Raw genomic sequence first — 57,671 nt, 5'->3', positions numbered from 1 at the left:
TATGTAAGTGAAGTTGCCATTTTAGTTAACGTAGTTAACCAAAATCAATATCTCCTAATCCAAACTATGATTGCCATTTTTTAAAAATTCTTTAAGAAATGCATTGACTTTAAAGGTAATTATTATGAAAAAAAATTTACAAGTACTGACTGCTGTCATAGCGCTATCATTCGGATTAGGTATTGGAACAGCCAGTGCTGCGCTGACACCACCGGTATTTTCGCCTTCATGGAATGCGATTTTCGGTAACGATGATGTAGTAACCTCAACTTTCAGCGACGTTCATCCAGTGACGTTACCGTTCGATGCGTTGAGCGGTGGAGCCAGTGTAACCAGCGGTTTTAATCTGTTAGGTTTTAATGTCTTTATCGATAGCTTTGCATTGGTTGATGCTTCTACGGCTACACTGGTAGCTTCGGGCATAGCCGGTTCTACTTCGGTTTTTTCTTTCGGCCCGCTGAGTGCTGCTGATAACTATCAACTGCTGGTCGAGGGTCATATTATCGGGCCGAATAACAGCGGTTCTTATTCTGGGAATTTCCAGATTTCGCCAGTTCCTGAACCCGAAACCTACGCCATGTTGTTTGTCGGTCTAGGATTAGTCGGTTTTTCGTTATTTCGCAGAGAAACTAAGTTTTCGCCGGTTTATGCTGCATAAATAAAGGATTTTTCTAGCATTAGAAAATAATTCTAGATCGGGTATCGCATCGAAACCCTGCTCCTTGAGCGGGGTTTTGTATTTGTAATAACTGATACGGGTCACTGATTGATTCGCTTTGTCACCTCCAATTCTTCGCCGTGGTACTTATGTGCGCTAGCGAACTGTGTTTTGTTTAGAAAGAGCATCTAATGGCTTCCGATGATCTTAGAGCCGGTTGATTTCCAAGCTAGGTTCATCTGGATCCAGTTATCAATCAATAGTCAATTGTTACAAGGGTGATAAATATTCATTGCAACAATTGTGTTCAAAATTTAATTCAATGGATAAAGGATGATGAAGAACTCTTATTACACAAAATCGCATCAAATGATGCTCACAGCCGGTGTGGCAGTAATCTCCGCCATCTTTATCGCAGGTTGCGCAAGCATTCCGGCACCGACTGAACAAATGGCGGTTTCAAAAGCCGCGGTGAATAATGCCCTGAGTGCTGGCAGCAATGAATTTGCACCGGTACAGCTCAAGTCTGCGATGGAAAAAATGGATGCGGCCGAGCGCGCGATGACGGAGAGAAATTATGAACTGGCACGGCAACTAGCCGAGCAAGCTCAGATTGATGCCAAGCTGGCTGGAACGATGGCGCGTTCATCCAAGGCTCAGAAAGCAGCCGATGCTTTGCAGGAAGATAGCCGCGTGCTGCGCAAAGAAATAGATCGTCAAACCCAATAATCCTGAAAGGAATTTATCATGAAAAGAAACTGGTATTTCTCTATGATTCTGATAGCTGCCGCTGCTGCTTCCGGTTGCAGCTCGGTACCGCAGAATGCATCGCTGACTGAAGCGCATCGCAATTACAACAATGCACAAACCAATCCCCAAATCACCAATATGGCAGCACTTGAATTGAAAGAAGCCAGCAGCTTTCTGGAAAAAGCGGACACTGCTTTAAACAACAGGGAAAACGATACCGCAGTCAATCATCTGGCCTATATGGCCAATCAACAAGTCGCTATCGCACAGGAAACCGCCAGGGGAAAAGTGGCTGAATTAGCTGTTACTAACGCCGGCGGAAAGCGTGACAAAATCCTCCTGGACGCGAGAACAGCCGAGGCGGACGAATCCAAACGGCAGGTGGCATTCGATCAGGCGCTTATTGCCGAACAGGAAATGCAGCTCAAAGAACTCAATGCCATAAAAACGGAGCGCGGTCTGGTCATCACATTAGGCGATGTATTGTTTCGTACCAATCAGTCTCAACTGGAACCGGGCGGAATGCGCACCGTGCAGAAGCTGGCTAATTTTCTCAGGCAATATTCCCAGCGCAAAGTGTTGATCGAAGGCCATACCGACAGCATTGGCAGTGACAGCTACAATCAGGAGCTCTCCGAACGGCGCGCTAATGCTGTGCGAGTGGCTTTGATCGATAGCGGGATCAGCGGCGACCGTATCGTTTCTCGTGGTTATGGTAAGGCTTATCCGGTTGCCAGCAACGATTCCGCAGGTAGCCGCCAATTGAACCGGCGCGTGGAAATCGTTCTTTCCGATGACAATGGCAATATCACCTCGCGCTGAAAGCAATATCCACAGGAATGTGAAAGGATATTGCGTAGGCTTCATTGCCGGTTCTAAGCAAATTAGCTGTAGCAATTAAGAATTCGGTTTGATCAGTTTAACTGCCGGTTCTCAATTAACTTCTACCCAACGGAGAGGAAGTTAATTGAGAACCGGCACATCAATGCTTCCGCTGATTCCGGCGGGGTGCCTTGTTTCCGTTGTATTTGGCGTTTGATGTAGCGTAAGTTCGCTAGCGAACCGACCGCATGTGGTTTGGCTTGTATTATTTACAACGAGGTGTGGTAATTTTCTTGTACCTTCAATCATCGGATTCCGATGGTCACCGGTAGGATTGGAAAATCCTATATCCATAGTGTTTTTGACAGGAGTTTATATGAATGACGCAGATCGCAATACGCATGGTACTGATAATAAAGCATCTGAAACTCGTTTGACAGGTTCGGAAAGACTCGTTGGCAATGTTGTTTGCAACGAGGGTGGTGAAAAACTGGGTAACATTAAAGAAATCATGCTGGATACAGCCTCCGGTAATGTGTGTTATGCGGTGCTGTCTTTTGGTGGTATCTTGGGAATAGGCAGCAAGCTGTTTGCGGTGCCTTGGTACCGATTGAAGTTTGATTCAGGCAAAAAACACTTTGTGCTGAATGTGGATAAGGATCGCCTCAGAAATGCACCGGGGTTTGATAAGAACCACTGGCCGGATATGGCAGACAAATCCTGGGATAATCAAATGCACTCTTACTATGCGGCAACGAAGTAATCCTATCAGGAACATGATTATTCATGCCTGGAAACGGTCAGTACTTTAACTAAGTTGTTGATATTTAATGAATTTGTGTCGGATAAGGCGTCTGGCGATTATGTAATTCAAGACTATGATTAATAAAATTAATTCTATTAATATATCGAACAAGTCTTTCCTTTCGTCTTTCCCATTTAATTCTTCACATATTACACCTTATTCCTTTGGTACAGCCGGTGCTTATTTTACAAGCTCTAGGGTTGGTCCTGCTCCTACGGTACAAAATTCTTGGCCATTTATCGCAACAGGAAAACTGTTTTTTAGCGACTCAGTAGGAAATCAATACACGTGTACAGCGTCTGTAGTTAAGCCCCGCCTTATTCTCACGGCTGGTCATTGTGTTTATGATGCAGTCAACAAGAAATGGTTTACGAATTTTAAATTCATTCCCGCATTTCATAATGGGAGCGCTCCCTACGAACAATGGTATTGGGCTTATGCCATAACGACTAATAATTGGGTGAATGGTGGAGGTAAGGTCCCCAATTCAGGAGATTTCGCGTTAATTGAGATGCAAGATAATTTTCTTGGCCAAAAACTCGGCAATATTACAGGTTATTATGGATATCTATTAAATGCTCTGAGTCCCAATCATGTAACAATTTTCGGTTATCCAGCGGCATTCGATCGCGCCAGTTGGTTGCACCGTGTGGATTCTTAGTCTTATAAGGCCAACTTCAATCAACACGGTCGAATTCGGTGCGGATATGACCGGAGGAAGCTCGGGCGGTCCATTCTTGGAAAATTTCGGGGATATTGCGAGTGGTCAATCTGTGTCTGGTTTTATGAACGCGCTAGTAGGCGTGGTTTCTTATGGACCAAGTGATACGGCTGTACGCTCTTTGGGTTCCAGCATCTTAGATGGCTAGTTTACCAATAACATAAAAACAGGCATTCTTGATGTAGCTTGTGCACGTAGAGCTGGCAACTGTTAATGAATAAACACCATCGGTATTACCGGTGGTGTTCCAATCCGTTTCCAGAGTTGAGGCAGAAATCATTGGAGGTAATTAACTGTAATGATTTAAGATCTTTACCCAACCTCAGCACACAGAACTCCTGATACTACCGCAATTATCCATCTTCTAAAACTCGGCGGCTTGGGGCCGGGCCTCCTATAATTTGCAGTGATCACTAATATAGTCTCCCCACCTCGCCATTAATTTACGTCGCTTTTCGAATAAATCACTCCTCCGGTAAGCAGCTTCTGTTTGGTTCTCGATCACATGAGCTAATGCTGCTTCGCAAACTTCCCGTGGAAAATTGGTTTTGTCGCCACACCAATCACGAAATGAGCTTCGTAAACCATGTACGGTAGCTCCAGGGTAAGAAACGCTTTTGAGCATTTTACTAGGGTCTGTTAACACAATCTGATTGCTTCGACGATGAGAGCGAAGTGGATAAAGGAGATGAAGACGACATCGAGCTTATCGAACCTGGAGAAGATGCGGCGAAATCCCTTGAGCCTTCTGAACAATCGTTCGATCTCGTTGCGTTTTTTGTACATGGCACGGTTGTATTCCCAGGGTGACAAGCGATTTGCTTTGGGCGGAACAACCGGGATGTAACCCAAATCTAGTGCCAGTTGCCGGGTTTGGTCGCCCTCATAAGCACGATCCATCAGCAGGTAGGTGGGCGTATTGACGGGACCGAGGGAAAGCAAAAGCTGCCTGCCCTCTGGCGCATCGTGGGCGTGACCGGGCGAGAGGGCAAAGCTTATGGTTGTTCTGGAATCTGCGGCAACCAGATGAATTTTGGTGGTCCATCCACCTCGAGATTTTCCGATGGATTGGGGGCCGTTTTTTTTAACGCACCCGTACCGTCGGGATGGACTTTGATGCTGGTGCTGTCCAGCGAAACAGTTTCAATACGGATACGGATGATTTGCTGATGCTGAAGTTGCCCAAATACATGGCTCAGTACACCACTCTTTGCCCAGCGATTCATGCGGGTATAGATGGTATGCCAGTTGCCGAATCGCTTGGGCAGTCCTCGCCACTTGCAGCCATGCTCGGCAACGTAAAGAATGGCACTGAGAACTTGCAGATTGGAATGGCTGACGTTGCCACGCTGACGCGGCAGGCAGTGCTCGATCTGTTGATATTGAGTTTCGGTGATTTCCATCACCAAATTATATCAAATAGCGTTAACAGGCCCTAATTGCTACATCGCTGAGTTTTCGACCAAACACATGATCATCATTCGCTGATTTGTATTTTTCTAACAAAGTCACTATTTCCAGGCACTCACGGCCTAGCGGCACACGGTGTATTCGACCCGATTTCATTCGGTTGGCTGGGATTGTCCATGTTTTTGCGGTCTTATCGATTTCATTCCAAGTGATGCCACGCGCCTCTGAACTTCTGCAAGCGGTCAGAGCTATCCATCGAACGCAATAAGCGCTCCTACTATTTTCTTCTTTTGCACGCAATGCTTTCATGACATCAATCAATTTGTCATAGGGAATCGCATTAAAATGAACGACAGGAGTTACTTTCTTCGGTGCTGGAAAAATGTGGTCTAAACAACCTTTCCATCGAGCGGGGTTACTCTTATCTATATTTTCATGAAGAAAAGCGTAATCCAGTACAACTTCTATCCGCTGTCTTACCCTTGAGGCAGTTTCCGTCTTGTCTTTCCAAATTGGATTAAGCGCAGCTTTAATATCATCTACGCCAATATCCGTGATGGATTTATTGCCAATGAATGGAAACGCATATTGCATTAGCGTGTTTTTCCATTGGCTCTCGTGCTTGCTGTTCCGCCATCCGGTCTTTTTATGTTCTATGCATTCGAGTGCATAGTCAGCGAAAGTCTTACTTGGCTTTTCTACACGCAATACTTCTTTAGGGGATTGGCCATTTGCAATTGCACGCCGCATATGACCGGCGATTTCACGAGCTTCGGCCAGTGTTCTATCCGTTGTTGAGCCTAATCCAAGTTCAATGGCCCGGCCATTTTGCTTATATCGGAATACCCAGCTGCGAGAACCGGAATCTCGTACTCGTAAAAGCAGGTTATCACCGTCCGAGTGTGTGCCAGGTGGGAGTGAATTGATTTGTACTGATTTTAGTCTTTTAACTTCCTTTGCCATCCGTCTTTCCCAAAAAGTTGGATGGCATTATATTCCACGAGATTCCTCTGGACAAACTTCAGAGTGAATCTATTGACTTATTAGCTTATTTATACTGCTTTGGATTTCTTTGGATCAATGGTTGGCGGAGAGGATGGGATTCGAACCCATGTGCCAAGTTACCTTGACCATCTGATTTCGAGTCAGCGCCGTTATGACCGCTTCGGTACCTCTCCTTGGGGTGGCAATGATACACCGGTTTGAGCTGGTTGAGATCAAACCGGTATTTGAAATGGGGTAAATTTACATATTCGCGTTATGCTGTTGTTGCCAATGCGCCACGCATTTTTTGCAGTGCTTTGGCTTCAATTTGACGGACGCGTTCTGCGGATACGCCTAATTCCGCAGCAAGATCATGCAGTGTCGCGGTATCTTTTTCCCTTAACCAGCGGGCTTCAATGATATGGCGGCTGCGATCGTCCAGACACGCGAGCGATTGTTGCAGGCCTTTTTCGCGTAAATTCGTGATTTGCTCATTTTCCAGAATCTGTGATGGTTCTTCGCCATCGGTTAGATAACTGATCGGACTGAATGCATCGTCTTCTTCATCCGAAATCGGTTCCAGTGAAATATCCGAGCCGTTGAAGCGCTTTTCCATTTCCACCACTTCCTCGGATTTAACCCCCAATTGCGCGGCCATTGCATCGACTTCTTGCGGGTTCATTGTATCCAGTCCTTGCTTCATGCTGCGCAAGTTGAAAAACAGTTTACGTTGCTGTTTGGTGGTGGCTATTTTAACCAAGCGCCAGTTGCGCATGATGAATTCGTGAATTTCCGCTTTTATCCAGTGAACGGCAAACGATACCAAGCGCACGCCGCGTTCAGGGTCGAAGCGTTTAACGGCCTTCATCAGTCCGATATTACCTTCCTGAATCAAGTCGGCTTGTGGAAGGCCATAGCCTTTGTAACCGCGCGCGATGGCAACTACAAAACGCAAGTGCGACAGAATCAGTTGTTGCGCAGCTTCGAGATCGCCCTGATTCCACAAGCGCCGGGCCAGACTGGTTTCTTCCTCTTGCGAGAGAATAGGGAAAGAATTAACAGACTGAATATAACTTTCTATACTTCCGCCCATTGAAGGCAGTGTTAGAGCATTCGTCATTGTAATAATCTCCTGATGATGGATTGTGCTTACTCTTCAGTTTTTAATTAAACACATTCTAGCACTCCCGCAATGAGAGTGCCAAATTTTTGAAAAGTTCGTGCGTTACGCCCGGTTTATTTGGGTTCGATTTGCCAGAGATGTCTTGCAACGGAGATGCGGGCGCCTAACCACCCTAACCAAGCGGAAAACAATAGCAAGCTGATACTGTCAGTTGAGGAAAGGTGTTGTAGCTGCAAATCAATGCGATAAAGTTGCGCAAGGGTGACGAGCTCTTCATTGAGCGTGTGGATGGCCAATGCCATGATAAGCCATGCGGTAGCGCCTCCCGCCAACCCCTGAATCGCGCCGAAATAGAGAAAAGGTCGCTGGATGAAACTATCGGTTGCACCGATGAGTTTGGATATTTCAATTTCATCGCGCTTGGTCAGAATTTGCAGACGGATGGTGTTGAACATGATCGCGATAATCGCAATGCTCAATAGCGTTGCCAGCATCAGCACGGCAAAACGGGCGAGATCGAGTAAGGCATTCAGGCGTTCGACCCACGCGGAATCAAATTGCACGTGTTCGATTTCCGGCCAGCTTTGTATGACTGTGCGCAATTGCTCCAATGCCTCGGTACTGCTTTCCTGGGTGTGAATTACAAAAGCATCCGGAAGCGGATTGCGCATCAGGGTGGGGGTGATATCCGTGAGTCCGGTACTTTGTTGTAACTGCTGGAGCGCAACGTCTTTGGGGATAAACTGGACAGTCTGGATTTGCGGATTTTCTTCCAAGCGTTGATTTACTTTCTCAATGCTATCCTGTGTCATATCAAGCTTAAGAAACAAACTCATTTGCGGGGAATCCGCAGTTTGCCCAGAGATGGCTTGCAGGTTTTGCATGAGCACGTAAATGCCGGCCGGGAGACTGAGGGCAATGCCCATCACAATAATGCTGAGCAAGCTGGTAACCGGTGTTGAAATCAGCCGTTTGAGCGTCAGAAAGAACACAAACCCGTGTTGCGTCAGCCATGCGCGTATCATGCCGCCAGTTTCCCTTGTTTGAGTGACAAAATGCGATGTTGCGTATCTTCCAGCAGTGAAGCATCGTGCGTTGCAATCAGCACAGTGACGCCCACTTGGTTAAATGAAGTGAACATGGTCATGATATCCCGGGCGTATTCAACATCCAGATTGCCAGTGGGTTCATCGGCAATCAGAATGGCCGGACGATGGACCACTGCGCGTGCGATGCATAAGCGCTGTCTTTCCCCGCCGGATAACGCGATGGGCATGGCTTTTTCTTTTTTGAGCAAGCCCACTTTATCCAAAGCGGCGCGAACCCGGGCAGCTACGGTATTGTTATCAAAATTGCTGATTTGCAGCGGCAGCAGGACATTGTCAAAAACGCTGCGATCAAACAGCAGCTTGTGATCCTGGAAAATGAAACCGATTTTGCGGCGCATGTAGGGGATGGCGGCCGGTTTAAGCTGGGCGATATTCTGCCCGCTGATCGTGATGGTGCCGGATGTTGGCCGTTCGATGGCGGCGATAAGTTTTAATAACGTGCTCTTTCCCGCGCCCGAGTGACCGGTCAGGAATACCATTTCACCGGGCTCAACCGTAAGGTCAACGTTATTCAGCGCCACATACCCGTCGGGATAACGTTTCGAGACATTTTTGAAAGTGATCATCGGCCTATGCCTTATGCTATCCGTAGCGTTTAATCAAACAGTGCATCAACAAACTGCCGGGCGTCAAACGGCCTTAAATCGTCCACGCCTTCGCCGACGCCGATAAAACGCAATGCTGGTGGATTTTCTGGGTACTGCCCGGCAATTGCCGCGACCACGCCGCCTTTGGCGGTGCCGTCCAATTTGGTCAGAATCAGACCGGTGACATTGAGCGCCTCGTCAAACGCCTTGACTTGCGTGATGGCATTTTGTCCGGTATTGGCATCGAGTACCAGCAATACTTCGTGCGGCGCATCCGGCATCGCTTTGGCGACGACGCGTTTGACTTTTTTGATCTCCTCCATCAAATGCAGCTGCGTGGTTAACCGTCCGGCGGTATCCGCCAGCACGATATCGATGCCGCGCGCTTTGGCGGAATTGACCGCGTCGAAAATCACCGCCGCCGGATCGCCTTTTTTATCCGGATCGCTGTCCGGCGCAATCACGGTGACATTGTTGCGTTCCCCCCAAGCAATCAATTGCTCGCGCGCAGCTGCGCGGAAAGTATCGCCGGCAGCCAGCAATACCGATTTTCCCTGAATTTGGAAATATTTGGCCAGTTTGCCAATTGATGTGGTCTTGCCTACGCCGTTGACGCCGGTGATCATGATGACGAAAGGTTTATGTGTGGTAGTATCCAGCGGTTGTGCCAGTGGTTCCAGCATGGCAATGAGCGATTCTTTCAGTGCTTCTTTGAGTTGTGCCGAGTCTGTCAGGGCATCGCGCTTGACTTGTTTGCGCAGATTTTCCAATAACTGCTGCGTTGCGCTGACGCCAATATCGGAGGTTAATAAAATAGTTTCCAGTTCCTCGTAAAGCGCCTCATCAATTTTGCCGCCACCGAATAAACCCGATAGCTGTTTGCCCAGATTCTGCCGGGTGCGCGCTAACCCTTGCTTAAGTTTGGCGGCGAAGCTTATCGATTCTTCCGGCTTGGACTCGGCTTCAGCTTCAGTTTGAACATCGGTATCGGGTGAGACCGGTGTTTCAGCGGAGTCTGCGGGATTTTTTTTGGATTTAAAAAAACTAAACATTCTGGTAGGCTCTTCTACTGATAGACATTGGAAATTCTCAAAGCCTAATTTTATTCTGTTTACTCACATTTTGGTTGGTAAAAATGAAACCTGATTATTGTTTTACTGTACATCGCTTTTTTTCTTTTTCCGGGTTATGCATCGCGATCCTGCTGATTTCATCCACAGCAGCTGCCAATCCGCATGAATTTTTACTCGATAATGGCCTGAGATTGATTGTTAAACAGGATCATCGCTCACCGGTGGTGGTCACGCAAGTCTGGTACAAAGCGGGTAGTATCGATGAAGTAAACGGCGTCACCGGTGTAGCGCATGTGCTGGAACATATGATGTTCAAAGGAACAGAGAAAGTGCCGAATGGCGATTTTTCAAAGAAGATCGCCGCTGCGGGCGGCCGGGAGAATGCCTTTACCAGTTACGATTACACTGCCTATTACCAGCAATTGCATAAGAATCACTTGCCTATGGCGATGGAGCTGGAAGCGGACCGGATGCGCAATTTGATTCTGACCGAGGAAGAGTTTTCCAAAGAAATTAAAGTGGTGATGGAGGAGCGCCGGTTGCGTACGGAAGACCAGGCCCGTTCATTGCTGTATGAAAAAATGATGTCGGTTGCTTATCAAGCGCATCCATACAAAAACCCGATTATCGGCTGGATGAACGATCTGGAAAATATGCGTGTGGAAGATGCGCGCGAATGGTACGACCGTTGGTATGCGCCTAATAATGCGATATTGATTGTGGTCGGTGATGTCGATGCCAATGAAGTATTCCGGCTGGTGCAAAAAAACTATGGCACTATCCCTAAGCATCCCTTATTGCCGCTCAATGCCCGCAAGCCGCAAACCGAGCCGCCGCAAACAGGCACCAAGCGCATCATCGTCAAGGCGCCGGCGGAACTGCCTTATCTGATGATGGGGTATCACGCGCCGACGATTAAAAATGTTATGGAAGACTGGGAGCCGTATGCGCTGGAAATACTGGAAGGTGTCCTGGATGGCCATGCATCGGCCAGGCTGAATAAAAATTTGGTGCGTGAAAGCCAGATTGCCAATTCGGCTAATGCGGGCTATAGCGCGATGGCGCGCGGTCCAAGCATTTTCTTTCTGAGCGCGGTGCCGCGTGCCGGTAAAACAGTTGCCGAGCTGGAACAGGCTTTGCGCAAAGAAATCGAGAAAATCACCAAAGATGGCGTCACTGAAGATGAATTGGCGCGCGTGAAGGCGCAAGTTGTCGCCGGTCATGTGTATCAACGCGATTCTATCTTTTCCCAAGCCATGCAACTGGGGCGGTTGGAAAGCACCGGATTGTCCTACCGCGATATCGATGTCATTCTGGAAAAGCTGAAAGCGGTTACGGCTGCGCAAGTCCGCGACGTGGCGAAAAAGTATTTTAATGACGATAGCCTAACCGTGGCAGTCTTGGATCCGCAACCGCTGGAAAGAAGAGCGCCCGCGAAAGTGCCTAGCGGTTTAAGACATTAAGTCAGTTGAATCGATTGAAATGCTGACAGCCGCATTGAATTGCTGAAAATTTGAGCGGCTGTCAGGGCGAAGAACTGAGGAATATTGGTAAGCTTCTAAGCGTTGTTTGTTTCCGGCTCAATGACTATGAGCGCTGTCTTTGGATTGCTCCGTATTCCCCTGTTTATGCATGTGATCCATCATGCGGTGCATTTCCGATTGATCGATAAAGCCGTCTTTGTTGGCATCTTTTTTGTCAAACATGGCTTCATGGTGTTTCATAAACTCTTCCTTGCTGATTTTGCTGTCTTTATTCGAATCCACTGGCCCCATGTGTTCACACTGATGGCCGTGCGCATCACCGGACTTTGCATCGCCATGACTATGGCCTGCGGCTTGCCCGCTTTGATGCTGGTGGCTGCTGCCTTGCGTGGCATCAGCGGCGAATACCGTGGTTGCAGTGCCTGCGAGTAAAAAAACAGTTGCAGCGGCGATAGAAACCAAATTTCTTTTGTGGCGCATCTTGTTTCTCCTAAATGAGATAGTCAATGAATGAAAGAGCAAAATTTTCTTTCGGTTTTTTAGAAACGGTTCCCCCAGTAAAGTTCGGAAAACCATTTCAATATTATGTTATGTGATGCCGCGGAGAGCGTGAGGTCAGGCGACGATAAAATGCTCGCGGTAATACTTCAATTCGTTGATGGAATCGTAAATATCCGATAGCGCTTCGTGCTTGCTGTCTTTGGAGAAGCCTGACGCAATTTGCGGTTTCCAGCGTTTGGCGAGTTCTTTGAGCGTGCTGACATCCAGATTACGGTAGTGAAAATAAGCTTCCAATTGCGGCATTGAACGTACCATGAAGCGCCGGTCCTGGCAGATCGAATTGCCGCACATTGGTGATGCGCCGGAGGGTACATGCAGTTTCAGGAATTCGATCAGTTGCGCTTCCACTTCCGCTTCGTTGAGGCGCGATGCTTTCACCTTGCCGATCAGGCCGGATTTGGAATGTGTCGATTGATTCCATTTATCCATGCCGTTCAGCACTTCATCCGGCTGGTGTACGACCAGAACCGGGCCTTCGGCGACAGTATTCAGTTGTGAATCGGTAATCACCAGAGCGACTTCAATGATACGATCGGTATCCGGATTGAGCCCGGTCATTTCCATATCGACCCAGATGAGGTTATTGTTATCTTGTGCCATAATTGTTTCGATTTTTTTGAATGCAATGCGTTTAATTGTGTCATATCGCCATCAGTCCGTCACTTTTAAACAGATTGGGAATGCCCGGCTTATTTGGCAGTGATCATTGAATATTGAATGAATTCAAACTTTAGCGCTTAAAACAAACTACTATGCAAACATTTACTTTAGTTTTTCTTTTCGCATTATTACTGACAACGCTGACTCAAATCTGGCTGGCAGCAAGACATACCGGTCATGTACGCACGCATAGGGACAAGGTGCCGGAAGAGTTTGCCAGTCAGATCAGTTTAAGCGATCACCAAAAGGCTGCGGATTACACCTGCGCCAAAACGCGCGCGGGCTATCCGGGCATATTGCTGCAAGTTGCGCTGCTGCTAGCATTTACCCTGGGTGGCGGCTTGAATGCCTTGAGTGAATTCTGGGCGGGCTGGTTAAGCGATCCCGTGGCGCACGGCATGGCATTGATTATCACCACATTCTTCATCATGAGCGCCGCTGACATTCCGTTGAGTTACTACCGCACTTTTGTGATCGAAGAGCAATACGGTTTCAATAAAATGACGCCAGGAATGTTCTTTACCGATCTTATTAAACAATCCGTATTGGGTTTATTGCTGGGCGCGCCTTTGTTATTTTGCGTATTGTGGTTGATGGAGAAAATGGGCGAAAGCTGGTGGTTGTACGCCTGGTTTGCCTGGATCGCTTTTAATTTGTTCGTGCTGGCGATTTTTCCGACATGGATCGCGCCGCTGTTTAATAAATTCACACCGCTGGAAGACGCCACACTGAAAACGCGCATCGAACAATTGATGAGCAAATGCGGTTTCAAAGCCAGCGGCTTATTTGTCATGGACGGCTCGCGCCGCAGCAATCACGGCAACGCGTATTTCACCGGCTTCGGTAAAACCAAGCGCATTGTCTTTTTCGATACTTTGCTGGCGCGTCTGAATCCAAGTGAGATTGAAGCGGTTTTAGCGCATGAATTGGGGCATTTCAAACACCGTCACGTGATCAAACGTATCGTAATTTCTTTCGCGATGAGTCTGGCGTTTCTCTGGATACTGGGTTTTCTGATGGGGCAAAGCTGGTTTTATGAGGGACTGGGTGTGACGGTTGCAGCCGTGCCGTCAACTGCGATGGCGTTGTTGCTGTTTTTCCTGGTGATGCCAGTGTTTACTTTCCTGTTGCATCCAATATCGAGTATTTACTCACGTAAACATGAGTTTGAAGCGGATGCCTATGCCGCGCAAAATGCTTCGGCGGATGATCTGATTCACGCACTGGTCAAACTGTATCAGGATAATGCCGCAACACTCACGCCGGATCCGCTGCATTCCGCATTTTATGATTCACACCCGCCCGCGGCCATTCGCGTGGCGCACTTACAAAGTCAGGGACAAGCATGAATAATAGCGTATGCGACTTAACTTCCAAGCAATGCAAACCGTGCGAGGGCGGTGTACCGCCGCTGCCGGGCGCAGAAGTTTCCGCCTTTTTGCAGCAGGTTCAAGGGTGGCAATTGCAAGACAAACAGATCAGCAAAACCTACGCGTTCAAAAATTACTATCAAACCATGGCGTTTGTGAATGCAGTAGCATGGATTTCACATCGCGAAGATCATCATCCCGATATGCTGGTGGGCTACAATCAATGCGTGGTCACGTATACCACGCATGCGATCGGCGGCTTATCCGAGAATGATTTTATCTGCGCGGCGAAAGTCGATAAGTTGTTCTCAATTTGAGCGCCCGCTCTGGAAAAAACAAGCCACAAACGAAGTGTTTAACCGGACAAGTGGTTGCCGCATTCGGCAGACACTATTCGGTTGAAACGACAACGGGAGAAACCATCTCTTGTGTCATGCGCGGTAAAAAAGGCGGAATTGCTTGCGGCGACCGGGTGGAATATCAGCCGACAACTGTTGGTCAAGGCGTGATTGAAACGGTAAAACAACGCACTTCATTGCTTTACCGCAGCGACGCATTTAAGGAAAAAATTATCGCCGCCAACGTCACGCAAATCATCATTGTAGTCGCGGCTACTCCCAGTTTCAGCGAGGAGCTGATCAACCGCTGTCTGGTTGCGGCAGAAAGCGAGAATATCAAGGTATTGATCGTACTGAATAAAGCTGACCTGATCGAACCGACCCAAACGGCGATGGAAACGCTCTCGTTGTATCAAAATCTTGGCTATGCCGTATTGCAATTAAGCGCAACACAGGATATTTCCGCGCTTCGGCCTTATTTGTCAGGTCACCTCAGTGTTTTGGCCGGGCAATCCGGCATGGGCAAATCCACATTGCTCAATGCATTGATACCCGAAGCCAAGCGCGCTACCGCGGAAATCTCATTGGCGCTCGATTCCGGCACCCACACCACCACACATTCGCAGCTTTATCGTCTCGATGACGATAGCGCCATCATCGATTCACCCGGTTTCCAGGAATTCGGCCTGAATCATATCAAAGAAGAAAATCTGGCATGGGGCTTCATGGAGTTTCATCCGTATATCGGACGATGCAAATTCAATAATTGCCACCATACCCAGGAACCTGATTGTGCTGTGATGCTGGCAGTACAACAAGGGAAAATTCACCCTAAGCGTTTAGCTTTTTATCAGAAACTATTGCGGCACGATGAGTTTAGTGCAAATATTTAACGATGTGAGATAAATCTGAGCAAATAGTCAGAGAAACTTCTTTCAACCCAATAATAGTTCTTTTGTAGTTATTTTGATGCGTACAACTGAAATGGCTCGATGAAGGTAAAATCTGAAACAAAAAAAGAAACCAGTTATCGTCATACATGGTGGGGAAAAGCTGTTGTTACGTCTCTAACGGCTTGGATGTTTGCATCAACTGTTGCCGTAATTTTAGTTATATTGCATACAATTGATTTCAGACCAATAAAACACCTGGAGCAGTTTGGAATTGATAGAAGCATGCGGCTATATTCAGATACAGCATCTGTATCGATGCCTTATAAATATGCATTTATTGATGTTGATAAAGAAGCTTGTAAGCAATTTCTGGATGACAATACCGATTGGGATCCAGAATGCCGGACCAGCAAACCCGTTCCTGCCAGTTTAATTATTGATTTTGTCCGAGCTGCAAAAGAATCCCAAGCGGCGTTAGTAATTATTGATGTGAGTCCACCGGAGAAGAATGAGCCGCTTGATCGCGAAGTGCTTGCGCGAAAACTCGCAGTCAGTTCGGAACATTCTGATACCTGGATCATTTCCCCTGTTTATGCTAGACCAAGTGATTCACTCAATGGACTCACCATTGATGGCGACACGCGATTTGATATTGTTCCCAGTCATACTCGAGGACGTTTGCGGCTTGCATCAGCCGCAACTTTTGCTGATCATGGGGTTATTCGTGCTTATCCAACGGCTTCATGTTATGTCACTGCGGATGGGCAACGCTGGATACCGACAATCCCCTACTTAGCAGCGTTGCTAATAAAAAATCCCTTAATGGAACAGTACTATTATGATTCTATAGAGACGTCAAGGGCTGTCGCAACTAATGTCCTACAGAGCTGCAGTAAACTAAAAATCTCATCTGATTCTTTAGTAAATGAAATTCGCTTTGATTTACCATTGTTCGATCCACTCGATACAGATCAAATTCCGGCCATTATCCATTTTTTTTACTCATTACCGAGCTTGGGAGCGCTTGCTGATGTGCATGAGCGAGAGTCCGTGAGTTGGAATCACATCTACAACTACCAATACTATGAAGCGAGTAAATTGATAAGCTATGATTGCTTGCATCAACATATCGATGGTTCTTCAGCAAGCCCTGGATGCTTTATAACAAATGAAGAATATTACAAGGGAAAGATTATAGTGCTTGGTTCCAGTCGAGCACAGGCGATGGACCAGATGCAAACACCAATCGGCTCAATGTCCGGTAGTGAACTCATTTTGAATGCTACCCGTGCTTTCCTGGAATTTAAACCTTTGGGACAATCTCCGCCATTAACGATGCTCATGGATAAGCTCAAAGGTATAGGCATAGCGATGGGACCGATGTTTATTGCCTGGTGCCTAATATTCTTAAGTGGTCCGATTACACGGCAAGTTCGTTGGAATCTATTGATTAGGTGTAGAAGATCGGAGCTAAAAATACTTAGACAATGTCATTGGCAAGTATTTTATTGGCTCCGCTCTCTATTTGTGGTTTTTATTTTTATATCGGGAATTTATGTTGCTTATATACTTGAAGTGGTATATTTACTGAATCAACTGAAACAAGGCATCGCGACTGATTTGTTACTTCCAGCATTTGCTTTGGGACTGCAAGGATTCGCCGTTGCAGCCAAACTAGCCTCAGCGGCTTTTTATACTATGGCTGAGGCCTTCTTAGGATTTCTATTGAATCGAACGAAGAGTTTTTTTCATTAGAAATCCTGATGCTTATCTAATCACTGGATAATAGGAAGGAAGGTAAATGAATTTCTATCATTGGTATAGTGGTATTTTCCTGCTGCTATTTTCAACAGGGGTGGCCGGTAGTAGTTGTCAAGTTGTGGGGAAAATTAGCGATATTGTTAATAAGGGCAATAGCGGTAGTGCGTATGTGTTACGTGCGGCTTGCGAACCTCAAGAGCGGGTTATTGCATACGTGTATCAATGGCTCTACGAAGGAGACCGGATCGAGATTACAGGGGATGCAGAAGTATTGGTGTCTCTGGCTAAAGGTGAGAAACGAGTTTTTACACAAAATACCAACGGAATATCGCTTCATGAGCAAACAATCAATGATATTCACAAAAATCAAAATAGCATTTCTGGAAAAGTACAAATAGCGATTGGAATATGGAAAGCACTGGAAAGACAGAGAAGATCCATACCCTATTTTAATAAAGTCCGTGGATCAACTCAGAATTTAGCTATCACAGAAGATCCATTATTACCTTCTGGTTTGCAATATCTTCCCGCTGACTATGATCAAATTGCTTTGCTGTGGAAAGGGGGGCCAGCCACAGTAATTTCTACTTCGGCAGAGAAAGTTACAGAAATCAGAAGTGAGAGCTGGTCCTATTTAGTGTTGCCAATTTCTGCAAGTCAATCAGAAAATCTCATTAGATTGCAAAATAAGGATATTAGCTGGAACATCAAGACAGCATCTAAAATTCCTGTTCCTCAAGGAATAAATGAAAGTGATTTAGTATCCCCATCATCGCAATTGGCTCGGGCACTGTGGATTCTTAAAGAAGGTCCGGGAGAATGGCGGTTGTTCGCGCTTTCAGAGCTTGCAAGATTATCCCAAAAAGGAGTTTTCTCGGCTGAAGAATTATGGAAAGCTGCTCTTTCGGGTGAATTAGTCTTAGCACTTCAAGCAAAATAAATAACGCTTAAGAACAATATCGCTATTAACAAGAAAATAAATGAAAAGCTTACGCCTTCAAATGGCTATCTGCTGGGTGTTTTTTGCATCTACAGCAAGTGGCCAGAATCTCATCAACCCTGCGTCGAGTCTTCGCCCAAGTGAAAATCCACTGTCATTGGAATCAATGCCAGCAACACCTGGCATTGCAGTTCCAGAAAAACTTGAGAGCAAACCATCTGCTCAAGAGCAAAAAAATCAGACGCTAGGAGCTCTAGAATTAGACACCGTCTTGTTTGAAGGCAATACTGTTTTTTCAATTAAAGAACTCAATGCGTTAGCGAAGCCATACTTACATAGGCTTGTCAGTGTTGATGAGCTTGAGGAATTACGCCGCTCCATTACTTACTACTACATCAATAAAGGCTATATTACTTCAGGAGCAACTTTCCCGCCGAGTCCGATCGAAGGAAAAACGCTACGGATAAGAATTGTGGAAGGGAAGGTCGGAGAGATGCGCATAGACGGGGAGGGTTGGTTGCGCCGAGGCTATATTGAGAATCGCTTGATTCCGGATAAAAATTCCCCGTTAAACATGAATGTGCTACAAGACCGGTTTCGCTTGTTACTGGCAGATCCTCTGTTTGAACGCTTGAATGGCCGGTTGTTACCTGGCGCTGATCGTGGTGTCAGTATTTTGGACCTGGCAGTTACGCGCTCACAGCCTTATCAGCTATCCGCGATATCGGATAACTATCGAGCACCCTCAGTCGGCGGTATTGCGCTCGGTGCAAATGCTTGGATACGAAACCTGACAAAGCAGGGCGACCTCGTCGATTTCACTTTTCTGACCAGCGCCCCATCTGGAGGTGACGCCTATCAGTATTCAGGCAATTGGCTGGTACCGATTGGCGATTACGGTACACGAGCCTATTTCTCGGCTAGCAATTCGAATGTCTCAATTATTGAAGAGTCATTAGTCAATATCAATATTAAAAGTAACTCCCTCACAGTTGAAGGCGGGATTAATCAATTGCTGATTGATAATTTTCAAAGGCGGCTCTCGTTTGGTGCAGGAATTAGCATCAAAGACAATGAGACTAGTTTGCTGGGACACTCTTTTTCTTTTATTCCGGGATTGCCCAATGGAAAAAGCCAGATCTCGGCGGTTCGTATCAACCAGGAATATATAGAGCGTTGGGAGAAATTCGCTTGGGCATTGCGTTCCACTTTTAGTATTGGTATTGATGCGCTCGGTTCGACTATTCAGAAAAACCATCTGAATCCTGACAGTGAATATTTTGCATGGCTAGGGCAAAGCCGAGGGGTTTGGAATGTGCCGCAAATTAAAAGCGATTTCGTGTTTAAGGGGGCCGTACAAGTCAGTGATGATCCGCTGCTGCCCTTAGAGCGTATGGCCGTGGGCGGTCGCAACACTGTGCGCGGCTATCGTGAGAATCAATTGGTTCGAGACAATGGCTATGCAGCCAGCACAGAATTACATATCCATTTGGTCGGGGATAGTCAAACAAAATACCGCTTTGATTTAGTGCCATTCTTTGATTTTGGAGCGGCCTGGAACAACCATGATTCGACACCGATCCAGCAAACGATGCGGCATATCTACTCCGCCGGAATTGGATTTCAATTTCGAATGTATCGTTTTAACAGCGAGTTTTTCTGGGCGCATCGGCTAGAAAGCCAATCTCCACAGCAGCACGGGGATTTACAGGACCAAGGCATTCATTTTCAGGCACGGCTTGATGCTTTCTAAAGGAGCCTATAAAAATGCACTACCGTATGACCATTCTCCTGCTTGCTGCACTTCTAATCGCCTGTTTTTCTAACGGTACGCTTGCTAAAACACCCACCGATGATTTATTACAAAAAGCCAACGATTATCTGGGTAAGGAGCAATATTACTTGGCGCTACGAGAGGCTGAGAGTATTTTAGGAAACAGAATAACCCAAGAACAGCAATCTCTCGCCTATGGAATCAGAGGCAATACCTTATTCATCATGCAACGCTACAGCGAGGCAGAAGAATCTTTACTTAAAGCATACGAGCTGACCGAAGAGAAACAACGCAAAGCAGGTTATGCCAACAGTCTGGGTGTGCTTTACTTGAAGATGCAGGATCAAACCAAGCCGCCGCAATTCTTTCGGCTTGCTGCCGAGCTTGTCGAGAACGATCCAATCTTGGCATTAAGGATTAAATTAAATCAGATGCGTGTTCAACCAGAAAACGTCAATCTGCTCGGCTTTACAACAATTCTCTCTGAAATTGCTGCTGTTGATTCTGCTGATGAGCGGATTCGATATTATTTGAATTTGGCGTCAATCGTAAAATCGTATGCGCTACCGTCACATACCGAACTCATACAGCGTGTGTTGGAAAGCGCACACGCTGATAGCACCGTCAGTACGGATAAATCGTTGCGCATCGAAGCACTCGATAGCCTTGCCGAGTTTTATGAGTCGCAAGGCAAAAGTGAACAAGCGCTGGCGTTAAGCGAATTGGCTGCTTCGCTGACAGATCGAATGAATGTGGATGATTTAATGATTCAGATTGAATGGCGCAAGGGCAGAATCTACCAGCAGCAAGAGCGTGACAATGAAGCTTTAATCGCTTTCGGAAAAGCAGTTGATTACGTTCAGGCCATACGCAGGGATATTCCAGTGTCATACGAAGATGGCAAATCGTCTTTCCGTAAAACCTTGGAGCCTATATATTTAGGCTATACCCATCAATTGTTGAGAAAAGCCGGACACCAAAATGGCGAGGCCAAGCAACAAACATTGTTACTAGCGCGTCAAACTATCGAATTAATCAAGCAATCCGAGCTGGAAGATTTTTTGGGCGGGCGCTGTTTGATCGAAGGAATGCAACGCAGTAGGCTGGATGACATGGATATGCAAGCTGCTATCCTGTATCCGATTATTTTAGAAGATCGGCTGGAGTTGCTGGTTGGTATCGGCAAAACGATACGCCAGTTTTCCGTTTCTGTTTCGAGAGAACAACTCCGTGATGCAATTAATAGTCTATCCAGTCAGTTGCGCAAATGGACGATTTCTCCAGGAGATATGGGTGACTCGGATGCTTATCAGCAACCGGCTGAAAATATCTATCGATGGATGATTGCACCCATAGAGCGTGACTTGGAAAAAGAATCCATCAAAACGCTTGTGATCGTACCTGATGGCATGATGAGATTGGTGCCTTTTGCTGCTCTATATGATGGCAGAAAGCATTTGATTGAGAGGTATGCAGTTTCCGTATCACCCGGGATGAGTTTGTTAGGAAACAGGAATAGCCGTCCATTACACACTTACCAAACTTTACTTGCCGGAATTAGTAAACCAGGTCCCGCTGTTGAGAAAATATCGGAATCAACGATCAATAAGTTGCTGCTGGCTGATTCACAATATCGCGACCAACAGATAGTTTCACGCAGCCTATCCAATCATCATCTTCGAAATCCCGCGATCACCAGTGAAACTCATACTCCTGTGAGCGGGTTACAAGATATTCAGAGTAAGCTAAGCTTGCCTGGTGTGGAAACAGAGCTGGTCAGCCTTAAAGAAGCACTGAAAAGCACACTTCTACTGAACGAGCAATTTACCGTAGCCAATTTTTATCAACAAGTTTCCACCCAATCATTCGACATCGTGCATATCGCATCGCACGGCTTTTTCTCATCCGACGCAGATAAAAGTTTTTTAATGGCCTACGACGACATTCTAAAGCTGGATGATCTTAAAAGTTTCTTGAAGAGAGGCAAGGATGCTACAAAAGGGATCCAGTTACTGACATTCAGTGCTTGCGAAACGGCCGAAGGCGACGATCGCGCTCCGCTGGGTTTTACCGGAGCAGCGCTCAAAGCGGATGCAAAAAGCGCGCTTGGTTCGCTATGGCCGATTTCCGATGAGGCGGCTTCACAATTGATGATCAGTTTCTATAAAAACCTGATGCAACATAAGAGTAAGGCGGAAGCGCTCCGCCAAGCGCAATTGGAATTGTTAAAGACTGACCACCTTCGTCATCCTTCTTTTTGGTCACCGTTTATTCTGGTTGGAAATTGGTTATGAAAAATTGCCATTGCTTTTCCCTGATTAACGAATTTGCCATAGGCATCGCAGCACTGCTGCTTGCCAGTAACGCAGCAGCAGTCAATACCCATATCCAAACAGATGGCTCATTATCAGGAATTGCCGAATTTAATATCAACGCACCCGGCTCAAGCCATCCCTACACCCTGTCGGAAATTAACGGTAAATTGTCGGGTCATAATTTGTTCTATAGCTTCTCGGATTTTAGTATTGGAGCAACTGATACCGCCTGGTTTAAGTTAAATACACCCGATCTGGCCAATGTCATCACTCGAGTTACCGGCGGTTCAGAATCGCTGATTGACGGCAAGCTTCAAATGACCAATGCTGGCAGCTCGCCCAGTTTTTTCTTCATCAACCCCGCTGGCATTACTTTCGGCTCAGGCGCATCCGTTGATGTTCCCGGTTCTTTTTATGTGAGTACGGCGAGTAATTTGAATTTTAGTGATGGACATCAATATGCTGCCGGTGAAACGAGTGCCAGCTCTTTATCTTCAGCCACTCCGGAGTCATTCGGGTTTCTAGGAAATGAAACAGGGAATCTGACCTTAAGTAACTCATCGTTAATACCCACTGAGCTTAGTTTCCGGTCAGGTTCGGATATTGCATTTGTAGGCAATCAAGTCCAGATTAATAATACGTCGATTATGAGTGAAGCCATTCTCAATAATGATTTGACTCAGAATGGTCTTGATTTGCAGCTCATTGCAACAGGAAAAGAAGCTGCAACTATCGAACTGAATGCTCCATCAAGTTATGCCACGGCAGGTAATCTAACTATTCAAAATGCATTTCTGGATGCCTCAGGTAACGGATCTGGGCGGCTAGTGATTCGATCGGGTGATTTTGTTGCAACTAATAGCATCTTGAGTGTTGCAAACTTTGGCATTCCGATGTCATCCAGCCAAGGAATTGATATCAATGTAAAAAATTTGTTAATCGATAACTCTATTTTTACAAGCATAGCTTCGGGTGCTGGAACAGGTGGAGAAATTAAAGTTGTAGTAGAAGATGCATTAAGAATACAAGGAATCGGTCGGATCTATTCACAAGCTTTGGGACAAGGAAAGGCCGGTAATGTCACTGTTTCTGCAAAAAAAGCAGAGATTCTTGGAATAGGTCAACCGAAAATTTATACTGGCATTGCTAGCCGCGCTGAAAAAGGCAGCACTGGCGATGCAGGGAATGTAACCGTGACAGTTACAGATGCATTAAGAATGACTGGAGGAGGGCAAATTTTCTCAAACACTTTTTCCCAAGGAAAGTCTGGCGATGTATTTGTATCGGCAAATCAAATCGAGATAAATGGACTTGGCTTGCAAGGCGTTGCTACTGGTATTTCAAGTCAGGCTCGTGAAGGAAGTGCAAACGATGCTGGGAATGTGATTGTGGAGGTAATAGATACGCTGAATTTGATAGCTGGAGGGCAAATTTCCGCTAGTGCTTTTTCTCAGGGAAAAGCAGGCAACATCAATGTTTCGGCAAGTCGATTGGAAATTGATGGCAAGGGCTTATCAAATGTTGTTACAAGTATTGCAAGTCAAGCGCGCAATGGTAGCGCTTATGATACTGGACAAATTAAGGTCTCGGTTGCCGATACGTTAAAATTAGTCGGCGGGGGGTCTATAAATTCGGGAGCTTTCTCTCGAGGAAATGCCGGTGAAGTAAGGGTTACCGCTCGTAATTTGGAAATCGACGGACAAGGCTTCAAGTCCGGTATTTCGAGCCAGGCGGAGTATGGCACTGGCAATGCGGGGGCGGTATATGTAGATGTGACGGAGACATTGAAATTGCAAGGGAGCGGACAAATTTCCTCAAGCACCTTCTCGCAAGGAAAAGCAGGTGAAGTGCATGTTACTGCCCATCGATTGAAAATTGATGGGCAAAATTCATCGAATTTCGCTACTGCGATTGCCAGCACTGCTACCGAAAAAAGCACAGGGGATGCAGGAAAAGTGACTGTAGTAGTGGCCGATACGATAGAGCTGCTGAGAAGTGGGCAAATTGGTTCGGATACTTCTTCAGAAGGAATTGCTGGGGAGGTTGAAGTCTCTGCAAAGCAAATCACGATTGACGGCTCTGGTTATTCAGGAGATGGTCTTACAGGTATTTCAAGTTCGGCGCAACCGGGTAGCTCGGGTGATGCTGGAAAAGTAACTGTCAAGGTAGCGGATACTTTAAGACTAATAGATGGTGGACAAATTAGTTCAAGTGCATTAAGTCAATCTCAGGGAAATGCCGGAGAGACTTTAGTTTCTGCGGGAGAGTTGATCATTGATGGTGGTGGGTTATCAGAAAATGTCACTGGTATTTTTAGTGCCACTGCAAGTAATAGTATGGGTAATGCCGGACGTGTAAGCGTAACAGTAACTGATCTGTTGCATATGTTGAGTGGTGGAGAAATCGGTTCAAGTAGTTACTCTGTAGGCAGAGCGGGGGAGGTAATAGTTGACGTTGGAAAAATGGCAATCGATAATTCCGTAATTTCAAGTGGCGCGCTTTTTTGGCTAAATGGTGGTGTGGGGAATATCAAAATAAATGCCTCCAGTGGAGATATTCAATTAAATCACCGAGCATTTATTACAACAATAAATTTGGCACGTGTTGGTATCCCTAAGGAGTCCGGGAATATTGAAATTAATCTTACTAACGGTTCTTTGTATCTCAACGATTCATCGCAAATCAATACCAAATCGATTATCGGTCATGGCGGAAAAATAGAGATCAGTGCAAAAGAAGCTCTTTCATTATCTAACTCGTCTGTTACAACCTCTGTTGATGGTCCTACAGGTAATGGTGGTGATATCAATCTTGCTTCAAACTTCCTGATTCTCGATACCGGTTTTATTGAAGCAAATACACTGGCAGCGAATGCGAGTGGCGGTGATATCAATATTCAGGTGCCAATCATCATTCCTAGCGGAAATTTATTATTTGTCGGTGGTAATACGCCATTTCAATTTCAACCTTTGTCAGGACTGAATGTTATTCAAGCTGTTGCACCCGATGGAGTCAATGGCACAATCAATGCAATCACACCGCAACTCAATTTGAATGCAATGATGACCAATCTGGCCATAGAATCATTCGATTCCAATGTATTAAATCGCGACATGTGCGAGGTCAGTGACAGTAGTTCTTTGTTGCAATCCGGGCGTGGAGCGCAGCCATTGCGTGCCAGGGATTTGTTGTTGTCGCCGGTGTTTTAGCTCCGCATTACTTCTAATTGTCCGGAAAATACCGGTTTCCCGGACAATTTCCATACGTAGTTCTATCAATATCAATCATTCATTCTGGCTGTTATCGTAAAAATCATATTGGTTTCACAATAAGTTTTGCTTGAATAATCGGTTTGTTCGAAGACTTCTGAGACTAAAGGATTTTTTTAACGAAAAACCAGGGAATGGATGATCATGAAAATTTTATTACTGGCTGTCTTGTTGCTATTAACTGCTTGTGCGACTCAAACGCATAACCCAAAAGAGCGCACGGAGATTACGGAAGCGCAAAAAGAAGCATGGACAGAACAAATAAAAAAATGGCGGCGTGATTCGGATAGGCTTGAATCAGTCTCTTTCAGAGTTTTAACCAAAGGAATCGATTATTGTAAGAAGCTGGATCACATTGCCACTTATCTTGGCGTCCAATTCTGGTCAAATCAGCAACTTCAACCTGAGTGGCGCGAAGTGGCGCAATCAAAACTCAACCTCGGCAGCGAGCCGCAGATATCCTTTGTAGTCCCCTCATCACCGGCAGATTCGGCAGGGCTCAAGTCTGACGACAAAATCGTGGAAGTTAACGGGGTGGTTGCGCAAACAGTTCCGGATACTTTGAAAATGATCAATGAAGCGGCGGCTACCGGAAACTCCGTTACATTTACCCTACAACGGGCCGGCGAGCGCAAGATGATTTCCGTGACACCGGTCATGGCTTGCAAAAGCAAAGTTCTTATGGGTAATGAATATTCTATAAACACAGCTGCGGATGGTGAAGTTGTTCAGGTTTCCAGGGGCTTATTGCATTTTGCCAGATCTGATGAAGAGATTGCCGCAATCGTGAGCCATCAACTTGCCCATAATGCTAGAAAACATCAAAGAACAAATAAAATCACCGGCGTTTTGGGGGGCGTTGTCGGTGGTATTTTCGGCGGAGCGGCGGATGTGGCTCTCGGCTTAGTGACGGGAGGAACATTTGTTACTGGTACATTTACCCAACTTGGCTGGGAAGCAGGAAATTCAATGGCTGGGGGTATTTCGGTCAGTCAACTGCAACAGGCAGATCAAGATAGTCTGCATTTGATGAATATGACTGGATATGAAATAGAAAATGTACCGGCATTCTGGCGCAGAGCTCAGGAATTCGACGATCCAAAAATTATCAATGAGCTAAAAAACTCTCATCCTTTCTTGCAGGAGCGCTTCTTGACCATGGAGGCCACGCAAAAAGAAATCACAGAAAGAATCCAAAGGGGCGATTCCCCCTATGCTCTCAATCTCTAAATAAAGATCAGGAAGGTCTGGATAACACGATGTTTAGGTTATCGCGGATAAAGAAAATCACATTACTCATTAATCGACTCCACAAAAATTCTAAAAAACTATTTTTTTACAAGGAAAAAACAACATGAACATGAAAATACTTGCCATTACAGCTTGTTTCGCAGCTTTTAGTCTTGCAGGATGCGCGCTCACCACGGATCGAATTGAACTTCAGTATAAGCAACAACACGGTGTGATGCAGATACCTGGAGCAGGTAATATCTCTGTTGCGGTTAAAATTTCAGATCTGCGGCAAGATAAAAGCAAAGTCAGTAATAAAAAGAATGGATATGGAATGGAAATGGCTCCAATTCTGGCGACAGAGGATGTCACTGTTACTATCCAAAGAGCCATCGAGCAAGAACTCAAGGCACGAGGGTTTCAACTTGATGCAGATGCTGCTCGCATTCAGATTGCTGGGGATCTGGCCCGATTTTATAGCGACCATAAAATGGGCTTTTTTTCTGGTGATGCAATTGCCGATTTGAATATGTCAGTGACTGTTAAATCGAAGAAAGGAGCTCAACTGTATTCACGACAAGTTATTGCACAAGGTATCGAACCTAACACGCAACTTGCAGGCGGGGAGAATGCAAGGCTTGCACTTAACAGAGCGCTTGAAAATGGAATGAAAGCACTTTTTGAGGATCAAGCATTTCTAGCCGCTCTGGTAACCGAGCCATAAGTGCTCGCACTACATTGCAGAATGAATATCTGCTGGTAAAACTACGTATATTGCCGTTCTCGCCAAGAGATTATGATGTTCCTGTAATCAATCAGAAAATCACATGAATATCATTAATTAACTTAATAATTGTAGGAGCATATAACATGACAACACCGAGTACTTCTAGTGCAGTTATCGCTACAACGCTAACCGGTAACAATCTTATAGACTCATTGATTGAAGGTCATCTATGGGCAAGTAAATCGATTACTTACAGCTTTTCTGGTTATGATTCATATTTTTCTCAAGATCCAATAACAGGTTACGGACCAAGCACTGATACACGAAGTGAGCCTTGGAGTCCATCATTTGCGCCTCTTTCTTCATTTGATCGGTTTTATTTTACAGAGGCACTGCAACAATGGGCGAATGTCGCAAATATTCAATTTCAATTGATACCGGAATCTTTCAGTAGTGTGGGCGACATTCGTGTGGCTTATAGCTCGATTGCTTCTGGACAAGCGCATGCATACCTTCCGGTAAACGGAGCAGCAAAAGCGGGTGATATCTGGGTTAATGCAGATAGTACTAGTGCAACTGACATTTGGACACCCGGCACCTACTCATTTTCCACAATGATACATGAAATCGGTCATGCACTTGGTCTCAAGCATCCTTTTTCGGGTTCACCAACGCTTCCTGGCTCTTGGGATACGCTGTCTCAGACTATCATGAGTTACTCTGCCATTGCGTGGAACCAGAATTCTGAGCTTTCATTTGAACCCACAACCCCTATGCCATTGGATATTTTAGCGATTCAATATCTGTATGGTAAAAACAATTCGTATCATAGCGGTGATGATAATTACTTTTATAATGATTACCAGACTTACCATGAGACCATTTGGGATAGTGGTGGAACTAATGATTGGCTTCGCTACGATGGTTATCAAAGTTCAACTATTGATTTGCGTGAAGGCATGGGATCGAGTATCGGTAAACCGGTGTATGCCGAAACTGCTGTTACCCAAGAACGCATTCCAAATGTTTGGATTGCATATGATACGGTAATCGAGAATGCGCAAGGAGGCAATGGTAGTGATTTTCTGATCGCAAACGATGCCGATAATTTCCTGAGAGGCGGAGCTGGAGACGATGTTCTCTTAGCGGGAGTTGGACGAGATAATCTGAATGGGGGTAAAGGACATGATATTTTTGGTTTCGATGCTAAGGGAGACTTTTATTTGTATGATTTTAACCTTAAAGAAGACAAATTTTTCTTTGATCCAGCGTTAGGTTATGGAGATATAAAGGATCTAGTTGGCGGCATAACGGATATTAGGCAATATTCCACATTCGCATTTGTTGAGTTTGGAAATGGAATGGAGATTGGGCTTAACGGCATTCAAGTAAGTGAAATTACAGCAGATATGGTTTTGTTCTCGCTCTGATAGTCAAGAGTCTTGTTAATTGAGAAGTAAATTCAGATTTCATGAAAATTTCAAACACTAAATCCTTATCTTGAATTGTAAGAATTCCTAGCGTTGTTTACAGTATTCAGGAGAATACTGTAGATGAACATACACGAACGTACTCGCTTAACATTATTGGATCGTCAGGAAATCTGGCGGCTATATCAAACCCGGTTCTGGAAGGTAGCGCATTTGGCGGAACGCTTCCACGTCAGCCGTCCAACGATTTATGACGTACTGAAACGAGCCAGGCTACAGGATTGTCCCGCGTGACAAGGCCACTTGTCCTTCGATTCATCAAAAATTGGGGTCAGCAATCTGCATGATTGGGTTGGTTATTGCAAATATTAATCAGGATAGTGATGGTGTTGCCATTGAATTTGGCGTAAATGCATCGATTGAGTTAGTTGGTATAAATTTAAATCAAATCATAGCGGATACCATCGTGTTTACCCTTTAAAAGCCTACTCTTAGTTTTGAGTGACCATAATCTGCTGTCGTAGATTCTCGAGGATTCGCCTCTTCAGTGACATTCAGCTATGGAAAAGAAGTTTGAAGCCGAACCAACATCGGTAAGCTCATTTGCAAAACTAGGACCATAAACCCAGATATGTTGATCCGCTGATGATGTTGCAAGATAGTTCTTGGTATCAGGATAGTATCGATAGTAGTAACCGGATGTGTAGTTCGAGAAAACTGATGTTGAAGTAAAATAATGAGAGTAGTTTTCCTCGGCATATCGAAATATGCAGTCCGATTGGGTGCTGGAAACAGGGAAAGGAATTGAATTGGCAGGCCAATCGGTAACACCTTCTATGGCAGACCAAAGTGAACGGTCAATATCTGCGAAATAGTCATCGGGTAAAGGCGCTGGACGAGTATTGATAAGTATTGCCCAAACATATCCATCTGAGGTGCGAACAAGCAATGATCCTTGTCCCGGCAAGGTGCCATCGTGAAAGATGTTGCCACCGTTATAACTCCATCCTTTTGAATACCAAGTAGTACTTTCTGTGGCAGCATAGGATGGCCTGGCAATCATTTCAGAAATTGTTGCTTGCGCCAGTAAGGAGTGACTAGCCGATGGTACAAATGATGAAGCAAATACAACGAGATCTACAGCCGAGCCAACCCAACCACCTGCTGCATCAATCGATTCGATTGAGATTCCTCCATTCGACCACGTTGCAGTGCCTGGTGCACGATCATAAATCGAAGTTACAGGGGGCAAAGATGGGTCGGTATAATATTGCACCTCTTTTAAGAATCGTTCCGCAGGTAAACCGTGGCCTATTCTTAATTCCGTGATTCCAAGCTCGGATAGTAAAGATCTTGCGTAGCTTTCGTAGGACTGTCCGGATATTTTCTCGATGACACGCCCTAGCACAATGTAGCCAGCATTGGAATATGCATATCGTGAACCCGGATTGAAGTCCAACGATTGATTCAACATATAACGAACGAAAGTTGTTGGATCGGGCGGAGAAGATACTCCCATTGACCGCGCAATCGAAACCATATTGTCGATCGGGTCGCCACTAATGTCACGATCCCAGCCAGCAGTATGCTCGAGTAAATTACGAACTGTGATCTGATTCACCCTACTATCCAATGGAAATCCCAAGTCAAGAAGGGGAAACACTTTTGTGTCTAGAGAAATCCTCCCCTGTTCAACAAGTCTCATAACGCAGGTTGCAGTGATCGGTTTGGAGATACTGGCGATACGGAAAAGTGAGTCAGGCATTACAAGTTCGCTTTTCGATGTATCCGCATAGCCATAGCCGCGCGCAAAAATAAGACGTCCCTCTTTCATCACTGCGACGGCAGCTCCTGGAATATTCCATCTCGACATGAGTGCGGGTATTGCAGCATCGAACGACTCCATCCCAGAACGCGCGATACCCGTGGCAGAAAAGACGGGGCACGAGCATGCCGCCATAAGAGTCAGGCTGAGGATATGGGTAGGTAGTTTATGTGTCATAGCGGTGAGAATTGCTACACGTCAGGCCATTGAGAAACTATCTGCGGTTGCCGCTTCAGTGTTAAAAACAGACTCAAAATGCTCATTTATTAAGCATAAACTGCACTTTTTCACCTGTTTTTTTCTTTGCCTCGGTTGCCTCAAAAGTTTCCCAACGGCCTATTAAGAAGTTCTTACATATTAAGCTATCACTAATCCTAAGAAGGGGCTGTCATCAAGAATACCTATCACTTGAGAATCAGGACTCCAATAATCTTCGATCAAAGTAACCGCATCTTTAACGACATTCTCTTGTAGAAAATTATCGGGATATGGTGTTGCGGGCATATCACTCAAAGAGTCAGACACAAGTACGATAAAATCATTCAGGTTATCTGCGGTAATTGGAGGAAAGTTTGCAATCTGTTGAAGCTCACCGATATCCAATGAATTGATGATATTGATCAAGGTTCCAAAAAAAATCGATTCTAAGCTCTCAGGAGCAGCACTTATTTTACCCAGGTGTGAAATGCCGGTTTCATCTGGTGTATACAAACCATCAGCTTCTTCATAGCCATATATAGATTCAAAAAGTGCTTCATATTGAATTGGATCATCTAAAGATGCTTTAACTTGCTCGCTTAAGCTAGTGGTTGATAATGATCCTGTATGAGTGTTGTAATTTACCAGGTAGTCCAGATGACCTAAATTGGAATTAAATAATAATTTAACTTCATCAAGTGCTTCAACGCTTAATCCGGAGGATTCAAAATAATTCTTGATGGCATCTGCCGAATAGCCAGTGATATCGCTGAGGTGTTGTGTGGTTATGCCTAACTCTGAGGCGCCGTAATAAATAGCCTCAGGGTTATTAATGTTGGCCATAATAAAGTCCATTGCTTGCTCGACTGTTATTCCATAATAATCCAAAACTTCTCTTCCTGTTGCCATGCGATTCCCCTTCAAAATGAATATAAATATCAAATTTTCTATGTGCTATATTTGAGCTCTTTGTATGCAGATTTACAACGTAGCCTCCTAATGTGATATTTTTACCATTTTATCATGCAATGTTGGTGGAACATCTTGTAAAAGAACAATATTTGCATTGTTGGGCTTAATTGTTGCACCTTGTTTTAATGCATTAAATGTCACGTTGACTTCATTAGTATCCAGTGTCCACATGGCTCCGGTAGCTGGGTCGATTATCAACAGACCAAGCAGGCCGCCGAACAGAATATTTCCAATATACCAGCCGCCTACTTTGGTATCGACGGTAACAATTTGCTCGTCATATCCATCTTTCAGAATTCGAACATCATATTTCTTGCCGCTAAAATAACCTTTCTTTTTCTCTAAGGGTAAAGATGTCGGTGTTTTTCCCTCGAAAATTTTAGTACCGGATTCATCAGTGATGATGACTCTCGCTTGATCGGGAGTGCTGCGGACATTCAGGGTTTCAGGGGCACTGTTCCCCATTATCGTTGCACAACTTGCAAGTGTGGTTAAAGCGATGGAAATTATTAATCCTTTGTATATTTTCGTATTCATTTTTATTCCCCTTTTTGATGATTGAAAATTCATGGTAGCAATACTAAAAAGGCTAAGTCAGTACGTACATTTACGCATGCTGAGAATTTTCAGAGTGACGGTAAATTGAGTTACGTAATAATGCGTATATTCAGCAGGAATCTAAAAAAGAAGTGTAAATTGAACTAAAAGCTTCATTAATGAGCAGGGAGTTATTATGAAATCAGGAAATAGAAATTTATTGGTGACTGGCCCGTTAGTTCTTGTTCTAACAGTATGTGCAATTGGCTGGGTAATTTACCAGCAAGCCAGTAAACTGCCTCAGCAATTACGAGCTGAAATCAGAGCCGATTATCTCAAGAGCAAAAAGAATGATCTTAAAGGTCATATCAGACTGGCAGAAAATGCCATTAAACACCTGCGAGAACCGGATTTGGAGATTTCGATTGAGGAAGCCAAGAAAGAAGCTAAAAAAATTTTGTCCAATTTGAAGTATAGTGAAGAAGATGGCTATTTCTTTGTGTATGATTTTTCTGGTAAAAGTATTGTTCACCCGATTAAGAAAGACTGGGTAAATCAGAATAAATGGGACTATAAGGATAAGGAGGGGAAGTATGTCATACGAGATTTGATAACAACTGCCAGAAAGGCTGCTAGAGGCGAGGGAGATGGATTTGACGAGTATATTTTCCATAAACCTTCTGTGGCGGATGATATTGCCGACAGATCAAAACTCGCTTTTGTGATTGAGTTAACAGACTGGGAATGGGTGTTAGGAACAGGTATTTATCTTGAAGATGTAGATAATTTCTTAGATGGTACAGATACAGAGGTACTGAATTACATTCATATCTCGATGATTTGGATAGCCGGAATTGCATTCATTGGCATGATGGGTCTGAGCTTATCGCAAAGAAATATTGGTAAAACTTTAGAACGCCTGCGGATTGGTGCGGATTTACATGATCAAGTAAAACAAGATTTAGCGTATATTATTCGCGAGTTAAATAACCAATTGCACCAGCCTGGGGAAGTGATACTTTCCAATTCTAGAGAGTTTCTCGAAAAGATACGGGATCCGGCGCAACATGCACTGGATTGGATTCGAATCATTATTGCGGGTAAAGATCCGAACAATCTCATATTGATAGATGGCTTAGGCGAGCTAAAGAGAAATTTTGAGATGAGGGAGCAAGTTCGGGTTACTTTATCCAAAACACAGAAAGCCGAAGCTTATTCAAAGAATTTATCAAAAGAAAAAAAAGCAGCAATACTGAAAGTAGTCAATGAAGCCTTGAATAATATTAGGCATGCTGCTGCAACACGAGTGGATCTCCAACTGCAAGCCGATGAATGCAATATTGCTCTGACTATTCAAGATAATGGTGTTGGATTTGATGTGAATCATGTTAAATCCGTCAGAATGGGATTGGGCCTTGGTAGTATGGAGGCTCGTATCCGAAGGATCGGTGGAGAATTGACGATTGAATCATCCGACTGCGGCACCACTGTTAAAGTCACATTACCGCAAAATCATAATTTATGGAGCTATATGCTATGTCTATTGAAGCATCGATAAACGCTATCAATTTTTTACTGGTTGAAGATGATTGGCGCTTGAGAGATAGCCTTCTTCAAGGACTAGCCAGAAACCGGAAACTCCGGTGCATTGCTACAGCGGATAGTGGACAGCAAGCATTGGCACATTTGAGAGCCTATAAGATTGATTTGGTTATTATGGATTATGCGTTGAATGATCATGATCTTTGGGGAGTTGAGCTTACCAGGGATATTCATAAGCGGTTCCCGGAAACAAAGATATTGTTTTGGAGTGCCCATATTAGAGAGGTCGATCTTGAGCGGGCAAAAGAAGCCGGTGCCAACGGCTATGTATCTAAAGATAAATCAGATCAAGATGTTATTGATGCTATCGATAAAATAATGCGTGGTGAGCAGGTATGGGAAGCTGATGAACCTAAGGTGCTGGGTGTTCATGCAATAAACAAAAGATTAACGCCTATGGAAATCAAGATTATGGAGCTTTTAGCAGAAGGAAAACAAAATGCTCAGATTGCTTATAGCTTATTGGAAATAGAGTACCGGAAAATGGTCGAAGATTTCGGGAATGAGTATGTAATGACAAGCTACGGAGATCTACGAGATTTCATCGATGAGGAAAAATTAAAATCTCGTACACGGACTGTGGAAAGGCATTTCGATAATATCAGAGAAAAATTGAGTATCCGGAATCGGAGTGACTTATTCAGGCAAGCGCTTAATGAGTATGGCAAGCTGGAAATCAGGCGAACTACTACGGAAATCGAAATAAAAGTATTAATGCTGGTACATGAGGAAAAAGAAGATGCGGAAATTGCTGAATTATTGGGCATCAATATAAAAAATGTTCATAGTATTAAAAACAAATTCCAGGTTGAAAAATGATATGCGTATTTCTACGCATTATGGTGTAGGAAACTTTCCAGTATTCTTCTGATAGCAAAAATCTGAAACATAATGATACAAGGAATGGGTAACCTGCGATCCAGCATAAAACCATCAGTGTAAGGAGAAATGATCATGTCATCAGAGAATATTACTAAAATTCTACTTGTCGAAGATTATTGGTTAATCAGGAAGAGTATTAAAAGTGGTTTGCATAGGTATGGAAGTTTGCGGTTTGTTGCAGAAGCTGAGAATAGTTTTCAAGCACTCGAACACCTGGAGTCAATGTCTATTGATCTGATCATTATGGATTATCAATTAACCGATAGCAGTCTTTGGGGAGTCGAGTTAACAAAAGAGATTTTAAAGAAATATACCAAAATAAAGATTATTTTCTGGAGTGTTCATACGCGAGAAATCGATGTCATTAGTGCTATGAAGGTTGGGGCTCATGGTTATCTATCTAAGCAGAGTGCAGACGATGAAATAAAGGCGGTGATTGATAAAGTCATGCGAGGTGAAGCGGCATGGCCTTTTGATTTGGAGAGTAAGATCCAGAAAAGGAAGGGATTGTCTCCCATGAAAATGAAGGTTATTGGGTTGCTATCGCAAGGCATGGGATACAAGCAAATCGCTTATGATCTTCTAATTGAGGAATATAATAAAAAGGTCAGCAGATTTGGCGTTGATCATGTGCTAGAAGAATTTGGTACATTTGATAGATACATCATGCAGAAATGTACTTTCTCAAAAAGTGATGGCGAGAAACTAGAGAAACGCAGTAAAACCCGCTTGGATTCACGCAAACGTACTGTAGAAGGCTACGCCACTGCAATAAAAAAGTGGTTTGGTGCTAAATCACTTTGTATGCTCGGCAAGAAAATCATTCAGGAAGGCCGACTTGAATATCGGCGCATTAGTTCAAATTGAACTTACGAAGCTGATTTGACTTCAGAATATTGATATTGAAGTGAAAGATTGTCATGGAGAGGGCGAAGAGACAACAGAGTCTAGGACACCCCCCTCCAATTACACAACAATCAAACCTCGACAATCCCTTGCAATTCCTGAAACAGCAGCCGGAAACTCTTGGGTGGTTTTTCTGCTGCCTTCTCTTTTTGCGCATTGCGGATCAGCAGTCTTAGGCGCTGCAAGTCGGCTTGCGGATATTTCTGTGCAAATTCGGTAAGCGCGTTGTCATCGTTCAGCAGCCGTTCGCGCCAGCGTTCAAGCTGGTGCAGGCGGGCGGTTTGGTGTGTGGATGTTTGCTGCCAGGAATCGAGCTTTTCCTTAACCGGCAGCGCATCGATTTCGCGCATCAGGCGTCCAATGTATTGCATCTGACGCCGCCGTGCGCCATGTTTTTGCATGGGCCGGGCCTGGCTGATGGCGTCGATTAAAGTTTCCGGCAAATCAAACTCTGTCAGTTTTTTCGGATCCAGTTCCACCAGTTGCTCACCGATTTCCTGCAAGGCATGCATGTCTTTTTTGCGCTTCGTTTTACTCGGCGCGCTTTCTTCGTTGTCGTCGTATTCCGGTTCTTTTTGCACGGTAACCTGTGTAATGCGGTGTGAATAAGCTGTTATCATAGCCTCCTCGTTTGAAATCCGCTTATATTTTCATCTTTATTGTACGACATGAATAATTTACCCGTTTCCGATACCCGATTTTCCTATCCTATCAGCACACTGCAACAAATCGCCCGCGATATTTTGCAACATGCTCAAAAAGGCGGCGCCAGCGCTTGCGAGACGAATGTTTCCGATGGTTTTGGACAAACCGTCACGGTGCGTCAGGATGCCGTGGAAACGATTGAATACAATCGTGATAAAGGCTTGTCCGTGACGGTTTATATCGGACAGAAGCGCGGCCACGCCAGCACCTCTGATTTTTCCTCGCAGGCGATCAGCGACACGGTTGCCGCCGCGTTATCGATCGCGCGTTACACCGCGGACGACGATTGTGCCGGATTGGCGGAAGCGGAATTGCTGGCTAAAAACTACCCAAGTTTAAATTTGTATTACCCGTGGCAAATCAGCGTTGAAGAAGCCATCGAACTGGCGAGAAGCTGCGAACAAGCCGCGTACGCTGCGGACAAGCGCATTACTAATTCCGAAGGTGCGACCATTTCCGTCAGTGAATCGCAATTTATCTATGCCAACAGTCTGGGATTCATGGGCGGTTATCCGCTATCGCGCCACAGCATCAGTTGCGCCATGATCGCAGAGCAAGGCGACAGCAAACAACGTGATTACTGGTACAGTGTGGCGCGTGACGCCGCCGATCTGGAGACGGTGCAAAGCATCGGTGAAAAAACGGGCAAGCGCAGCGCAGCGCGTTTAGGTGCGAGAAAGATCGACACCTGCGAAGTACCGGTATTGTTTGAAGCGCCGATTGCTTCCGGCTTAATCGGGCATTTCGCTTCGGCGGTGAGCGGCAGCAATCTATACCGAAAATCTTCCTTTCTGCTGGATAGCATCGGCCAGCAGGTTTTCGCGCCGGATATCCAGATTCTGGAGCGCCCTCATCTGCACAAAGGCCTGGCGAGCGGTCCGTTCGACGACGATGGCGTCGCGACCGTCGATCGTAACATCGTGGAAAACGGCACTGTGCAGGGTTATTTCCTGGGCAGTTACTCCGCGCGCAAACTTGGTATGCGCACCACCGGAAACGCTGGTGGCACGCATAATCTGATCATGCAGAACGGCACGGCAATGGGCTTTGACGCGATGCTAAAGCAGATGGGCAACGGCTTGTTAGTCACCGAACTGCTCGGGCACGGCATCAATGCAGTTACCGGAGATTATTCACGCGGCGCTTCCGGGTTCTGGGTCGAAAACGGTGCCATCAGTTATCCGGTCGAAGAAATTACCATCGCCGGCAATTTGAAAGATATGTTCCGGAACATCGCAGCCATTGGTAATGATGTCATAGTGCGCGGATCGAAACAGTGCGGCTCGGTATTGATCAACCGCATGACGGTAGCCGGAGGTTGAAAACGCTGCATGAAGGTATTGCGGTGTATTGAGCGAGCGATAGATAAATTGACGGGTGCGGCCCGTTGATCGGAAGTTTAACCGGATTTCCCCGCTTATCGCTTTTGCAGCAAAAAAATGAACTCCTGGTCTACCTCAGACAACGATAACAATTCATTTCCGGTTTGTTCGGCAAAAACCTGAAAATCGATCACGGAACCCGGATCTGTTGCAACGATTCTCAATATTTGCCCGCTGACCATCCCAGCCAGCGATTGCTTGGTGCGTAGAATGGGCAGCGGGCAATTCAAGCCACGCGCATCTAACTCTTTATCTGCTTTCTGCATTTCTTAGTCATATTATTGGGCGCATTACTATACTGCCTGCGTGGGCGAATTCAAAGACCGGAGGTAGCTTATCCGGTATTTTATCTTAGCACCAAGGGCTGCGATGACGTGTCGTATGGTTGATTTAAGGTTTTCTTGGTTACAGTCAAGCTGGTTTTTACAACTAATTCTTTTAGAATAAATCGCTTGGTGTTATAATCCCGGCCTTTTGTTTTATCTTGTTATTCAATCAAAGTTATCGAGGATTTTGCCAATTTATGACGACAATTAAAGTTAAGGAAAACGAACCATTTGAAGTTGCTATGCGCCGCTTTAAGCGTTCAATCGAGAAAACAGGAATACTGACCGAATTGCGCGCTCGCGAATTTTATGAAAAACCGACCGCAGAACGCAAACGCAAACTAGCAGCAGCTGTGAAGCGGAATTACAAGCGCTTACGCAGCCAGTTGTTGCCACCTAAGCTTTATTAAATCGTTATATATTAATACCGGTTTTTCTTCCGGTAGCGTTTTTCCAAAATGATGAGTTGATAATCGATTAATTGCATCTATTTATCATGAGCTTAAAACAGAAAATCACGGAAGATATGAAAGCAGCGATGCGCATGGGTAACACCAAACAGCGGGATACTATCCGCTTGCTGCAAGCTGCAATCAAGCAACGTGAAGTGGATGAACGCATAGTGCTGGATGATGCGGCTGTCATTGCGGTTATTGAAAAAATGCTCAAGCAGCGCAAGGATTCTATTGCTCAGTATGAAGCCGCGCAGCGATTGGATCTGGCCAATATTGAGAAAGAGGAAGTTACTATTCTCAGTGCCTATATGCCGCAAGCATTTAGCGATTCCGAAATCGATGCGTTGATCACTGAAGCCATTTCAGAAACGAATGCAGCCGGCATGCAGGATATGGGCAAAGTTATGGCCATACTGAAACCGAAGCTGGCCGGTCGTGCTGATATGGGTAAAGTGTCAGCACTGATTAAAGCCAAGATATCAGCTTGATATTGATTGGCTATTGCGGATTATTCTCAAAACAAACCATAACGATTGCAATTTATTTATACTTGAAGCTGATTGTTATTGACAGCTCCGGGTAGATGATTCCGCAATCTTTTATACATGATTTACTCAGTCGCGTGGATATTGTCGATGCGATTGATCGTCATGTCCCGCTGAAAAAAGCGGGCGCTAATTTTGTTGCCTGCTGTCCGTTCCATAGCGAAAAGACCCCTTCATTCACAGTCAGTCAAACCAAGCAGTTTTACCATTGCTTTGGTTGCGGCGCGCATGGCAATGCGATCAGTTTTTTGATTGAATATAGCGGCTTAAGCTTTGTCGAAGCAGTGCAAGATCTGGCGGCCTACGCTGGTATGCAATTACCGGAGCAACAAAGCAGTAATGTGTCTCATCATTCTGCCTCGGATGACTCACAGCAGGATTTCGCAAGCGATTATGACCGTAACAACGCTGAAATATCGCCGCAAGACCTGTTAAATGCACTACAAATCGCCACCCGCTATTACCGCGAGCAGCTAAAGGTTTCCGAAAAAGCCATCGCCTATCTTAAAAAGCGTGGCCTATCCGGTAAAACGGCGGCACGATTTGCTATTGGCTACGCTCCTGCAGACTGGCAAAACCTTGAAGCGGTTTTTTCTGATTATAATTCAGACAAAACCCGGAAATTATTGACGCAAGCTGGATTAGTCATTACCAACGGTGAAACCAAGCAATATGACCGGTTCAGGGACCGGATCATGTTTCCAATCCTTAATCAGAAAGGGCAGATTATTGGCTTTGGCGGTCGTGTACTTGCAAAAGAAGAACCTAAGTATCTGAACTCCCCCGAAACGATTTTATTTGAAAAGGGACGAGAGCTGTATAACCTGTTCTCGGCGCGCCGCGCTATCCGCGAAGCGAATTGCGTCATTGTTGTAGAGGGATATATGGATGTCATCGCCCTATCGCAACACGGGATTGATTATGCGGTAGCCGCCTTAGGTACCGCGACGACGAGTTTTCATGTACAAAAACTCTTGCGTCAGACGGATAACATTATTTTTTGCTTCGATGGTGACAAAGCAGGCAGAAAAGCAGCCTGGCGCGCACTCGAGAATAGCTTGGCGCTGCTATCCGACGGTAAATATCTGAGTTTTCTTTTTTTGCCCGAGGGAGCAGACCCGGATAGCTATATCAATCAATTTGGTAAAGAATCTTTTGAACAGCAGCTCAAACACACTCTGCCGTTATCGGAATTTCTATTCAAGGAGTTATGCTCAGAAGTCAATCTTCAAACCAGCGAAGGCCGCGCAAAATTGATCAGTGATGCAAAGCCGCTGCTGCAACAAGTCACGGCCCCGGCTCTATCGCTGATACTGATCAGGCGCTTAGCGGAGCTTAGTGAGATTGATCAAGGGGAATTGGATGAGTTGCTGCAGATCAAACGCTCATCCAAAATGCGTACAATTGAGAATAAACCAGCAAAACAAATCATTTCGCCTTTACGCTGGCTCATACTGATGTTGTTGCTTAATCCAGACTGTATCGAGAAACTGGATAAAAGCTGGCTTGCAGAATGGAACGAAAACACGGAAGAAGCTGTTGCATTAAAAGCATTGGTTGATTTTCTTGATAAGCACCCCCACATAGCGAAAAATAAATCAGCACATTCATTGCTGACTTATTTGCAAAATAGCCCGCACAAAACATTGCTGGAAAGTATTAAAAGTGAGGCGCTAAAGTGGGATGACGGATTTGATTTAGAAGCAGAATTCTTAGGCGCATTAAAAATATTGCAGCAAGCATACCGCAAAAAGCGTTTTACCGAATTAAAGAATAAATCTATGACAATGAGTATGTTAACCGATGCGGAGAAACAAGAATTTCAGCAATTGATCAAGCAGCAAAATTAGTTATTAGGTGTCAGTAATATCGAATTTTGATATAATCTCGCACTTTCAGCTTTTAATTCATCCAAATTATTGGGAATCCAATATGCCAAAAACAAAAGCGGTCGAATCAAAAGATAAAGATAATAAAATTATTAAGAAATCAACAGCTCAGAAAATAAAAGATACTGGCAATGAAATGGTGGAAAAAGAAGAGTCTAAGAAATTAACAGCTAAAACTGAAAAAAGTGTTAAGGCAACCGGCAAAAAAACAAATGAAAAAGCAACCGGCCTAGAGGCAACCGATTCTGCAGAAATAAAAGAAGCGCCGGTTAAATCAACACGCACTGCGGCAGAATTTTCTCAAGCCATGCTTGGTGGCGATGATGTTGAGTTCAATATAGGCAAGAAAGCCAGAGGTAGAACCCCCAAAAAGAATAAGGCGGCTGGAGGACTGGATTCTATTGATGATATAGACTCGGTTTCCGTTATTGAAGGTGGTAATCCGCAACCGCAAGATATCGAAGCGCGGCGCATGCGCTTGAAAATACTGATCGGATTAGGCAAAGAGCGTGGCTATCTGACTTACGCCGAAATCAATGATCATTTGCCCGACGATATGCTGGATGCTGAGCAGATAGAAGGTATCATCAGCATGATCAATGATATGGGCATATCCGTGCATGATGAAGCGCCGGATGCGGAAACATTGCTGATGTCCGATGCCGCAACCACCGTGGCTGATGAAGATGTGGCGGAAGAAGCGGAAGCAGCGCTCTCTACGGTAGATTCCGAGTTTGGACGGACAACAGATCCCGTGCGCATGTATATGCGCGAAATGGGTTCGGTGGGTCTGCTGACACGTGAAAGTGAGATTGAAATCGCAAAACGCATCGAAGGCGGTTTGCGTCATATGATTCAGGCAATTTCTGCTTGTCCTCCGATCATCGCGAAAATTGTTGATTTGGCTACGGAAGTTGAGAAGGACATATTACGCATTGATGAAGTGGTTGATGGATTGTTGGACGCCAATGCGCAAGAAATCACGAACGAAGAATTTTCAGAAGAATCTTTAGAGCAGGAGTTAGCTTCCAGCGATCTTGGCGATGATGACGAAGATGAAGATGGTGATGGCGCATCAATTGCCAGTGCGGATTTGTTGAAACTTAAAGCAGATGCATTGGAGCGTTTCACGGTAATCCGTGAAATATATACCGAAATGCAAGACCTGCTTGAGAAAGAAGGCCCTTATCATCAAGGTTATATTGAGCTTCAGGACAAAATCTCATCCGAGCTGATGGGTATACGGTTCTCGGCGAAAATGGTAGAGAAGCTCTGTGATACTCAGCGCGAACTCGTGGGAGATGTGCGCAACTATGAGCGCAGGATAATGGATTTATGCGTATCCAAAGCAAAAATGCCCAGGAATCACTTCATCAAAACGTTTCCTGGGAATGAAACCGATCTTGATTGGGTAGCGCAAGAAATCGCCATTGGAAAGCCTTATAGTCAAGCGCTTGAACACTATAAACCTGCAATTTTGGAAGAGCAGCGGAATTTGCTGGAACTCAAAAACAAGGTTGGCATTCCGATCAAAGACTTAAAAGAAATTAATCGCAAAATGTCAACGGGCGAGGCTAAAGCGCGCCGGGCCAAACGCGAGATGACGGAAGCCAATTTACGGCTGGTAATTTCTATTGCTAAGAAATACACTAACCGTGGATTACAATTTCTCGATCTGATTCAAGAAGGCAATATCGGTCTTATGAAAGCAGTCGATAAATTTGAGTACCGGCGTGGTTACAAATTTTCAACATATGCTACATGGTGGATACGCCAGGCGATCACCCGTTCCATTGCGGATCAGGCGAGAACCATCCGGATTCCCGTGCATATGATTGAAACGATTAATAAAATGAATCGTATTTCACGTCAGATTTTGCAGGAAACCGGACAAGAACCTGAACCGGCGGTTTTAGCGCAAAAAATGGAGATGCCCGAAGAGAAAATTCGTAAAATTCTTAAGATTTCCAAGGAACCAATCTCCATGGAGACCCCGATTGGTGACGATGAAGATTCACATCTAGGTGATTTTATCGAAGATGCAGCCACGATGGCGCCTGCAGATGCGGCAGTTTACGCAAGCTTGCGCGGTGTCACTAAGGACATTCTGGATTCTTTAACCCCGCGTGAAGCCAAAGTGCTGCGTATGCGTTTCGGCATTGAAATGAATACCGACCATACCTTAGAAGAGGTCGGCAAACAATTCGATGTTACCCGTGAACGCATTCGTCAAATCGAAGCCAAAGCACTGCGCAAGTTACGTCACCCTGCTCGTTCTGAACGTTTACGCAGCTTTTTGGATACCGGCAACAATTAAAATAAGCAATAAGGGTCTGTAGCTCAGTTGGTTAGAGCAGGGGACTCATAATCCCTTGGTCGTAGGTTCAAGTCCTACCAGACCCACCAATAAACCAAGAGGTTAGATAATTATCTAACCTCTTTTTTTCTTTATGGTGTGCGCGATTGTATCGTCTAGGACATTAGAAACAAGGTTTGCATGCTGCATTCGGGTCGGCATCGAAGGGAGCGAGGTCATGAACGGTGAAACACCATCTGACCGACCGTAGTACACATGAAAACAGATGGGAAATTGGATCGAAATTGGTTCAGGGGAACTCGAAGATAGCACTGTGTGCATTGCGGAAAAATTCCACTATGATTGCTTGCGATAGAACTCACACTTCAGTGCGTAGAGACTTTAGCTCAATTAAACTGAGATTTCTAGCACTAAAAGAAGCAGCAAGAGATTGTGTTGTGCATTGACAGAAAAGAGCAATTGTCATATCTCCGGTTACTGTGATAAATTGAAATAACATTATAGATTGCAGAAGGTTAGTTCAAATTTCACATCACCTTCATAGACTTTGTTTTTTTGGTTCGTGTGCATCGGAATGAAACGGATATTCAGTGCATATTTGTTAGCGCTGATCTCTGGCACGCAGGGCAATTGATCGCTTAAATTAAGCCTTAGCATGTGTGCAGTGTATTCCGATCCCGTTTGCTGGAAAATTCCTTGATTTGCAACCACCTGCAAGGTTCTGCCACTTTTTCTCAACAGGTAAAGCACAATTCCGAATGCGTTTCGGATGGGTTGGAACGGCGTTAACCACTCGTCGAAGTCTTTGTGCCGATGGGCAGGATCCAAATTCAACCAGTAATGATAGGATGGCAAGTCAAATACACAGCAACCGCCAGGTATTCCAATGCGTTGCTTGATTGCCATTAACCATTCATTTTCACGCAGATGCTCACCGACTTTGCCTGGGAAATCCAGCATTTCCCGGAAGGTGATTTTTATGTCATTGAGTACATTATCCAATGCGGTTTCAGACACCTCGGGATTTTTTCGGAGCATTTCGAGTATTTGTTTCTGCCGCTCAAGTTCTTGCAGTAAATCTGATTTGATATCAGCCCGGCTTGTGATCTCAAGCACTTCAAATAAAGCGATGAGTGACGCGTGGTGCTCGGTCGCAGTATCTTTCGTAGAGAAGAAATCAATCTTATTAAATAGATCCTCAAGTCGAAGAAGGGTACGTATGCGCTCATTGAGCGGGTGTTCGTAACAAATCACAATAGTTGTACATCCACAAGAGAAATTAGAGGTATTGAAGCTTTGCTGCAACTAAGATTATTTCACAAAAAAATAAATTTTCCCAAATAATTTCTTTAGTGCAAGTTTATGGCATCTGATTTATTCTGTGAAAGAATCAGATACTTATGATGTAGCTGGCTGACTTGTGTCTTCAGGAAATCGATATCTCGATTATTAGTAATTATATCATCGGCTTTTTGTAGGCGAGTTTGTCGAGAGATCTGTTGCGCCATGATCGCCTTCACTTGCTGCTCCGGTAATTGACTGCGTGCCATTGTGCGTGAAATTTGCACTGATTCCTCACAGTCAACCACCAGACTGCGCTGAATGATGCCGTCGTAATCATTCGTTTCAAATAATAATGGAACCACAAGTACGATATAAGGTGATTGGGTTTGTTCAATTTGTTCAATTACTTCTTTCAGTATCAACGGATGAAGGATTTCTTCCAGTTTACGTCGTGCATGACTGTCCGAGAATACCTGATTGCGCATTTTTTCTCTATCCAGAGAACCATTCGCTGTTAAGAAAGCATCTCCGAATGAGTTTCTTATCAAATTGATAGCTTGACCATCTGGCTGGGTTAATTTCCGGGCAATTACATCGGTATCAATGACATCAATACCTAATTCAGTGAAAAATTGACTGGCGCTTGATTTTCCACAACCGATTCCGCCAGTAAGTCCAACTATAAAAGTCATTGATTAAAATAAGCTAATGTAGGTATGAATGAGCTGCTCTCCCCAGAATAAAGCAATAAGTGCCCCGCCAACCAAATAGGGACCGAATGGAATAGGGATACTCTTATTCAGCTTGGCGGCAAGAATCAATCCGATACCGACCAGCGCACCGACCAGAGATGAGGAAAGTATTACCAATGGAAGCATGCTCCAGCCTAGCCACGAACCAATTGCGGCTAACAGTTTAAAATCGCCGTATCCCATGCCCTCTTTGCCGGTTATCAGTTTAAAGCACCAGTAAATGGACCACAAGGAAAGATAACCGGCGATGGCGCCAATGACTGCCGATTGGATATCGGTAAAGCCATGATTGATATTAACCAATAAGCCGATCCATAGTAATGGCAATGTTATATCATCCGGTAATAATTGCGTATCCAAGTCAATAACAGCTAAGGCGATGAGCGCCCATACGAAGATTAGTGCTGCAAGTGCGACAAAGCCGTAACCGAAGTGCCAAGCAACAAAACCGCTGATAATAGCGGTTGCTGCTTCTATTATCGGATAGCGCGGAGAAATGCGCGCATGGCATTGAGAGCAGCGTCCTCGTAGAAAAAGGTAGCTAATAACCGGAATATTTTCCCATGCGGTTATTTTATGTTCGCAGTGTATACACGTTGAACGCGGCGTAAGAAGGTTGAATTCGGGTAATGCTTGGGCCGCCTCACCATGGAGTTCCGCGCATTGTTGCAGCCAATTCCTTTTCATCATTTCAGGCAACCGGTAAATCACAACATTCAGGAAGCTGCCGATCATTAAACCGAGTATTGTCGTACAGGATACGAAGAAAACAGGCGAGTCTTGCAATATGGATAAGAATGACATGTTCTTAAGGAAATTATGTTTAATTAACAACCATGCCCATTTTGAAGATAGGTAAGTACATCGCAACAACCATACCGCCGATGAGCGTGCCCAATACGACCATAATGATGGGTTCCATCAGGCTGGAAAGCGCGGCTACTGCATCGTCCACCTCCGCTTCATAGAAATCGGCAATTTTACTGAGCATCGAGTCAAGCGATCCGGCCTCTTCACCAATGGCGACCATTTGGATGACCATATTAGGAAAAACGTTGGTGCCGGCCATCGAAGACGTCAAGCTGTTACCGGTACTGACTTCAAGCTGAATGGTCTTGGTGGCTTCGTAATAAATGAAATTTCCGGCAGCACCTGCCACAGAATCCAATGACTCTACCAATGGGACGCCGGCGGCAAACATGGTTGATAGTGTTCGAGACCAGCGTGCGATCGTGGCTTTGCGAATGACCTCACCGAAAATCGGTAATTTGAGCGCAAGACGATCCATGACCCGCTGCATCGGAACCGAGCGTTTCCAGGCATACAAGAAGCCATAGATTGCGCCGCCTAGAACCCCTAAAATTGCCCACCAATAAGCAACAAAAAAGTCTGAGATCGTCATTACCAGAAGCGTTGGGGCAGGCAATTCGGCGCCGAATCCTTCAAATAAATCTTTGAAAGCTGGAACGACAAAGATCATAATTACTGCGGTAATGATAAACGCAACCACAAGAATTGAAATCGGGTAAAAGAGTGCGGATTTGATTTTTCCCTTGATAGCTTGAATCTTTTCTTTATAGGTAGCCAGACGATCCAAAATACCATCCAAAATACCAGCCGCTTCACCTGCGCCGACAAGATTGCAGTAGAGTGCATCAAAATAGAGTGGATATTTCCGGAAGGCGTCCGTCAAATTGCTACCGGTTTCCACATCCGCTTTGATGTCCAATATTAATTTGCTTAAAGCGCGGTTGCTGTGGCCTCTTCCCACGATATCGAAAGCTTGTAATAGCGGCACGCCAGATTTCATCATGGTGGCCAGTTGACGCGTAAATAACGTAATATCCTTGTCTGTTATTTTGCCGCCGGATTGGGTTTTCTTGATTTTTGTGACTTTAATCCCTTGACGGCGCAATGTGGAAGTTACCACAACTGTTCCGGCAGCGCGCATCTCACCCTTCAGTTGTTTACCAGCTTTGTCCTTTCCTTCCCACGAATAATTGATTTCTTTTACTTTCTTTTCTGCATGCGCTGTGACAGTTGCCATCGTTAACTCCTAAGAACAGAGGCTCTCATGAAAATCAATACATTAAAATTCTGCTGCGGCTGTTGACAACAAAACCCCAGTGATTGTTTTGAGATTGTGCGGAATTAACGGCAGAGTTTTGTATATTCTTAGTGTTAATTTGAGAAACTGAATCAGCGAAGGATGCAACCGCACGACTTCATGAGCTGTTAGCTCGAGCGGCTTTAACGCCTTCATGAACGGTTGGGTATAACAACTGAATGCGCAGTTCCTTCTTCATTCTGAAATTCTTAAGCTGCCTGGATTCTTTCATGAAAGATAGCATGCCGGGCGATATTTGCTCGTAAGCTTGGCTTCGGCTGATGCGAGGAGGGTGCGGTAAATCAAAATGATCCGCGACCAGATCAAAATATTCTCCCATTTTGAGGCGGGAGTCATCACAGGTATGATAAATCCTGCTGGGCTTCGCGTGATGCAAAGCAGCATAAATGATTCGCGCAAGATCATCTGCGTGAATATGATTGGTATAACTGTCTTCACTGGCCAATATTGCCGGATGCCCTTCACGTAACCGCTTTAATGGCAGCCGGTCCGCCGCATAAATTCCGGGAACACGTAAAATCGAGACAGGAACGTGATTGCGTTTGCCCCAGTTGCGTATTTGCCTTTCAGCATCAATACGCCGTATTGCACGGTCATTTTCAGGATTAGCGGGGTGACTTTCATCGATCAATGCGCCATGACAATTACCATAAACGCCACTGGTACTGATATAGATAAATCGTTGTGGTAGAATCAGCGCACGATTTCTAGTCCGATTGGTTAATGCGGACAGTAAATGCGCGGTTCGATGATCGCGTAACCCTTGGTTGGGTGGAGGGGCCAGATGCAATATCAACTGTGCAACTCCAGCGAGTTTCTCAAGACTCTTCGGAGAATCCAGATTTCCGTAAACTGGAATAATTCCATGTGATCGTAAATGGTCGGAATTATCTAAGTTACGGTACAGACCGAGAATCCGGTAATGTGCTTGTAATAGTGGCGCTGTTCTAAGCGCGACATCACCACAACCAATAATTAATACTGCTTTCTTCATATAAGTTATTTGTTTCTAATTATTATATTTTCTATTTGTTTGCTACTCAATGTCGCATCAAATCATTATTCAGCCCAGCGGGCATGTTTTCCAGGTTGAGCCTGGAGAAACCATTCTTGAAGCGGCTCTGCGTGAAGGATTCTCGCTGCCCTACGGTTGCCGCAATGGTTCCTGTGGTATTTGCAAAGGAAGAATCATCCAAGGAGCAGTCGCTTATGGTAACTACAGTGAAGAAACCTTGACTGAAGAAGATAAGCGTGCCGGCAATGCATTGTTTTGTTGCGCTTCCCCATTAAGTGATTTGATAATCGAGTGTCACGAAATTGGTGCAATCAAAGATATTGAAATTAAAACCTTGCCCTGTCGGGTGCATAGGCTCGATCTTGTTGCTCCGGATGTGATGGTTATTTCTCTGAAACTTCCAACCAATCAGCGATTACAGTTTTTGGCCGGTCAGTATATCGATATTTTACTCAAAGATGGTAAACGGCGCAGTTTTTCCTTGGCGAATGCACCGCATGACGACGAATTGCTGCAATTGCATGTGCGAAATTATCCGGGTGGCGCATTTACAGAACATGTTTTTACGGACATGAAAGTTAAGGATATGCTTCGTTTCACAGGTCCATTGGGCTCATTCTTCTTAAGGGATACGCCGTCCGATACCGCTATTACGTTCCTAGCAAGCGGCACGGGATTTGCACCGATAAAAAGTATTCTCGAGCATATTTTTTATCAGGAAAGTAACCGGAATGAGAAAAGGAAAATGACCCTATACTGGGGAGCGCGTACAAAAGCTGATTTATATCTGATGGATTTGGCCGAAAGCTGGCAACAGCAGCACGATAATTTTACGTTTATTCCCGTGCTGTCGGATCCGTTGCCATCGGACAACTGGCAGGGGAGAACAGGTCTGGTGCACGAAGCTGTCATGCAGGATCATCACAATCTGGAAAAGCATCAAGTGTACGCTTGCGGTGTCCCTGCTATGGTCAAAGCTGCTTACCATGACTTTACCAATTATCGCAGCTTGCCAAAAGATGCTTTCTTTTCCGATGTATTCACGCCTTCAACCAGCAATCCCCAAGTTGCGCGGGAACCCTAGCGTTTTAACTGAGTTGTTTGAGTGTTAATTGCAACCCTTTGTTGTAATGATCCATTGCCAATTCATGTTTTCCGAGCTTTTCATTTAACTGCGCTAGGGCGAAATGCGCTTTGTGCCCGGCTTCAACAGATAAGCTTGCTTCCAGGTAATTTTGCGCTTTACCCCAAAGCTCACAATACGTACAGAGTTTGCCCAGCGTTAGCAGTAAAATCGCATTATTGGGGTGTGATCTAAGCCATACTTCGGCACATTCGATTTGTCTGCTGACGTGGTAATCCAAACATTCCGAATACAGCTCTATCAATTCGTTATCCCATGTCATCGGGATATTCGCTTCGATAATTTTATTGGCCATATTACAGTTACCTAATGAGATATAGGCACGCACGGCTGCGACAGAAAGCTTGCTGTCCATTTTATCCAGCGGTGATATGCATTGCCAATATTGATTCAATGATTGTAAATCGGTGGCTTTGCTTTTGATATTTTCTATTTGCGCATCGTGTTTTAATTTTTTTACCAGCGTTTTGTTCGCTGATTGGCGTTTTGCCAGTATGTCAACCAATTCAAGAACCGCATCCCAATTGCCGGCTTGCTGCTGAGCTTCCAGCTCCAGCTGCAGAACGGCAATGGATTGTAACCCGCCTTCTGAATAGAGCGACTGTAATATTCTCAGGGCCTCTTGATAGTCCCCTTTTTGCAACATAAATTCGGTTTTGGCGGCAAGGCACAATGATTTCTCATCCGGTGCTTGAGCCAGTGCAGTGTTCAAATATTGATCACGCGCAGCCACTTCATTAAGTATTTGAGCCGAGCGGGCTGCAATAACAGCGCTGATTGCTTTGGCTGTCGATGAATCGGCTAGCTTGAGCGCAATCGCTGTATTTTTTTGTGATTTAATGTAGTCGCCTTCAAGATAAGCTTTTAATCCGGACAAGAGCATTTCATCCGTTTTCTTATGGCGATGCCGTTGACTGAAACCAAAAATCCCCAGAATAAACCGGACTAGAATATAAAAAACAAAAAAGGCTACTGCTACCGCAAGGATGAATTGATCCAGCGGTAATTCCAATTGATAAGGCGGCATCTCGATGAGCGCGCGCCCTGTTGTGTTTTTAGCAGCTAGCGTGACAGCTACAGCAGCAGCGAATAGTGCCAATAGCCAGAGTATCAGTTTCATATATTCTCCTCATTGCAGTAGAGATGATCATTGTTAATATTGAACCGCCGATGGCAAATTACATGAACATCCGTTCGGTTGTACTATTTTCCGGTTACCTGAAAGTATGCTTGTAAGCCTTTCAGTAAGCCTTCGTCACCCGTGGAAGGCGCTTTTATGATTTTTTCCAGTCCTAACTCTTTGGCCGTTTGGGCAATTCGTTCATGAACTGTAAAAACCGGCGTTAATTTCAGCAATTGTTGGCCAAGCATGCCTATTATGTCAAATAAATTATGCAGTCCCTCGCTGCTGGTGATGATCACGGCATGAATTTTGCCTTGTGACCAATCAGCAAGTAGCGGTGCTGTATCAAGGTCGGGTTTTCTGCGCTGATAACATTCGGCGTATTCGAGATAAGCACCGCGTTGCGCGAGTGTGTCACCTAATAATTGCCGGCCGCCATTGCCGCGAAAGATGACAACTCGTTGCCCGGCCATGTGCTGTAGCTGATCGAGCTTGAGTAGCGCTTCGCTATCGGAATGCTCGGTTGGAATGAGCACATTGTTGACGCCGTATTGTTTCAAAGTGTCTGCGCTGCCTTTCCCGACCGCGGCAAATTTCAGGTGCGGCGGCAGCAATGCATACTGCTTGGTTATCAACGGCATGCTTTTGTTGACGGCATTGGGGCTGACAAAGATTGCCCAGTCGAATTCATCCAAGCGCTTGATCAGATCGGTTAAAGGACTCAGATCGGTGACATCGGCGATTTCCAGTACAGGAAGCAAAATCGGATTGCCGCCCAGCGCGCGGATACCTTCCGCAAGAACAGCGGATTGATGCTCAGGGCGGGTGACCAGAATATTAAGGCCGGTAAGTTGCGTGCTCGCAGGCAATGTTATTTCCAGCCCTCTGCGGGGACCAGGGTTGCCAGAATTTCACCGGCGCCTTTGTTGATCAGCTTTTGCGCTAATTGCTGTCCCATCGTAATGCCGGTTTCCGGTTTGCCTTTCAGCGCATCGCTGACAATGCGTTTGCCATCAGGTTGCGCCACGAATCCGCGCAGCTGGAGTTTGCCGTTGCTGATTTCAGCAAACGCACCCAGCGGCACTTGGCAACTGCCGCCCAATACACGGCTCAGTGCTCGCTCGGCTTCGACGCAATAAGCGGTTTCCTGATGGTGCAGCGGCTGCATCAGCGCAACCAGATCGGTGCGATTCGCCCGGCATTCGATACCCAATGCGCCTTGACCTACCGCAGGCAGGCTTTGCTCGGGACTCAGCAATGCGGTGATGCGATCGGATAATCCCAGCCGTTTTAAACCGGCGGCAGCCAGAATGATTGCGGCATATTGCCCTTCGTCGAGTTTACGCAGCCGGGTCTGCACATTGCCGCGCAAGGGATGAACTTCGAGATGCGGGAATTGCGCGCGCAGCTGGCTTTCGCGCCGCAAGCTTGAGGTGCCGACGATGCTGCCTTCAGGCAATGCATCCAGGCCGCTATAGTGAATGGAAACAAACGCATCGCGCGGATCTTCCCGCTCCGTTATGGCGGCCAGCGCAAATCCTTCCGGCACATTCATTGGCATATCTTTCATCGAATGCACCGCGATGTCGGCCCGGCCGTCTTCCAATGCCTGTTCGAGCTCTTTAATGAACAGGCCTTTTCCACCAATTTTTGCTAAGGACTGATCCAGTATTTGATCGCCGCGTGTTGTCATCCCAAGTATGCTGACTTCAGTTTGCGGGTATAATTCGCCGAGACGTTTTTGGATAAATTTGGCTTGCCACATAGCGAGTAAACTTTCCCGCGATGCAATGACGATTTTCTGTGGAGATAAAAGTGAGTTGGGCATTAATAGTATAAAATGAAAAAATTACAAAAAATTTTGTATGATGATTATTTTAGCATGGCCGGTACGGACTTTGCGTGTTGCAAGCGCGCGCCGGATTCTTTTTTGATCGTGGGTATGTAATGCGATGAGCGCTGCTGATTCAGGGAATAATAGTGCCAATAATAAATTGGTGAATGATAAAGACTTACCATTGCGTGAGGACATCCGCTTTCTCGGGCGCATGCTGGGCGATACGCTGCGGGAGCAAGACGGTGACAGCGCTTTTGAACTGGTCGAGAATATACGCCAGACCGCGATTCGTTTTCATCGAGATCAGGACCCCAAGGCGCGTGAGGAGCTGGATGCGATACTTAACCGTTTGAGCGATGAGAACGCCTTGCCTGTTGTTCGCGCCTTCAGTTATTTTTCATTGCTTTCCAATATCGCCGAAGATGTTCATCACAACCGGCGGCGGCGTGCGCATTTGCGCGCAGAATCCCCGCTGCAGGAAGGCAGTTTGACGCTGGCGCTTGAACGTGTGCTAACCAGCAGCAACAATGCCCCCGCTATCCTTTTCGATTTCTTTAAGAAAGCCGTCGTCTCGCCGGTTCTAACAGCGCATCCGACAGAAGTGCAGCGGCGCAGTATATTGGACTGTCAGCTCACCATTGAGCGGTTGTTAAGAGAACGGGCGCGGACGGAGCTGACACCCAACGAATTGCGTCATAATGAAGAAAATTTACGGGCAACCATTGAAATTCTGTGGCAAACGCGCATGCTGCGGCCAAGCCGGTTATCGGTTAACGATGAAATCGAAAACGGTTTGACTTTTTACAGTTATACGTTCTTGGCCGAAATCCCTTATATCTATGCAAAAATTGAGGATTTTCTCGAACGTCGTTTAAATCAAAGCGAAATTCCTGCGGTTTCCTCATTTTTACGCATCGGCAGCTGGATCGGCGGCGATCGCGACGGCAATCCTTTTGTTACACATGATGTCATGTTGCGGGCGGTTGAACGTCAATCATCGGTCGCACTGGACTATTACATTGATGCGGCACAAAAAATTGGCCGCTCGATGAGTTTGACCGAGCAATTGGTTGAAGTCAGTGATGATGTCAAGAAATTGGTGGCTACCGCACCCGATATTCCTAATCGATCCGATGAGCCCTATCGGCGGATTTTTCTTAGTATCGGTGCGCGTTTGGTTGCAACCGCCAGACAATTCGGGCACCAAGTCTTGCAACTCAGCTCGGCGGAAAAGAGGGAACCTTATGCCGACTGCGCAGAGTTTTTGCGCGATCTCGATACCATCATTGCCTCATTGAAACAGCACAAATCCGCCTGGATTGCTCGCGGAGCATTACGCAATTTGCGCCGCGCCGCGGATGTGTTCGGATTTCATTTAACTCCGCTGGATATGCGGCAACACAGCAAAATTCACGAGCAAGTGGTCAGCGAATTATTCCAGCATCACACCGGCAAGAGCGGCTACGCACAACTCGATGAAAAACAACGCACCGCATGGCTGCTGAATGAAATCGGTCAATCCCGGCCGATACTCGCCACTTATGACGGCTTTTCCGAATTGGCGCAATCGGAATTGCGCATTTTGCACTGTGCTGCTGACATTCACCGCCGGTTTGGAGGGGCCGCACTGCCGAATTACATTATTTCCATGACAACCAGCATTATCAATGTTCTGGAAGTCGCTTATCTGCTGCAGCAAGTCGGTCTGTTGCAAAGCGGTGAAACCCCGCAACTGCACCTGAATATTATTCCATTGTTCGAAACGATCTCGGATTTACGAGTTTGCGGCGAAATTATGGATCAATTATTCTCGACGCCATACTATCGCCAGCTGCTGGTTTCGCGCGGCAATGTGCAAGAAGTCATGCTCGGTTACTCGGATAGTAACAAAGACGGCGGTTTTATCACGTCGAACTGGGAAATTTATAAAGCCGAAATCGAGCTGACCAAAGTTTTTGCCAAACACAAAGTGGAGCTGCGTCTGTTTCATGGCCGCGGCGGCACGGTAGGCCGAGGGGGCGGACCCAGCTATCAAAGTATTCTGGCGCAACCGCCGGGCAGTGTGAACGGTCAAATCCGCGTTACCGAGCAAGGCGAGGTGATCAGCAGTAAATACGCCGAACCTGAAATCGGACGGCGAAATCTCGAGACGCTGGTGGCTGCGACAATGGAAGCGACACTGCTGGGTCATGATTCGCTGGGCGCGAATGCGGATCGCTATTACCGTGCGATGGAAAAACTGGCATCCGGCTCTTTTGCGGCGTATCGTGATTTGGTATACGAAACGGAGGGGTTTAAGCAATTCTTTCTGGAGTCCACACCGATCCGGGAAATGTCGGGGCTGCACATTGGCAGCAGGCCGCCGTCGCGTAAGAATTCCGATGCGATTGAAGATTTACGCGCGATTCCCTGGGTATTCAGCTGGAGTTTAAGCCGGATGATGCTGCCGGGATGGTATGGGTTTGGTCATGCGGTGGAAGCTTTTGTCAATCATCAGGATCAGAATGGTCAAGGGTTGGCGTTATTGCAGGAGATGTACCGGGAATGGCCGTTCATGCAAACATTGTTGTCGAATATGGATATGGTGCTGGCCAAGACGGACATGGGTATTGCCTCCCGTTATGCGGAATTGGTCGAAGATGAGGCGTTACGCGAGCAGATTTTCGGCCGCATCAAAGATGAATGGTCAAGAAGTCAGAAATGGTTATTCGCCGTGACCGGCCATACCGAGTTGCTACAGGATAATCCGACGTTAGCGCGCAGTATCCGCAATAGAACACCGTATATTGATCCGCTCAATCACTTGCAGGTGGAATTGTTACGCCGTTACCGCTCGGGTGAGGATAGCGAGGAAGTTAAACGTTCCATTCATCTGACCATCAATGGTGTAACCGCCGGTTTGCGCAATAGCGGTTAATCGGAATATGGATTTTCCTTATTTACTTTTAGTGAACGCACTGCGGGAGGTATTGGGGTGCAAATAAAACGATTCATTTTTATTGTGCTGTTCAGTCTTTACGCGCAATGGGCCTGGGCCACATTGCCGATCCAATACTGGCAAACAGCTTCCGGCGCGCGGGTGTATTTTGTCGAGAATCATGATTTGCCCATATTGGATATCAGCGTTGAATTTGCCGCCGGTAGCAGTACGGATAGCGCCGGTCAATCCGGCCGCGCCAGTCTGGTGCAGCATATGCTCAGCCTTGGCGCGGGTGGCTTAACGGAAGACCAGATTGCGACCGCGCTGGCCGATGTCGGTGCGCAAATGAAGAACCATTTCGATCGCGATCGTGCCGGTATTGCTTTGCGCACCTTGAGCAGTGAGCGGGAACGCAAACAGGCGCTCGATATATTGGCGCGGATTATTCAGCATCCGGAATTTCCGCAAGACGTTGTGGTGCGGGAAAAAGCCAGAATCATTGCCAGTATCAAAGAGTCCAGCACCAAACCGGATTACATCGGTGATCGTGAATTGATGAAAATGCTCTATGGCGATCACCCTTACGGATTCAATGAGATGGGTGAGATTGAGCCGTTGAACCGGTTGCAGCGTGTGGATCTACTGACTTTTTACCGTTCTTATTATGTCGCCAAGAATGCCGTGATCGCCATCATGGGCGACATCACCCGGCTTGACGCGGCAGCGCTTGCGGAATCACTCACCGGCAATTTACCTGCCGATGGCGCGAAGACAGGGATTGCACCGGTATCAATCCCGGCAGCGGGGATAAAAAGAATTCCCCATCCTGCAACGCAAAGTCATATCCAGCTGGCCTATCCGGGACTGCGGCGCAGCGATCCGGATTATTTTCCCCTGCTGGTCGGCAACCACATTCTGGGCGGCGGCGGATTTGTTTCGCGCCTGATGGAAGAGATCCGCCAGAAGCGCGGCTTGGCTTACAGTGTGTATAGTTTCTTTTCTCCTTATCAGGAGCAAGGACCGTTTCAGATCGGTTTGCAAACCAAAAAGGAACAGTCGGAAGAAGCATTGGCTTTGACGCACAAAGTACTGAAAGATTTTGTCGCTCAAGGTCCAACCGAGGATGAATTAACGGCGGCGAAGCAAAATATTATCGGCGGCTTCCCGCTGCGTATCGACAGCAATAGCAAAATATTGGGTTTTCTGTCCGTGATCGGTTTTTATCGTTTGCCGATGACCTATTTGACGGATTACTTGGAAGCCGTTGAGGCAGTTACCACCGAACAGATCCGGCAGGCATTTCAACGCCGGATTCAGCCTGACGGTATGGTGACTGTGATCGTGGGTGCAATCGAATAAGATTTGTGCCGATGGCTTTAACCCGGGGAAAAATTCGTATCATCGGCGGTCAGTGGCGCAGCCGTTTACTGGCTTTTCCCGAGCATCCCGATTTAAGACCCACCGCCGATCGGATCCGTGAAACGCTGTTTAATTGGCTGGGACAAGATTTAAGCGGCATGCGTTGTCTCGATTTATTTGCCGGAAGCGGGGCGCTAGGTTTCGAGGCAGCATCTCGCGGTGCGGCATCGGTGGTGATGGTGGATGCGGATGCGGGAATCTATCGCATGTTGCGGGAAAATAAGGAAAAATTGCAAGCAACTCAGATTGAACTGGTGATGATGAATGCGATGAATTTTTTGAAGTCGGATACGCGGAAATTTGATGTTATTTTTCTCGACCCTCCTTACCGTCTGGCGTTGTTGCCGGAATTGCTGCCTTTATTGCCATGTCATCTTGAAACGGGCGGACTGGTTTATGCTGAAGCCAAAGGCAATTGGACTGCGGATGCGCAATGGCAGGTAAGGCGTAACACAAGAGCCGGCAGTGTGCATTGCCAGCTGCTGGAGCTGGCGCAGCATGGATAAAGCGATTTATCCCGGTACCTTTGATCCGATAACCCGAGGACATGAGGACCTGGTCCGGCGAGCCGCGCGTTTGTTTGATCAAGTGGTGGTGGCGGTAGCCGTAAGCAGCAGCAAGAAGCCGTTTTTCACATTGGAAGAGCGCGTGGACATGGCGCAGGAAGTCTTGTCCGGCTGTGCCAATGTCACGATTATGCCCTTTTCCGGCTTG

The 57,671-nt window shown here is 45.7% G+C and carries 53 protein-coding genes and 2 tRNA genes (1 of these 55 only partly in view); 33 read left to right on the top strand and 22 right to left on the bottom strand.

The window, feature by feature from the left end:
* Positions 1-124 precede the first annotated feature (124 nt).
* The 5 genes from R2083_RS14225 (at position 125) to R2083_RS14205 (ending at position 3,696) form a co-directional block, all read left to right on the top strand.
* Entirely contained in the window at positions 125-658 is a 534-nt protein-coding gene (locus R2083_RS14225) for an FxDxF family PEP-CTERM protein (RefSeq protein ID WP_132428442.1), read from the top strand.
* A 333-nt stretch (positions 659-991) separates the two neighbouring features.
* Positions 992-1,387 (top strand): DUF4398 domain-containing protein, encoded by a 396-nt coding sequence (locus R2083_RS14220; RefSeq protein ID WP_317531877.1) that lies wholly within the window; start codon positions 992-994, stop codon positions 1,385-1,387.
* A gap of 18 nt (positions 1,388-1,405) precedes the next feature.
* A complete protein-coding gene (locus tag R2083_RS14215) occupies positions 1,406-2,230 on the top strand; it encodes an OmpA family protein (protein ID WP_317531876.1) in 825 nt (274 codons plus the stop codon).
* Positions 2,231-2,606: 376 nt separating this feature from the next.
* Positions 2,607-2,993, top strand: coding sequence for a PRC-barrel domain-containing protein (locus R2083_RS14210; RefSeq protein ID WP_317538837.1), 387 nt, complete (start codon positions 2,607-2,609; stop codon positions 2,991-2,993).
* 115 nt (positions 2,994-3,108) lie between these two features.
* The gene (locus R2083_RS14205; RefSeq protein ID WP_317538836.1) at positions 3,109-3,696 is read left to right on the top strand and encodes a trypsin-like serine peptidase; all 588 of its coding nucleotides are present in this window, start codon (positions 3,109-3,111) and stop codon (positions 3,694-3,696) included.
* 699 nt (positions 3,697-4,395) lie between these two features.
* Here the strand turns inward: R2083_RS14205 and R2083_RS14200 are convergent.
* The 7 genes from R2083_RS14200 to ftsY all read right to left on the bottom strand — a co-directional run bounded on the left by R2083_RS14200 (position 4,396) and on the right by ftsY (position 10,021).
* Positions 4,396-5,159 (bottom strand): IS5 family transposase gene (locus R2083_RS14200; RefSeq protein ID WP_317537242.1). Its coding sequence is split into 2 segments (ribosomal slippage): positions 4,396-4,844 and positions 4,844-5,159, totalling 765 coding nucleotides; the frame shifts between segments, so codons are not numbered across the junction.
* A 22-nt stretch (positions 5,160-5,181) separates the two neighbouring features.
* Positions 5,182-6,129: a tyrosine-type recombinase/integrase gene (locus R2083_RS14195; protein ID WP_317538835.1), complete on the bottom strand. Its 948-nt coding sequence runs from the start codon at positions 6,127-6,129 to the stop codon at positions 5,182-5,184.
* 122 nt (positions 6,130-6,251) lie between these two features.
* Positions 6,252-6,344 (bottom strand) — tRNA-Ser (locus R2083_RS14190).
* Between the two features lie 80 nt (positions 6,345-6,424).
* Entirely contained in the window at positions 6,425-7,270 is an 846-nt protein-coding gene (gene rpoH / locus R2083_RS14185) for an RNA polymerase sigma factor RpoH (protein ID WP_317538834.1), read from the bottom strand.
* Between the two features lie 116 nt (positions 7,271-7,386).
* Complete coding sequence (gene ftsX, locus R2083_RS14180) at positions 7,387-8,298, bottom strand: permease-like cell division protein FtsX (RefSeq protein WP_317538833.1); 912 nt, start codon at positions 8,296-8,298, stop codon at positions 7,387-7,389.
* On the bottom strand, positions 8,295-8,948 hold the full coding sequence (ftsE, locus tag R2083_RS14175; RefSeq protein WP_108697829.1) for a cell division ATP-binding protein FtsE: 654 nt from the start codon (positions 8,946-8,948) through the stop codon (positions 8,295-8,297). The genes ftsX and ftsE overlap by 4 nt, the downstream gene beginning before the upstream one ends.
* A 29-nt stretch (positions 8,949-8,977) precedes the next feature.
* Positions 8,978-10,021: a signal recognition particle-docking protein FtsY gene (gene ftsY / locus R2083_RS14170; protein ID WP_317538832.1), complete on the bottom strand. Its 1,044-nt coding sequence runs from the start codon at positions 10,019-10,021 to the stop codon at positions 8,978-8,980.
* Positions 10,022-10,104: 83 nt separating this feature from the next.
* On the opposite strand from ftsY, the gene R2083_RS14165 reads away from it, so the two are divergent.
* Positions 10,105-11,505, top strand: coding sequence for a pitrilysin family protein (locus R2083_RS14165; protein ID WP_317538831.1), 1,401 nt, complete (start codon positions 10,105-10,107; stop codon positions 11,503-11,505).
* A gap of 117 nt (positions 11,506-11,622) precedes the next feature.
* Here R2083_RS14165 and R2083_RS14160 read toward each other — a convergent pair whose 3' ends face one another.
* Positions 11,623-12,006: a calcium-binding protein gene (locus R2083_RS14160; RefSeq protein WP_317531867.1), complete on the bottom strand. Its 384-nt coding sequence runs from the start codon at positions 12,004-12,006 to the stop codon at positions 11,623-11,625.
* A 135-nt stretch (positions 12,007-12,141) separates the two neighbouring features.
* A complete protein-coding gene (gene orn, locus R2083_RS14155; RefSeq protein ID WP_317538830.1) occupies positions 12,142-12,687 on the bottom strand; it encodes an oligoribonuclease in 546 nt (181 codons plus the stop codon).
* A 152-nt stretch (positions 12,688-12,839) separates the two neighbouring features.
* Here orn and R2083_RS14150 point away from each other — a divergent pair, with 152 nt between their 5' ends.
* The 13 genes from R2083_RS14150 (at position 12,840) to R2083_RS14090 (ending at position 29,275) form a co-directional block, all read left to right on the top strand.
* The gene (locus R2083_RS14150; protein WP_317531865.1) at positions 12,840-14,096 is read left to right on the top strand and encodes a M48 family metallopeptidase; all 1,257 of its coding nucleotides are present in this window, start codon (positions 12,840-12,842) and stop codon (positions 14,094-14,096) included.
* Entirely contained in the window at positions 14,093-14,434 is a 342-nt protein-coding gene (locus tag R2083_RS14145; RefSeq protein WP_317538829.1) for a 4a-hydroxytetrahydrobiopterin dehydratase, read from the top strand. The genes R2083_RS14150 and R2083_RS14145 overlap by 4 nt, the downstream gene beginning before the upstream one ends.
* Positions 14,431-15,348, top strand: a complete 918-nt coding sequence (gene rsgA, locus R2083_RS14140) for a ribosome small subunit-dependent GTPase A (RefSeq protein ID WP_317538828.1) — start codon at positions 14,431-14,433, stop codon at positions 15,346-15,348. The genes R2083_RS14145 and rsgA overlap by 4 nt, the downstream gene beginning before the upstream one ends.
* 99 nt (positions 15,349-15,447) lie before the next feature.
* Positions 15,448-17,103, top strand: a complete 1,656-nt coding sequence (locus R2083_RS14135) for a CHASE2 domain-containing protein (RefSeq protein WP_317538827.1) — start codon at positions 15,448-15,450, stop codon at positions 17,101-17,103.
* A 46-nt stretch (positions 17,104-17,149) separates the two neighbouring features.
* On the top strand, positions 17,150-18,049 hold the full coding sequence (locus R2083_RS14130) for a hypothetical protein (RefSeq protein WP_317538826.1): 900 nt from the start codon (positions 17,150-17,152) through the stop codon (positions 18,047-18,049).
* A 40-nt stretch (positions 18,050-18,089) separates the two neighbouring features.
* Positions 18,090-19,802 carry a ShlB/FhaC/HecB family hemolysin secretion/activation protein gene (locus tag R2083_RS14125; protein ID WP_317538825.1) on the top strand — a complete coding sequence of 571 codons (1,713 nt, stop codon included), beginning with the start codon at positions 18,090-18,092 and terminating at the stop codon, positions 19,800-19,802.
* Positions 19,803-19,816: 14 nt separating this feature from the next.
* Complete coding sequence (locus R2083_RS14120; protein ID WP_317538824.1) at positions 19,817-22,117, top strand: CHAT domain-containing protein; 2,301 nt, start codon at positions 19,817-19,819, stop codon at positions 22,115-22,117.
* Positions 22,114-25,347, top strand: coding sequence for a filamentous hemagglutinin N-terminal domain-containing protein (locus R2083_RS14115; protein WP_317538823.1), 3,234 nt, complete (start codon positions 22,114-22,116; stop codon positions 25,345-25,347). Before R2083_RS14120 ends, R2083_RS14115 begins: the two co-directional genes overlap by 4 nt.
* A 204-nt stretch (positions 25,348-25,551) precedes the next feature.
* The gene (locus R2083_RS14110; protein ID WP_317538822.1) at positions 25,552-26,637 is read left to right on the top strand and encodes a M48 family metallopeptidase; all 1,086 of its coding nucleotides are present in this window, start codon (positions 25,552-25,554) and stop codon (positions 26,635-26,637) included.
* A gap of 124 nt (positions 26,638-26,761) precedes the next feature.
* A complete protein-coding gene (locus R2083_RS14105; RefSeq protein ID WP_317538821.1) occupies positions 26,762-27,361 on the top strand; it encodes a YajG family lipoprotein in 600 nt (199 codons plus the stop codon).
* Positions 27,362-27,507: 146 nt separating this feature from the next.
* Positions 27,508-28,794 (top strand): M10 family metallopeptidase, encoded by a 1,287-nt coding sequence (locus tag R2083_RS14100; RefSeq protein WP_317538820.1) that lies wholly within the window; start codon positions 27,508-27,510, stop codon positions 28,792-28,794.
* A 123-nt stretch (positions 28,795-28,917) separates the two neighbouring features.
* Positions 28,918-29,088: a hypothetical protein gene (locus tag R2083_RS14095; RefSeq protein ID WP_317538819.1), complete on the top strand. Its 171-nt coding sequence runs from the start codon at positions 28,918-28,920 to the stop codon at positions 29,086-29,088.
* 49 nt (positions 29,089-29,137) lie between these two features.
* On the top strand, positions 29,138-29,275 hold the full coding sequence (locus tag R2083_RS14090) for a hypothetical protein (protein WP_317538818.1): 138 nt from the start codon (positions 29,138-29,140) through the stop codon (positions 29,273-29,275).
* Positions 29,276-29,338: 63 nt separating this feature from the next.
* Here the strand turns inward: R2083_RS14090 and R2083_RS14085 are convergent, their stop codons facing one another.
* From R2083_RS14085 to R2083_RS14075, 3 genes are all read right to left on the bottom strand, one after another.
* Positions 29,339-30,796 carry a serine hydrolase domain-containing protein gene (locus R2083_RS14085; RefSeq protein ID WP_317538817.1) on the bottom strand — a complete coding sequence of 486 codons (1,458 nt, stop codon included), beginning with the start codon at positions 30,794-30,796 and terminating at the stop codon, positions 29,339-29,341.
* A gap of 180 nt (positions 30,797-30,976) precedes the next feature.
* Positions 30,977-31,726 carry a hypothetical protein gene (locus R2083_RS14080; protein ID WP_317538816.1) on the bottom strand — a complete coding sequence of 250 codons (750 nt, stop codon included), beginning with the start codon at positions 31,724-31,726 and terminating at the stop codon, positions 30,977-30,979.
* 87 nt (positions 31,727-31,813) lie between these two features.
* Entirely contained in the window at positions 31,814-32,326 is a 513-nt protein-coding gene (locus R2083_RS14075; protein ID WP_317538815.1) for a hypothetical protein, read from the bottom strand.
* A gap of 196 nt (positions 32,327-32,522) precedes the next feature.
* On the opposite strand from R2083_RS14075, the gene R2083_RS14070 reads away from it, so the two are divergent.
* From R2083_RS14070 to R2083_RS14060, 3 genes are all read left to right on the top strand, one after another.
* Positions 32,523-33,884 (top strand): cache domain-containing protein, encoded by a 1,362-nt coding sequence (locus R2083_RS14070; RefSeq protein ID WP_317538814.1) that lies wholly within the window; start codon positions 32,523-32,525, stop codon positions 33,882-33,884.
* Positions 33,863-34,747, top strand: coding sequence for a response regulator transcription factor (locus R2083_RS14065; RefSeq protein WP_317538813.1), 885 nt, complete (start codon positions 33,863-33,865; stop codon positions 34,745-34,747). The genes R2083_RS14070 and R2083_RS14065 overlap by 22 nt, the downstream gene beginning before the upstream one ends.
* Before the next feature lie 135 nt (positions 34,748-34,882).
* The gene (locus tag R2083_RS14060; protein WP_317538812.1) at positions 34,883-35,677 is read left to right on the top strand and encodes a response regulator transcription factor; all 795 of its coding nucleotides are present in this window, start codon (positions 34,883-34,885) and stop codon (positions 35,675-35,677) included.
* Positions 35,678-35,787: 110 nt separating this feature from the next.
* On the opposite strand, the gene yjgA is transcribed toward R2083_RS14060, so the two are convergent.
* Positions 35,788-36,336, bottom strand: a complete 549-nt coding sequence (gene yjgA, locus R2083_RS14055; RefSeq protein ID WP_317538811.1) for a ribosome biogenesis factor YjgA — start codon at positions 36,334-36,336, stop codon at positions 35,788-35,790.
* Positions 36,337-36,384: 48 nt separating this feature from the next.
* Here yjgA and pmbA point away from each other — a divergent pair, with 48 nt between their 5' ends.
* On the top strand, positions 36,385-37,743 hold the full coding sequence (gene pmbA / locus R2083_RS14050; protein WP_317538810.1) for a metalloprotease PmbA: 1,359 nt from the start codon (positions 36,385-36,387) through the stop codon (positions 37,741-37,743).
* Between the two features lie 95 nt (positions 37,744-37,838).
* Here the strand turns inward: pmbA and R2083_RS14045 are convergent, their stop codons facing one another.
* Entirely contained in the window at positions 37,839-38,069 is a 231-nt protein-coding gene (locus R2083_RS14045) for a sulfurtransferase TusA family protein (protein ID WP_317531860.1), read from the bottom strand.
* Positions 38,070-38,326: 257 nt separating this feature from the next.
* Here R2083_RS14045 and rpsU point away from each other — a divergent pair, with 257 nt between their 5' ends.
* The 5 genes from rpsU to R2083_RS14020 all read left to right on the top strand — a co-directional run bounded on the left by rpsU (position 38,327) and on the right by R2083_RS14020 (position 43,424).
* On the top strand, positions 38,327-38,539 hold the full coding sequence (rpsU, locus tag R2083_RS14040) for a 30S ribosomal protein S21 (RefSeq protein WP_013648785.1): 213 nt from the start codon (positions 38,327-38,329) through the stop codon (positions 38,537-38,539).
* An 86-nt stretch (positions 38,540-38,625) separates the two neighbouring features.
* Complete coding sequence (locus R2083_RS14035) at positions 38,626-39,072, top strand: GatB/YqeY domain-containing protein (RefSeq protein WP_317538809.1); 447 nt, start codon at positions 38,626-38,628, stop codon at positions 39,070-39,072.
* A gap of 95 nt (positions 39,073-39,167) precedes the next feature.
* Positions 39,168-40,979, top strand: coding sequence for a DNA primase (gene dnaG, locus R2083_RS14030; protein ID WP_317531858.1), 1,812 nt, complete (start codon positions 39,168-39,170; stop codon positions 40,977-40,979).
* A gap of 82 nt (positions 40,980-41,061) precedes the next feature.
* Entirely contained in the window at positions 41,062-43,335 is a 2,274-nt protein-coding gene (rpoD, locus tag R2083_RS14025; RefSeq protein ID WP_317538808.1) for an RNA polymerase sigma factor RpoD, read from the top strand.
* Positions 43,336-43,347: 12 nt separating this feature from the next.
* Positions 43,348-43,424, top strand: a tRNA-Ile gene (locus tag R2083_RS14020).
* Positions 43,425-43,833: 409 nt separating this feature from the next.
* Here R2083_RS14020 and zapD read toward each other — a convergent pair.
* The 5 genes from zapD to R2083_RS13995 form a co-directional block, all read right to left on the bottom strand.
* Complete coding sequence (zapD, locus tag R2083_RS14015) at positions 43,834-44,589, bottom strand: cell division protein ZapD (protein ID WP_090321218.1); 756 nt, start codon at positions 44,587-44,589, stop codon at positions 43,834-43,836.
* Between the two features lie 95 nt (positions 44,590-44,684).
* On the bottom strand, positions 44,685-45,311 hold the full coding sequence (gene coaE / locus R2083_RS14010) for a dephospho-CoA kinase (protein ID WP_317531847.1): 627 nt from the start codon (positions 45,309-45,311) through the stop codon (positions 44,685-44,687).
* 3 nt (positions 45,312-45,314) lie between these two features.
* Complete coding sequence (locus R2083_RS14005; protein WP_317538807.1) at positions 45,315-46,175, bottom strand: A24 family peptidase; 861 nt, start codon at positions 46,173-46,175, stop codon at positions 45,315-45,317.
* A gap of 19 nt (positions 46,176-46,194) precedes the next feature.
* Positions 46,195-47,418, bottom strand: coding sequence for a type II secretion system F family protein (locus R2083_RS14000; protein ID WP_317531845.1), 1,224 nt, complete (start codon positions 47,416-47,418; stop codon positions 46,195-46,197).
* Between the two features lie 178 nt (positions 47,419-47,596).
* A complete protein-coding gene (locus tag R2083_RS13995; RefSeq protein WP_317531844.1) occupies positions 47,597-48,493 on the bottom strand; it encodes an SDR family oxidoreductase in 897 nt (298 codons plus the stop codon).
* 49 nt (positions 48,494-48,542) lie between these two features.
* Between R2083_RS13995 and R2083_RS13990 the strand changes: the two genes are divergently transcribed.
* The gene (locus tag R2083_RS13990) at positions 48,543-49,598 is read left to right on the top strand and encodes a CDP-6-deoxy-delta-3,4-glucoseen reductase (protein WP_317531843.1); all 1,056 of its coding nucleotides are present in this window, start codon (positions 48,543-48,545) and stop codon (positions 49,596-49,598) included.
* A 4-nt stretch (positions 49,599-49,602) separates the two neighbouring features.
* Here R2083_RS13990 and R2083_RS13985 read toward each other — a convergent pair whose 3' ends face one another.
* The 3 genes from R2083_RS13985 to hemC all read right to left on the bottom strand — a co-directional run bounded on the left by R2083_RS13985 (position 49,603) and on the right by hemC (position 52,609).
* Complete coding sequence (locus tag R2083_RS13985; protein WP_317538806.1) at positions 49,603-50,778, bottom strand: heme biosynthesis HemY N-terminal domain-containing protein; 1,176 nt, start codon at positions 50,776-50,778, stop codon at positions 49,603-49,605.
* 83 nt (positions 50,779-50,861) lie between these two features.
* Positions 50,862-51,650: a uroporphyrinogen-III synthase gene (locus tag R2083_RS13980; protein WP_317538805.1), complete on the bottom strand. Its 789-nt coding sequence runs from the start codon at positions 51,648-51,650 to the stop codon at positions 50,862-50,864.
* 2 nt (positions 51,651-51,652) lie between these two features.
* Positions 51,653-52,609: a hydroxymethylbilane synthase gene (gene hemC / locus R2083_RS13975; RefSeq protein ID WP_317538804.1), complete on the bottom strand. Its 957-nt coding sequence runs from the start codon at positions 52,607-52,609 to the stop codon at positions 51,653-51,655.
* 124 nt (positions 52,610-52,733) lie between these two features.
* Between hemC and ppc the strand changes: the two genes are divergently transcribed.
* The 4 genes in view from ppc to coaD are tightly spaced (at most 57 nt apart) and all read left to right on the top strand, a layout consistent with a single transcriptional unit that may run on beyond the window.
* On the top strand, positions 52,734-55,535 hold the full coding sequence (gene ppc, locus R2083_RS13970) for a phosphoenolpyruvate carboxylase (protein WP_317538803.1): 2,802 nt from the start codon (positions 52,734-52,736) through the stop codon (positions 55,533-55,535).
* Positions 55,536-55,592: 57 nt separating this feature from the next.
* Positions 55,593-56,897, top strand: a complete 1,305-nt coding sequence (locus R2083_RS13965; protein WP_317538802.1) for a pitrilysin family protein — start codon at positions 55,593-55,595, stop codon at positions 56,895-56,897.
* Positions 56,898-56,908: 11 nt separating this feature from the next.
* Entirely contained in the window at positions 56,909-57,463 is a 555-nt protein-coding gene (gene rsmD, locus R2083_RS13960; protein ID WP_317531837.1) for a 16S rRNA (guanine(966)-N(2))-methyltransferase RsmD, read from the top strand.
* Positions 57,456-57,671 carry the start of a pantetheine-phosphate adenylyltransferase gene (gene coaD / locus R2083_RS13955; protein WP_317531836.1) on the top strand. It continues 267 nt past the right edge of the window, so 216 of the gene's 483 nt are visible here — the first part of the coding sequence; the start codon lies at positions 57,456-57,458; its stop codon lies off the right edge, out of view. Before rsmD ends, coaD begins: the two co-directional genes overlap by 8 nt.

Source organism: Nitrosomonas sp. Is35 (genome assembly GCF_033063295.1).
Classification (GTDB): Bacteria; Pseudomonadota; Gammaproteobacteria; order Burkholderiales; family Nitrosomonadaceae; genus Nitrosomonas.
The sequence above is the reverse complement of the archived record's forward strand: the minus strand, read 5'-3'. Positions and strand labels throughout refer to the sequence as shown.

Coding starts and splice junctions, on each gene's coding strand:
- R2083_RS14115 (WP_317538823.1), top strand. CDS start 22,114: ATGAAAAATTGCCATTGCTTTTCCCTGATTAACGAATTTGCCATAGGC.
- ppc (WP_317538803.1), top strand. CDS start 52,734: ATGAGCGCTGCTGATTCAGGGAATAATAGTGCCAATAATAAATTGGTG.
- orn (WP_317538830.1), bottom strand. CDS start 12,687: ATGGCACAAGATAACAATAACCTCATCTGGGTCGATATGGAAATGACC.
- R2083_RS14100 (WP_317538820.1), top strand. CDS start 27,508: ATGACAACACCGAGTACTTCTAGTGCAGTTATCGCTACAACGCTAACC.
- R2083_RS14035 (WP_317538809.1), top strand. CDS start 38,626: ATGAGCTTAAAACAGAAAATCACGGAAGATATGAAAGCAGCGATGCGC.
- rpsU (WP_013648785.1), top strand. CDS start 38,327: ATGACGACAATTAAAGTTAAGGAAAACGAACCATTTGAAGTTGCTATG.
- R2083_RS14105 (WP_317538821.1), top strand. CDS start 26,762: ATGAACATGAAAATACTTGCCATTACAGCTTGTTTCGCAGCTTTTAGT.
- ftsX (WP_317538833.1), bottom strand. CDS start 8,298: ATGATACGCGCATGGCTGACGCAACACGGGTTTGTGTTCTTTCTGACG.
- rsmD (WP_317531837.1), top strand. CDS start 56,909: ATGGCTTTAACCCGGGGAAAAATTCGTATCATCGGCGGTCAGTGGCGC.
- R2083_RS14160 (WP_317531867.1), bottom strand. CDS start 12,006: ATGCGCCACAAAAGAAATTTGGTTTCTATCGCCGCTGCAACTGTTTTT.
- R2083_RS14125 (WP_317538825.1), top strand. CDS start 18,090: ATGAAAAGCTTACGCCTTCAAATGGCTATCTGCTGGGTGTTTTTTGCA.
- R2083_RS14075 (WP_317538815.1), bottom strand. CDS start 32,326: ATGAATACGAAAATATACAAAGGATTAATAATTTCCATCGCTTTAACC.
- pmbA (WP_317538810.1), top strand. CDS start 36,385: ATGAATAATTTACCCGTTTCCGATACCCGATTTTCCTATCCTATCAGC.
- R2083_RS13985 (WP_317538806.1), bottom strand. CDS start 50,778: ATGAAACTGATACTCTGGCTATTGGCACTATTCGCTGCTGCTGTAGCT.
- R2083_RS14005 (WP_317538807.1), bottom strand. CDS start 46,175: ATGTCATTCTTATCCATATTGCAAGACTCGCCTGTTTTCTTCGTATCC.
- R2083_RS14110 (WP_317538822.1), top strand. CDS start 25,552: ATGAAAATTTTATTACTGGCTGTCTTGTTGCTATTAACTGCTTGTGCG.
- R2083_RS14210 (WP_317538837.1), top strand. CDS start 2,607: ATGAATGACGCAGATCGCAATACGCATGGTACTGATAATAAAGCATCT.
- hemC (WP_317538804.1), bottom strand. CDS start 52,609: ATGCCCAACTCACTTTTATCTCCACAGAAAATCGTCATTGCATCGCGG.
- ftsE (WP_108697829.1), bottom strand. CDS start 8,948: ATGATCACTTTCAAAAATGTCTCGAAACGTTATCCCGACGGGTATGTG.
- R2083_RS14215 (WP_317531876.1), top strand. CDS start 1,406: ATGAAAAGAAACTGGTATTTCTCTATGATTCTGATAGCTGCCGCTGCT.
- R2083_RS14080 (WP_317538816.1), bottom strand. CDS start 31,726: ATGGCAACAGGAAGAGAAGTTTTGGATTATTATGGAATAACAGTCGAG.
- coaE (WP_317531847.1), bottom strand. CDS start 45,311: ATGACTTTTATAGTTGGACTTACTGGCGGAATCGGTTGTGGAAAATCA.
- R2083_RS13990 (WP_317531843.1), top strand. CDS start 48,543: ATGTCGCATCAAATCATTATTCAGCCCAGCGGGCATGTTTTCCAGGTT.
- R2083_RS14150 (WP_317531865.1), top strand. CDS start 12,840: ATGCAAACATTTACTTTAGTTTTTCTTTTCGCATTATTACTGACAACG.
- dnaG (WP_317531858.1), top strand. CDS start 39,168: ATGATTCCGCAATCTTTTATACATGATTTACTCAGTCGCGTGGATATT.
- R2083_RS14045 (WP_317531860.1), bottom strand. CDS start 38,069: ATGCAGAAAGCAGATAAAGAGTTAGATGCGCGTGGCTTGAATTGCCCG.
- R2083_RS14225 (WP_132428442.1), top strand. CDS start 125: ATGAAAAAAAATTTACAAGTACTGACTGCTGTCATAGCGCTATCATTC.
- R2083_RS13995 (WP_317531844.1), bottom strand. CDS start 48,493: ATGAAGAAAGCAGTATTAATTATTGGTTGTGGTGATGTCGCGCTTAGA.
- R2083_RS14000 (WP_317531845.1), bottom strand. CDS start 47,418: ATGGCAACTGTCACAGCGCATGCAGAAAAGAAAGTAAAAGAAATCAAT.
- yjgA (WP_317538811.1), bottom strand. CDS start 36,336: ATGATAACAGCTTATTCACACCGCATTACACAGGTTACCGTGCAAAAA.
- R2083_RS14095 (WP_317538819.1), top strand. CDS start 28,918: ATGAACATACACGAACGTACTCGCTTAACATTATTGGATCGTCAGGAA.
- R2083_RS14070 (WP_317538814.1), top strand. CDS start 32,523: ATGAAATCAGGAAATAGAAATTTATTGGTGACTGGCCCGTTAGTTCTT.
- R2083_RS14145 (WP_317538829.1), top strand. CDS start 14,093: ATGAATAATAGCGTATGCGACTTAACTTCCAAGCAATGCAAACCGTGC.
- R2083_RS14165 (WP_317538831.1), top strand. CDS start 10,105: ATGAAACCTGATTATTGTTTTACTGTACATCGCTTTTTTTCTTTTTCC.
- R2083_RS14130 (WP_317538826.1), top strand. CDS start 17,150: ATGAATTTCTATCATTGGTATAGTGGTATTTTCCTGCTGCTATTTTCA.
- R2083_RS14085 (WP_317538817.1), bottom strand. CDS start 30,796: ATGACACATAAACTACCTACCCATATCCTCAGCCTGACTCTTATGGCG.
- R2083_RS14205 (WP_317538836.1), top strand. CDS start 3,109: ATGATTAATAAAATTAATTCTATTAATATATCGAACAAGTCTTTCCTT.
- rpoD (WP_317538808.1), top strand. CDS start 41,062: ATGCCAAAAACAAAAGCGGTCGAATCAAAAGATAAAGATAATAAAATT.
- R2083_RS14065 (WP_317538813.1), top strand. CDS start 33,863: ATGTCTATTGAAGCATCGATAAACGCTATCAATTTTTTACTGGTTGAA.
- ftsY (WP_317538832.1), bottom strand. CDS start 10,021: ATGTTTAGTTTTTTTAAATCCAAAAAAAATCCCGCAGACTCCGCTGAA.
- R2083_RS14120 (WP_317538824.1), top strand. CDS start 19,817: ATGCACTACCGTATGACCATTCTCCTGCTTGCTGCACTTCTAATCGCC.
- R2083_RS14195 (WP_317538835.1), bottom strand. CDS start 6,129: ATGGCAAAGGAAGTTAAAAGACTAAAATCAGTACAAATCAATTCACTC.
- R2083_RS14220 (WP_317531877.1), top strand. CDS start 992: ATGATGAAGAACTCTTATTACACAAAATCGCATCAAATGATGCTCACA.
- rpoH (WP_317538834.1), bottom strand. CDS start 7,270: ATGACGAATGCTCTAACACTGCCTTCAATGGGCGGAAGTATAGAAAGT.
- R2083_RS14090 (WP_317538818.1), top strand. CDS start 29,138: ATGATTGGGTTGGTTATTGCAAATATTAATCAGGATAGTGATGGTGTT.
- R2083_RS14060 (WP_317538812.1), top strand. CDS start 34,883: ATGTCATCAGAGAATATTACTAAAATTCTACTTGTCGAAGATTATTGG.
- R2083_RS14135 (WP_317538827.1), top strand. CDS start 15,448: ATGAAGGTAAAATCTGAAACAAAAAAAGAAACCAGTTATCGTCATACA.